Here is a 56,880-nt window from a genome sequence, read left to right on the forward strand (position 1 = left end):
GTCTGTGGTGCTGATTATGCTGTTTGAGTTGGCTAACAGCGCCATTGAAGCGGTCGTCGATCGCATTGGTCTTGAGCACCACGAATTATCCGGCCGGGCGAAAGATATTGGGTCGGCGGCTGTCTTTGTTGCCATCTTGTTCGCTGCTGTCGTGTGGGGCTGCATCCTCTGGCAACATTTTGCCTGACGGCACGCATAAATGAATAAAAGTCAGGGGCTTTGCCGATATCTTCATTTCCAATTGTGCCTTACCTGTATATACTCACAGCAAGACTGTATAAACAACCAGGGGGCGGAATGAAAGTATTAACAGCAAGGCAGCAGCAGGTTTATGACCTGATCCGCGATCATATTGCGCAAACCGGAATGCCGCCAACGCGTGCGGAAATTGCTCAACAATTGGGGTTTCGCTCTCCTAATGCGGCTGAAGAACATCTGAAAGCGCTGGCGCGTAAAGGTGTGATTGAAATTGTATCGGGCGCTTCTCGTGGTATTCGTCTACTGATGGAAGAAGAGACGGGTATTCCTCTGGTTGGTCGCGTGGCCGCAGGTGAACCGCTGCTGGCACAGGAACACATCGAGTGTCGCTATCAGGTTGACCCTGCGATGTTCAAACCTAACGCTGATTTTTTGCTGCGGGTGAGTGGCATGTCGATGAAAAATATCGGTATTATGGATGGCGATTTACTGGCTGTGCATAAAACAGAAGATGTGCGCAACGGCCAGATTGTCGTCGCACGTATTGACGATGAAGTGACGGTGAAACGCTTGAAAAAGCAGGGCAATACGGTACACCTCCTCGCTGAAAATGAAGAGTTTGCCCCCATTGTTGTCGACCTGCGTCAGCAAAGCTTTTCGATAGAAGGCTTAGCGGTTGGTGTGATTCGTAACAGCGACTGGAGCTAACCGTTCCACAGTAATAGGAGATGCACGAGTTTTTTCTGAATTCGTTCGTACTTCTCAAACAAAACGATAGCTTTTGGGCTATCGTTTTTTGTATACAACGTCCTGTCACGCAGGAGATTCTATCAATGGATACTATCGTTTTTTAATCGGAACGGTATGGTCGTGATCGCAATGGTCCGTCTGTTTGCATAATGCGACTTCCTGGCAGCCTCCGCACAACCCATGCGCTTCCACCACGCTATGACGCAGCGTAAATCCCGACTGCTGTGCCAGACTACGCAGCGTTTCTTCCACACCTTCGGTTTGACGTTCCGTGACTTGCCCACAGCGGTCGCAGATGAAAAGGGCAGATGTATGGCTGTGGTCTTCGATATGGTGACACAGCACGTAGCTGTTGTTTGATTCGACGCGATGAATGAAGCCTTGTTCCAGCAGAAAATCCAGCGCGCGATAGACAGTCGGCGGTTTCGCCTGAGGTTCTGAAACGCGTAACAGGTCCAGCAGGTCATAAGCGCTGATAGCACCGGACTGCTGTGCCATAAGGCGTAAAACCTCTAACCGCTGTGGCGTGAGACGCACAGCGCGCTGCTGACAAATCTGTTCAGCCTGGGCAAGAAGTTTGTCCTGTTGGGTTGAATCCATTGTCATATCACCCTGACGCATTGAGGAACAAGACGGATATCTTACCACGACTGAATAAAAACGCCGAACTGGCGGCGTTTTCCTGCGAAAACCACTTCCTGTAAAAACAACTCTCTGCAAAAAACAACGGACAGAAGCGCTACACGACCAGATCGATGAGCAGCGCCCGCAAAGGCGACTCTGCCTGTAGCGTCAACGCCGTTTCTTCCTTAATGAAGGCTCCGTCGCCGCAGTGCAGTGTTTCACTGTTCTGGCTGCCTTTTACTGCCATTGAACCGTGAATCAGTTGGAGATACGCCTGATTTCCCTGTAGCGCGATTGTGCTTTGCTCATTCTGCTGGAGATCGACATGATGAACCCAAACCTGCTGGCGCAGTTGCAGGCTATTGTGCTCACCTTCCGGTGAGGCAAGCAGCGTATAATTTACTGAACTCAGCCCCATGCGCTGCAACGGGCTGTTTTCTCGCGTTTGGCAAGCATTCAGCCATAATTGCAGCCGCGTCAGCGGTTTGTTGGCGTTGGTATTATGTTCGCTATAGCTGACGTTCGGCTGCGTGGCGAGCAGCAGCACATCTCCGGCTTTGGCCTGAATGTGGCAGCCGTTGCTGTCGCGGTATTCCGCTTCGCCCTGAAGAATAATATTCAGAATATCAACCCGTGGATAGGTTCGCGGCTGAAATGATGCCCCTGGAGCCAATACTTCCTGATTGAGCACGCGCAGAGACGCATAGCCCAGCAGTTGTGGGTCAAAATAGTGACCAAAAGAAAAGGTATAGCGCGCCTGCAACCAGCCATAGTCGGCCTGGCCGCATTGACCTGCTGCTCTTCGTGTGATCATAATTTTTATCCCCCAGAGAATTATTTATTGAACTGATAGTAATTGTGTGGACGTTGGATTGTTAGCTAGTTAATCTGGTGGGTATATTCAAAATTCCTGAATGAGTACGAAGATGGCGAGAGAACGAGCACTGACGCTGGAAGCGTTGAGGGTGATGGATGCGATCGATCGTCGTGGCAGCTTTGCCGCTGCAGCAGACGAACTGGGTAGGGTGCCTTCTGCGCTGAGCTATACCATGCAGAAACTGGAAGAAGAGTTAGATGTAGTGTTGTTCGATCGTTCTGGACATCGTACTAAATTCACGAATGTTGGGCGGATGCTGCTGGAACGTGGTCGTATCCTGTTGGAGGCCGCGGATAAGCTCACGACGGACGCAGAGGCGCTGTCACGCGGTTGGGAAACGCACCTGACGATTGTGACGGAGGCGCTGATTCCGACTCAGCGAATTTTCCCATTAATCGATAAACTGGCACTTAAAGCCAATACGCAGGTATCGATTCTGACGGAAGTGCTGGCTGGGGCATGGGAGCGTCTTGAGCAAGGGCGCGCCGATATTGTGATTGCACCGGACATGCATTTTCGTGCGTCTTCTGAAATGAATACCCGCAAGCTGTACACAATGAATAACGTTTATGTCGCCAGCCCAGAGCATCCGATTCATCAGGAGCCTGAACCACTCTCGGATGCAACCCGAGTGAAATACCGTGGGATTGCGATGGCGGATACCGCGCGTGAACGCCCGGTACTGACCGTGCAGTTGTTGGATAAACAACAACGTCTGACGGTGAGTTCGCTGGATGATAAACGGCGTGCGCTGTTGGCGGGATTGGGCGTCGCGACCATGCCGTATCAGATGATTGCGCAAGATATTGCCGAAGGGCGTTTGCTGGTGATTGGACCGGAGCATCAGATGGAAAGCCAAATTATTATGGCGTGGCGGCGAGACAGCATGGGCGAGGCGAAATCTTGGTTCCTGCGTGAGATTCCGAAACTATTGAACCAGCCTTAAATTGCGCGCTTTTTGCGGCAAGGTGTGGCTCCACACCTTGCCGCACTATTTCACTAGTTTACTACTTCACTACTGCTTAGCGAAAATCGGCAAAACCCTAGTATAAATCGACAAACGTCTTATCACGCTCGTGGGGCTGGTTCAGATCTTGCTCTGGACCCAGCGAAATCACGCCATGCGGATTAATCGTGCCGTGGCTACGGTAGTAGTGGTGACGAATGTGCGCCATATCGACGGTATCGGCGATGCCGGGCATTTGATAAATATCACGCAGAAAACCGAACAGATTGGGATAATCGCTCAGGCGATATTTATCGCATTTAAAATGCGTGTGATAGACCGGATCGAAACGGATCAACGTCGTCCACAGCCGCAGGTCGGCTTCGGTTAACTGCTCACCTGTCAGATAGCGTTGTTTTGCCAAAATGCGTTCCAGATCGGAGAGCGCGGCAAAAACGGTTGTGGCGGATTCATCATAGGCTGACTGGCTTGTCGCAAAACCGGCTTTGTAAACACCGTTGTTGATCTTGTCGTAAATCCAGCCGTTCAATTCGTCAATCTGAGCACGTCGCGCTTCTGGGTAATAATCTCCCGCCGTTGCCCCTACGCCATCAAAAGCGCTGTTCAGCATGCGGATGATATCGGCGGATTCGTTACTGACAATGGTGTGCTGCTCGGTATCCCACAGGACAGGCACGGTCACCCGACCGCTGTAGTCTGGCATAGCGTGCAGGTAGAGCTGGTAGAGGAATTCGTGCTGATAGAGTGAGTCACCCGTCGCGGCTTCAAAATCGGTACCGAACGTCCAGCCGTGATCGAGCATGAGTGGATGAACCACCGAAACGGCGATGTGATCTGTTAACCCTTTCAACTGCCGCATGAGCAGTGTGCGGTGTGCCCACGGGCAGGCGAGCGAAACATAGAGATGATAACGGCCGGACTGGGCAGGAAAACCACCTTTGCCGGTGAGGCCGGGTGCGCCATCGGGCGTTACCCAGCTGCGGAATGCAGATTCTGAACGCTTAAAATGGCCGCCGGTAGATTTGGTTTCATACCAGGTATCGTGCCATACGCCGTCAACCAGTTGTCCCATAAATCCTCCCGTGAGTGATGATAAAACGACGGCAAGCCTTGTATGCTTGCCGTCTCATTCGTGGTTCGACTATTAAGTGTAGTACAGGTCGGAAAAGGCTCGTCTTACCACTTTTTGCCCAGCAGGCGGTCGATACTGAATGCGCCTGGGCCAGTGACAGCGAGCAGGAGGTAGCCGCCAGCGATGGTCAGGTTTTTCATGAACATCAGTTGGTTCATGCCTTCCGCAAAGTTAGAGTGGAAAATCAATGCAGTCAGCAGCGTAAAGCCGGCAGTGAACAGCGCGACGGTACGTGTCAGCAGACCGAACAGAACCGCCAGACCACCACCCAGCTCCAGCAGAATGGTCAGAGGCAGCAGGAAGGTCGGCACGCCCATCGCCTGCATGTATTGTTGTGTGCCTGCATAGGCATCACCCAGCTTACCGTAACCTGCAACGATAAACAGAATTGGCATTAAGATACGTGCAACCAGCAGTGCAGTACTTTCTAAATTTTTCATCATCTCTCCAATTAATTTTGTTGTGGGCTATATTGCCCTGTTTTGTTTGTTGTAGCAGGTGTGGTCTGAAAACTTGGCCCGCCATCAGGTTATGGGCAGATAGTATAGAGAGATGATTTGCGCTGCCAGCGAGTATAATTGTTGCTTTATTTCAGAAAAATTGATGTTCAGTGAATTGTGCAAGAACGCGCTGTAATGACATGAGCGCGTTAGGTAAAAGTCAGATGAAAAGTGGTGTATAGGTAAGGCAGATGGCTGGGGTGATAGGAAGGATTACGGACGTGGCTCAAACGTTTTACGGACGAGCCTGAATGTCCCCCACAGCCCGACGAGGCGGCGTCCCCAGCGGATCATGCGGCTAGGATGGCGCACGCCATAGAGCGCCACGAGGCTGGAGCCCACGATCCAGTATTTACGCCACTGCATTAGGCTTTGCCAGCCGCGATCGTAACGGGCGGTGGTATCCAGCCAGTGTTTTTTACCTGCTGATAAATCCAGCCGCTGCTGCTGTATCTGGCGCAGTAGCTGGGCTTTTTCTCTGTCTCGCTGCTGACGCTGGTTCATTTGGGATCGTCCTCCAGCAGCGATCTGTCGGTCGCCAGCTCCTTACGCGTCGCTTTGAGCAAGGTGGAACGACGTACCTTCACGAGTGTCCATATGCCGCCTATCAGCGCTAGTCCTAGCAAGGTGGCGGTAATACACCCCAGCGCAAAAAGACGATACTGCGGATCGATGCCCCAGATGATCAGCGCAATCAGGCTCATAATGCCAAAAGTGGCAAAAAGTAGCGTCAGGCCGACCATTATCAGCAACTGAATCAGATTGGCTTTCTCTTCCTCTAATTCAATGACCGCCAGTCGAATACGGCTTTCCACCATGCTGACAATAATGGAGATGATGCGCTGAGCAGAAGCCATGACCCCGCTTGCGGGGCCTTGTTGTGATTTATCCGTCATAACGATCCGCTAATTAGCGACGAGACAGCAGGACGCCAAGCACGACGCCGACTGCTGCACCAATGCCGACACCGGTCCACGGGTTCTGACGTACATAATCGTCCGCCGATTCAACTGCTTCTTTGGTTTGGGACGCGATGCGCTCGCCCGTATCGCTCAGGCGACTGCGGGTTTCTTTCAGCGCGCTTTCTGCCTTATTACGCAGCTTGTCGAGTTCCGCTTTAGATTTATCGCTGGAGGTGCTTAATACTTCTTCCAGCGTGTCCGCCAGTGATTTCAATTCGGCGCGTAGGTACTCAGAATTTTGATCTTTAGCCATATTAATAACCCTTCATGTTATAAACCTGAACGTTAACTATAGCTGAAGCTGAGATTTATGCTGCCCTAAACGGTACGGACAATTCTGATAACTCGCTGTAAATTTTAGTGATTTGGTTTTGGAATGTAAAATGAACAGTTGAGGTGTGTTTTGTAGGGGCAATGTGTTGGTGGGCTATTGCAACCTGCCATATGTTCTGCGGCGCGCAATTTCTGCTCGGCTTCAGCCCGCTTTCTTTCGTACTTCATCAATTTGGCGCTGAATATCCTGTGCTTTCTGCTGACAGGTCTCTACCTGATTGGCGGTATTCGCCAGTGCATGTCCGGAAAGCAGGACGGATAAGGCAATAATGGATGGAGATAGTTTCATCGTCGTCACCCCAGTTTGGATTGTTTCTGTGTCAGTTTTTGCTGCCAGAAGGGCGTCGGGGTTGTTACTTGCTGAGCGGTAATCGTGACTTTGGGTAGAGACAAACGCAGGACATCTCTGGCCGCGATACTCTGTTCCGGCGATGCCAGACGAACGATCAGGCTATCTTGCTCTGGCGTAATGCTTTTGATCGCAATTCCTTTTTCGTTGAGACGCTGATATACGTAAAAGCCATCGGGCAATGCGGCACCGTCATAAGGCCTGATGTGTAGCATCGCATCGTCCTGAGAGCGGCGTAGTGACTGAGACTGCGTCAATGCAATCATCGATAGCGTAATCAATAGCAGTACTCGAGCTGCTTTTCTGGAGAAGAGCTTAGGAAATAACCCGCTGATTGACACCGTTAGTTCCCTTTTTCTGCATTATTTGCCTTAGCGTCACGTTTTTTACGCCATAGGACAAAAAGCGATCCAAACAGGCCGATAAACAGCAGCACTAGTGGCAGCATCATCAGGCAGAACATCAGCTCGTCTTCATATTTCAGAAAGACTGTAGTTTTTCCTAAAGCAAAGCCTAGCGTAACCAGAATAAATACCCACAGGAACCCGCTCATCCAGTTAAAGAACTGAAAGCGCGCGTTATTCAGGCCAGACAAGCCTGCGATGGTTGGGAGTAACGTTCTGACAAAAGCCAGAAAGCGGCCAACTAACAGCGCGGACAGACCATGACGATGGAAAAGCTGGTGGGCGCGTTGGTGATAGTGCGCGGGCAAATGTGATAGCCAACCCTGAACCACTCCCGTATTGCCAAGCCATTTCCCCTGAATATAGCTTGCCCAACAGCCGAGGCTGGCGGCCGTTGTCAGGAGAAATATCGTAAAAGGATAATTCATTGTGCCCTTGGCAACGAGGACGCCGACTAAAATGAGCAGGCTATCGCCGGGCAGGAAAGCGGCGGGGAGCAGGCCATTTTCCAGAAAGATAATCAGAAACAGTAGTATGTAGATGGTCCATACCAGCTTAGGGTCGGCTAAAATATCGAAATCCTGATGCCAGAGTGCGTTTAACAGTTCTTTGATTAATTCCATCCGGTATTCCTAATACTGCAGTTGCATTTTAGCCTTGGCGACAATCACGCACGCTTCTGGACATGATAAGAGTGAATACAGTGTTAATCCCGTCATACGTCAAGTTTCCTGAAACTCGAATTATTCAGGGTATATCAGGGCACAGGATTATGATTTTTTGATGATCTCTGTTTTTCTGCCTGATAGCGAAGCTGGCGTCTGACTTGATGCTCGCTTTTCGCTGCGAACCAGATAAACAGGTTGCTTGGGGATTGTTTGGTCTTGGCAGACTTTGCATCCAAAGCGACGGATTAAGCGTAAGAAAGACGCGTTAACTGTAACAAAATAGGTGTTACTGAGACAGAAAAATATTACGACAACTGGGGCGGTTTAGGGGGATTTTTCGAAGAAGAGTGGGGATTTCTGCGATATTTTACACTCACTGACAGAAATCAACGTTTTCTGACTTTTTCCCTCTGGTTCAAAATTTTCCCCCTTCGCTCAAAACAAGGGGGAGGATGCTTATTTAGGACTTGCCAGTGTGTATCTGGTCGAGGTGGACGACCGGATTTTCGGCGAACATATAGCGGTCGACGTTAAACTCGAAATCATCCGTTGTAGCGCGAAACAGCATCTGTTTGGTGTTTTCCAGATGTTGCCACATCGCCAGTTTGGCTGCATAAGGATCTTTGCGAATCAATGCCTTAAGGATGCGGTCGTGCTCTTCGCACCAGCTTTCAATCGATTTGTCGTCAATGTGCTCATGCAGTTTGCGCCAGTAGGGATTGTGGATCCGTTGGCTCCACATTTTCTCGACGATGGTCGCCATCGCAGAGTTCTGTGTTGCCAGCGCGACCTGAACGTGGAATTTGAGATCCCACTGAGAATCACGAAAGCGATCTTCTTGCCGTGCGTATTCCTGAATTTCCATCAGTTGGATGATGTCCTGACGGGTCACCTGCGTGGCCGCAAATTCAGCAATGTTGCTTTCAATAAGCTGGCGAGCCTGAAGCAGCTCAAAGGGGCCTGCCGCGACGAATTCACTATCGCCGCTATTAATGAACGGATTCTTCTGCTGGTTGGAAATAACGTGAATGCCTGAACCCTTGCGTACTTCAACGTACCCTTCGACTTCCAGCATGATGATGGCTTCGCGCACCACGGTGCGGCTGACGTTCATTTCTTCAGAAATATAGCGCTCTGCCGGTAATTTTTCGCCGACCTGATACATACCACTTTCGATGCGCTGTTTTAATTCTGCGGCTAACTGCTGGTATAGCCGTCGGGGTTCAGTGAGTGCCATGATGATGTCTACTCTCGATAGATGACGGTCCATGTGCCACGTCAGGGCCTGAGTGTCTATCTCGTTAATCTTTCAGGGATGATTTGTTATACCACTTAATCATAGCAGCAACCAATGTTGTGGTCACAGTTATCGCGGTGTGTTATCGGAGGGAGGTGGCTCACCCAGTCGCAGATCATACCGGATGAGCCAGGATAATGCAGGGATTATCCGTGTTGGTTGGCTTCTTTCAATGTTTCAGCCGCGGCGGCGACTTCTGATGCCGGTTGGTTTTTCAACACGGTCCAGATGACGATAGCACCCAACAGGTCAAAGACGGCCAGTGCCGCGAACAGCGGGCTGAAGCCCATCGTGTCGGCCAGTGCGCCCACAACCAGTGCAAATAGGGTGCTTGCCATCCAGGCTGCCATGCCGGTCAAACCGTTCGCGGTAGCCACTTCATTACGGCCAAATACGTCAGATGACAGGGTAATCAGCGCGCCGGACAGCGACTGATGCGCAAAACCACCGACGCACAGCAGGGCGATGGCGACATAAGGGCTGGAGAACAGCCCGATCATGCCCGGTGCAATCATCAGTACCGCACCCATCGTGACGACCATTTTGCGGGAAACGATCAGATTCACTTTGAAATGCTTTTGGAACAGCATTGGCAAGTAACCGCCCAGAATGCAGCCGATATCGGCGAACAGCATCGGCATCCAGGCGAACATGGCGATTTCTTTCAGGTTAAAGCCGTAGGCTTTAAACATGAACAGCGGGATCCATGCATTGAAAGTCCCCCACGCGGGTTCAGCCAGAAAACGCGGCAGTGCGATACCCCAGAATTGGCGGTTACGCAGGATCTGCCAGGCGGACATTTTTTTCGCGTTATTGGTTTGGTGCTGTGCTTCCTGCCCACTAAGAATGTAGTCGCGCTCTTCGTCGCTGAGTTTTTTCTGATCTTTTGGGTGTTTATAGAAAACGAGCCAGCAGAGGGCCCAGATCAGGCTCAGCACACCGGTAATGATAAAAGCCATTTCCCAACTGTGTGCCACAATCGCCCACACGACCAGCGGTGGCGCGATCATGGCGCCGATCGATGACCCCACGTTGAAGTAACCCACCGCAACAGAGCGCTCTTTTGCCGGAAACCATTCGCTGCTGGCTTTCAGGCCAGCAGGGATCATGGCCGCTTCTGCCATACCAACTGCGCCACGGGCGATCGCTAATCCCCCCCAGCTGTTTGCCAGCGCGGTGCCCATACAGCAGATGGCCCACAGAATGGCGAACATGGCATAGCCGATTTTTGTGCCAAGCAAATCCAGTACATAGCCAGCGATAGGCTGCATAATGGTATAACAAGCTGAGTAGGCTGCAACGATGTAAGAATACTGCTGTGTCGTGATGTGCAACTGATCTTGTAACGTCGGTGCGGCAACAGACATTGCATTACGTGTCAGATATCCCAGCACGGTGCCAATGGTCACTAGGCCGATCATGTACCAGCGTAATCCTTTGATTTTACGCATTTACTTTCTCTCCGAGTCAATAAAAAACACCGTAATGTCTCTTGAGTGGCATCAGGGTGTGATGTGTCTTGTGATGTTGTGCGACACGTTTTGTTGTTGTGTTGAACAGGAAACCCCTTCTCTTTTTGAGATAGCGATTGAATCCCTGCTTAAGGCAGCGCTACAATAATTTGTCATACAACTTTAAAAGTTGAGTGATATCACAAAACCATTATTTTTATAATGGAATAGCGAGTTCCTCGTTTAAACCGAGAGAGACAGCCGTTTACGGCGATAAATGCTGGGTTATTGTACTGTTTTGTTACATTTTTGCGATCATGACCTCACAAATACTGTGAGATATCGCGCATAATTGGTGTGATATCTTTTAACGGTTAACTAATTTGGTGCACAAGAAGCACGGTAAGGAAGAGAACATGCCCCAGTTTATGAGTGAAGATTTTCTGTTAGACAGTGAATTTGCCCGTCGTCTTTATCATGAGTATGCCGTCGACCAACCGATATTTGACTATCACTGCCATTTGCCGCCTGAGCAGATCGCAGAAAACTATCGCTTTAAAAATTTGTATGACATCTGGCTGAAAGGCGATCACTACAAGTGGCGCGCGATGCGCACCAACGGCGTGCCTGAGCGTTTGTGTACGGGCGATGCCAGCGATTGGGAAAAATTTGAAGCCTGGGCCGCTACCGTGCCGCACACCATCGGCAACCCGCTCTACCATTGGACGCACCTGGAACTGCGTCGTCCGTTCGGTGTAACCGGCACGCTGCTGTCACCGAGCACGGCAAAAGACATTTGGGATCGTTGTAATGCCATGCTGGAGCGCGATGACTTTACCGCGCGCGGCATCATGCAGCAGATGAACGTGAAAATGGTGGGTACGACAGACGATCCGATTGACGATCTGCGCCACCATAAAACCGTTGCTCAGGATTCAAGCTTCTCTATCAAAGTGTTGCCGAGCTGGCGCCCAGATAAAGCGTTCAATATTGAGCTGGCAACCTTCAACGACTATATGGCGAAACTGAGTGAAGTCTCCGATACCGACATCCGTCGTTTCAGCGATCTGCAAACGGCGCTGGCCAAGCGTCTGGAGCACTTCGCGGCACACGGCTGTAAAGTGTCTGACCACGCGCTGGATGTGGTGATGTTTGCCGAAGCGGATGAGGCAACGCTGGATAACATTCTGGCGCGTCGTCTTGCGGGTGAAACGCTGAGTGAACATGAAGTAGCACAGTTCAAGACCGGCGTTCTGGTCTGGCTGGGTGCGGAATATGCCCGTCGCGGCTGGGTTCAGCAGTATCACATTGGTGCTCTGCGTAACAACAACCTGCGCCAGTTCAAGCTGCTGGGGCCGGATGTGGGCTTCGACTCCATCAACGACCGTCCGCTGGCTCAGGAACTGTCTCGCTTGCTCAGCAAACAGAATGAAGAAAACCTGCTGCCGAAAACCATCCTTTATTGTCTGAACCCGCGCGATAACGAAGTACTCGGTACCATGATCGGCAACTTCCAGGGCGAAGGGATGCCGGGCAAGATGCAGTTCGGTTCCGGCTGGTGGTTCAACGATCAGAAGGACGGCATGCAACGTCAGATGACCCAATTAGCACAGCTTGGTCTGCTGAGCCGCTTCGTCGGTATGCTGACCGATAGCCGCAGCTTCCTGTCTTATACCCGTCATGAATATTTCCGCCGCATCCTGTGCCAGATGATTGGCCGCTGGGTGGAAGATGGCGAAGCGCCAGCCGACCTGCCGTTGCTGGGCGAAATGGTGAAAAACATCAGTTTCGATAACGCTAAAAACTATTTTGCTATCGAGCTGTAATTCCACGGCGTCGTAAGGTGTGAATTGCGCGAGGGCGCGGCAGTAAGATTCCCAAAGGGGCTTACACCGCGGCTCTCGATGTCTCGGTCTTTTGTCTTAAGGTAGCCTGTTAATGCAAACGTTAAATCGTCGTAACTTCCCCGGTCGTCAACACCCCGATCGTGTTATCCAGTTTGGTGAAGGCAACTTCCTACGCGCTTTCGTCGACTGGCAGTTGGATTTGCTGAATGAGCACACCGATCTGGATGTGGGTATTGTCGTGGTTCGCCCGATCGATTCCGATTTCCCGCCCGCGCTGGACACCCAGGATGGGCTGTACACCACTATTATCCGTGGTCTGAACGAGCAGGGTGAAGCGGTGCGTGAACCCCGTCTGATCCGTTCGGTAAACCGTGAAATTAACGTGTACCGTCAGTTCGATGAGTATCTGGCGCTGGCGCACGATCCGAATATCCGCTTCGTGTTCTCCAATACCACTGAAGCGGGTATCAGCTATCACGCCGATGACTGCCTGAACGACGCGCCGCCTGTCAGCTTCCCGGCGAAATTAACCCGTCTGCTGTATGAGCGCTTCTGTCATTTTGACGGCGCAGCGGATAAAGGCTGGGTGCTGCTGCCGTGCGAGCTGATTGATTATAACGGCGTGGCGCTGAAAGAGCTGGTGCTGCGCTATGCCGCACAGTGGAAACTGACGCCAACGTTTACTGCCTGGCTGAACGATCACAATACCTTCTGCTCAACGCTGGTGGACCGTATTGTCACGGGTTATCCGCGTGCCGAAGTGGAAGCGCTAGAGCAGGAGATGGGCTACAAGGATACCTTCTGGGATACGGCGGAACACTTCTACCTGTTCGTGATTCAGGGGCCACAGTGGCTGGCGGAAGAATTGCGTCTGAATAAGCTGGATCTGAATGTTCGTATCGTTGATGACATCAAGCCGTACAAAGAACGTAAAGTGGCGATTCTCAACGGTGCTCATACTGCGCTGGTGCCGGTGGCATTCCTCGCAGGTCTGGATACCGTTGGCGAATCGATGAATGATGCCCTGATTGGCAAATTCGTGGAAAAGACCATTGCCGAAGAAATTGTGCCGGTATTGGATTTGCCGCATGACGAACTGACGTCGTTTGCTCAGGCTGTATTAAGCCGCTTCCGTAACCCGTTCATTCAGCATCAACTGTTATCTATCTCTTTGAATGGAATGACAAAATTCCGCACCCGCATTCTGCCACAACTGCTGACCTACCGTGAGCGTCACGGTGAACTGCCTGCTCGCTTAACGTTTGCGCTGGCTGCCTTGATTGCATTCTATCGCGGCGAGCGCAGCGGTGAAGGCGATGCGTTACAAACCTATCCATTGCAAGACGATGCACACTGGCTGGAACGTTATTCCACGCTGTGGGCAGGCGTAAAAGAAAGCACCATCAGCCTGGCTGAGCTGGTGAATGTCGTACTGCGCGATGCCGATCACTGGGAACAGGATTTAACACAGGTTCCTGGCTTGGCTGCGCAGGTGACTGAACAGTTGCAAACCATCGTTGAGCGCGGCATGCGCGCAGCCGTGGAAGGTTATTGCTAATCAGTAAGAAGGGTTATCCATGCAAAGTATTATAAAAATTCATTCTCTGGACAATGTGGCTGTCGCCCTGCGTGATGTCGAGCAAGGCGAAACGGTGTCGGTGGATAGCCATACGGTGACACTTCAGCAACCTGTCGTGCGCGGACATAAGTTCGCGCTGGAAACCATCGCACCGGGAGAAATGATTACCAAGTATGGCCTGCCGATTGGCCATGCGTTGGTGTCTATTGCTCCCGGAGAACACATCCATTCTCAGAATGCGAAAACCAATCTGAGCGATCTGGATGAATATCAGTATCAGCCTGAGTTCCTCGAACTGCCGCCACAGATGGGCGATCGGGACGTGCAGCTCTATCGTCGCAAAAATGGTGATGTGGGTATCCGTAATGAGCTGTGGATCCTGCCAACCGTTGGCTGCGTGAACGGGATTGCGCGTCAGATTCAGCAGCGTTTCCTGAAAGAAACCAACGATGCGGAAGGGATCGACGGCGTTTACCTGTTCAGCCATACCTTTGGCTGCTCACAGCTCGGTCAGGATCACGAAAACACCCGTACGATGCTGCAAAACATGGTGCGTCACCCGAATGCGGGGGCAGTACTGGTGATCGGTCTGGGCTGTGAGAACAATCAGGTTGACGCCTTCCGTACGACGCTGGGCGATTTTGATTCCGATCGCGTGACGTTCATGGTGTGTCAGCAGCAGGACGATGAAGTTGAAGCCGGTCTGGAACGGCTGCATACGCTGTATGAGGCGATGCGCCATGACAAACGCGAACCGGGTAAGCTGAGCGAGTTGAAGTTTGGTCTGGAATGCGGCGGCTCCGATGGGCTGTCGGGGATTACTGCCAACCCGCTGTTAGGGCGTTTCTCTGACTATCTGATCGCCAACGGCGGCACTACTGTGCTGACCGAGGTGCCAGAGATGTTCGGTGCGGAACGTATTTTGATGAGCCGCTGCCGTGATGAAGCCACGTTTGAGAAAACCGTGCACATGGTGAATGACTTCAAACAGTACTTCATCGCGCACAACCAGCCGATTTACGAGAACCCCTCGCCGGGTAACAAAGCGGGGGGGATCACCACGCTGGAAGAGAAATCTCTGGGCTGTACGCAAAAAGCCGGACAGAGCAAAGTGGTGGACGTACTGAAATATGGTGAGCGCTTACATACCCCAGGGCTCAACTTGCTCAGTGCACCGGGGAATGATGCCGTTGCCACCAGCGCGCTGGCGGGTGCTGGTTGCCATATGGTGCTGTTCAGTACTGGGCGTGGTACGCCTTACGGTGGATTCGTGCCTACCGTAAAACTGGCGACCAACAGCGAGCTGGCGAAGAAGAAACCGCACTGGATTGATTTCGATGCGGGGCGTCTGATCCACGACATGCCGATGGATGAGCTGCTGAGCCAGTTTGTCGAGCTGATTGTCGAGATTGCTGACGGCAAGCCGACGAAGAATGAAGTGAACGACTTCCGCGAATTAGCCATATTTAAGAGCGGTGTGACGTTGTAAATTACATTTATTCCAATTAAAATAAAACGGCGTTTCATTTTTATAATGGCGCCGTTTTTTTTCGCCACAACTTTTTAGAGGCAGGGATCATGACACAGTATTGGATTGCCCAGTCTGTTGGTGTACTGGCATTTCTGGTCGGTATCACCATGTTTTTCAACCGTAACGATCAAAAATTCAAAATACAGCTCTCGGCATACAGCGCCGTCATTGGCCTGCATTTCTTCCTGATGGGGGCAAATGCGGCGGGTGCCAGTGCATTGTTGAACTCGGCACGTACGCTAATCTCACTGAAAACGCACAACATCCTCGTGATGTTTGTCTTTATCTCACTGACGCTGCTCTTTGGTTTGTCGGGCATGAACCATGCGATGGAACTGCTGCCGATAGCGGGCACGGTCGCCAGTACCTGGGCGCTGTTCCGTACGTCTGGGTTGACGACGCGCTGCGTGATGTGGTGCTCAACCGCCTGCTGGGTTGCGCATAATATCTGGCTGGGCTCGATTGGCGGCTCGTTGATCGAAGGCAGTTTCCTGCTGATGAACGGCTTCAACATTATCCGCTTCTGGCGCATGCAGCAGCGCGGCATCGATCCTTTCAGCGTAGAGAATAAAGCGTAATTTCAGGTGTTTCTCGTCATCTCACGCCGTTCGTTTTGACGCGAACGGCGTGAGAGGAAAGGGGATAATTAATCCCTAATCCGTTACAGCAGATTCAAACGTTCTTTTTCCGCCAGCTTGGCGTCTTCCGCCTGGCATACCGCTGCTGTGAAGATCACGTCTGTTGAGGAGTTGAGCGCGGTTTCCGCAGAGTCCTGCAATACGCCGATGATGAAGCCAACCGCAACCACCTGCATGGCGATATCATTGGAGATACCGAACATGCTGCACGCAAGCGGGATCAACAGCAGTGAGCCACCCGCCACACCCGATGCGCCACAGGCACAGATAGATGCCACCACGCTCAGTAATAATGCGGTAGCGATATCCACTTCAATCCCTAGCGTATGAACGGCCGCCAGTGTTAAAACAGTGACCGTAATAGCTGCACCCGCCATATTAATGGTCGCACCCAGCGGAATGGCGACTGAGTAGCTATCTTCATTCAGGTTTAATTTGCGGCACAGTTCCATATTCACCGGAATGTTGGCGGCAGAGCTACGGGTAAAGAAGGCGGTCACGCCGCTTTCACGCAGACAGCGCAGCACCAGCGGATAAGGGTTACTGCGAATCTTCCAGTAGACGATCAGCGGGTTGATCACCAGCGCAACCAGCAACATACCACCGATCAACACCATCAGCAGGTGGGCGTAGCCCCACAGTGCACCGAAGCCGGTTTCCGCCAGCGTTGAGGCGACCAGACCAAAGATCCCCAGCGGTGCGAAGCGGATCACGACACGCACGATAGCTGTTACGGCATGAGATGCATCGCTGATCAGGTTCTTTGTGGAAGCTGACCCATGACGGAAAGCTAACCCCAGACCTACAGCCCACACCAGAATACCGATGTAGTTGGCATTGAGCAGAGCGTGAATCGGGTTAGCGACAACACTCATCAACAGGCCTTTTAATACTTCGACAATCCCTGACGGTGGTGTGATGTCAGTAGCTTGCGCACTCAGTGCTAGCGTAGAGGGAAACGTGATACTCAACACGACGGCAATGAAGGCCGCAGAGAAGGTGCCGATGAGGTAGAGATACAGGATCGGGCGGATATTGGTTTTCTGCCCTTGTTGGTGGTTGGCGATAGATGCCATGACCAGCATCAAAACCAGAATGGGGGCGACGGCTTTCAATGCGCCGACGAACAGCGTTCCCAATAAGCCAGCCGCCAGTGCAGCCTGTGTGGACAGTGAAGCCAGAATAATACCAGCCGCAAGCCCCAGAAGAATTTGTTTAACCAGGCTGCCGTGGGTAATGTACTGCAAAAAACGAGAGTGTTGAGTTGCCATAATTTTGACGGGATAACCGTTCCGCTAAGTGGTTGTTTGTACGGAGTTGGCACCTCTGGCTTGTGCCGGGTGACTTTGTCTTTCCGTAACGATATGTGTTTGCGCGTATCAGTATATGAAAATTTGTTCTTGAGAAAAGCAATGATGTAGTTTTTTATGACGGACGTCCGTGTCCGTCACCCTGCGGGCCGTTGCTGCGCATGTGTAGGAACGGAAACAATGGAATGAGGAAAGCGAACGCCGCACGGGCGAAACCGTGCGGCGAGAGGGGGGAAGCGTTAACGCCCGGCGCGTTTGTTCACCCAGACGTTGATCAGCATAGTGATAATCAAAATATTGGCAACAACGCTCAGAGAAACGGCCACCGGAATATGGAAAATGTCGATGAGCATCATCTTGGTACCGATGAAGATCAGAATGACAGCCAGACCATATTTCAACAGCGAGAAGCGTTCAGCCACGCCAGCCAGCAGGAAGTACATCGCACGCAGGCCCAGAATAGCGAACAGGTTCGATGTCAACACGATAAAGGGATCGGTCGTGACGGCGAAAATAGCTGGGATACTGTCTACGGCGAAAATCACGTCACTGATTTCAACCATAATCAGCACTAGAAACAGCGGCGTGGCATACAGGATGCCATTACGACGGACGAAGAATTTTTCATTCTCGATGCTATCCGTCATGCGCAGACGACTACGCAGCCAGCGCACCAGCGGCTTGTCGCCGATCGCGCCGCCATCTTCTTTCGCCAGCGCCATTTTAAGGCCGGTGAACAGCAGGAACGCGCCGAACACGTAGAGCAGCCACTGGAACTGCGTGACGAGCCAACTGCCGCCAAACACCATCAGCGTTCTGAGAACGATGGCACCCAACACGCCGTAAATCAGCACGCGACGTTGGTATTGCGGGGGAACGGCGAAGTAGCCGAATAGCATCAGCCAGACGAAGACGTTATCGACGGCAAGCGCTTTCTCGATCAAATAGCCGGTCAGAAAGGCCAGCGACTGGGCGTTGGCCACCTCGCGACCCATCGTGCCATCCAGATACCACCAGAAACCGGCGTTGAACAGCAGAGAGAGCGTGACCCAGATGATAGACCAGACGGCAGCCTGTTTGAACGTCATTACCGTCGACCCTTTGCGCCCTTGATAGAGCAGGTCTATGGCCAGCATCACTATAACAATGGCAGCGAAGCTGCCCCATAACCATGGCGTGCCGATGGTGTGCATAGCAAGATCCTTAAATAGAAACAAAAACGGCCAACATCGGAAGGACGCTGGCCGCTTGTTATTAAAGCTGCAGATGCACCTCGCCTTCCGGCAAGGTCTCACTTACAACATTAATGAAGCTGTCTCATCAAGGTTGCCCGGTAACCGGATGCGTAAAGCATCGTAATGACGATTGACCGGCGGAAAAGTTACTCCCCTTTGCCTGTCAGAAGATAGGTGAAAAGATGATCTTGGTCAAATAATTATCGCTGCCTTACTCCGCATTTCTCGGCGTCGCGGCATCGGCAGGAAATACGACACCCGTTTGGCGGCGAATTTCCGTCAGCAGCCCCGCAACGGTACGCGAACGTGCCAGTTCCGCATGGTTAATGTCGTTATCGTTGACCAGCGTGGCAAAGGCCTCGGCTTCGTACAGCATACTGTTGATATGCTGCGGCTGGCTGAGATCAACCTGCTTGCCTCCACGCGGGATGAATTTCACGTTATGGCATTCGGACACTTTTTCAATCACCAGCGACCCGTCTTCCCCCTGAATTTCACTGGGGACAGCGGAGTGGCTGACTTTGGAGTGGACGATGGTCACATCGAAATCGCCGTAATGCAGGACGACGCTGCCATGTGCGTCTACGCCGCTTTCCAGCAGCGTCGCGCTGGCCTGCGTGGTACACGGTTCCCCCCACAGCGCCACGGCGAAGGCCAGACAGTAGTAGCCGATATCCATGATGGAACCGTTGGAAAACGCCGGATTGAACGTGTTGGGGTTCTCGCCGGCCAAATAGCGCGGGTAGCGTGAGGAATACTGACAGTAATTCAGCACCACTTTACGCAGTCTGCCGACTTTCGGCAGCGATTGCTGGATCACGCTAAAATTGGGCAGACTGGCGGTTTTGAACGCCTCAAATAGCACGACCTGATTTTCTCTGGCACAGGCGATCATTTGTTCGGCTTCATAGTGGTTAGAAGCCAGCGGTTTTTCGCAGATGACATGTTTGCCGTGGCTCAGGAAGAGCAAAGCCTGCTCGCAATGCAGGGAATTCGGGCTGGCCAGATACACGGCGTCGATAAGATCGGATTTCGCTATGGTTTCCAGTGAATCAAACAGCGTATCCACCATGTAATCGGCTTGAAACGGCTGCGCTTTTTCTGCCGTACGTGAATAGATGGCGGTGAGCTTCAGTTTGCCGGTTTCGTGGGCGGCATCAACAAACTGGCGGGTGATCCAACTGGTTCCGACAATGGCGAAGCGAATCATAAGCGTTTGGTATCCTGAAGGCATTTGTGATGGCTATGCAGATTATCACGGTGAAATGACAAGGCAACGTCAATCATTTCCCGTTCTGGCAGAGAAAAGCATTTACTGATGGGCTATTTTAAGGGATAAACAGCGCAAATTTTATGATGCAGGAGAGGCTAATGAGCCAACTCGAATTGGAAACGTGCAACCTGACGTTGGTGCGTTACCCTCAGGTCGCTGAAAACTCGGCGCTACAGGCGTGGGATGCCGCAGATGAATATCTGCTGCGTGAACTGGCTACCATGGAAATCGCGCCGGGCCCGCGCCTGATTTTCAATGATACGTTTGGTGCGCTGGCCTGCGGTTTACAGGCGCAATCGCCCGTCAGTATCAGCGACTCTTACCTGAGCCAACTGGCGACGCGACATAATCTGGAGTTGAACGGTTATGATGCTGGTGCGGTAACGCTGTTGGATAGCATGGAGGCGTTACCCGCTGCGCCCGCGCTGGTGGTGATAAAAATCCCCAAAACGATCGCGCTGTTGGAACACCAGTTGAGAATGTTGCGTAAGGTCGTTACGCCGCAAACGCGCATCATCGCCGGGGCGAAGGCTCGGGATATTCATACCTCTACACTGCAACTGTTTGAACGCGTGATGGGGCCGACGAAAACCTCGCTGGCCTGGAAAAAGGCGCGTCTGGTTCACTGTGAGTGGGCGGAACTAAAAGTCAGTGAGCAGTCACTTACTACTGAGTGGGAGCTGGATGGTTACGGCTATCGCATTCAAAACCATGCCAACGTGTATTCGCGTAATGGGTTGGATATCGGCGCACGTTTCTTTATGCAGCATTTGCCGGAACAGATAGACGGTAAGATCATCGATCTCGGCTGTGGCAACGGCGTTATTGGGCTGGCGGCACTGGAAGCCAACCCAGAGGCTACCGTCGGCTTCTTTGATGAATCCTACATGGCGGTGGCATCAAGCCAGATCAACGTTGAAGTCAACCGCCCGCAGGATATCGAGCGCTGTAGCTTCGTGGTGAACCACGGATTGGCTCGCGTTAAGCGTGATACGTTGCAGGCCGTATTGTGTAATCCGCCATTCCATCAGCAGCAGGCCGTGACGGACGAAATCGCCTGGCAGATGTTTATGGATGCCCGTCGCTGCCTTCAGGTCGGCGGAGAACTGCGCATCGTGGGGAATCGCCATCTGGATTATTTCCATAAGCTGAAGCGTCTATTCGGTAACTGTGAAACCCTTGCCAGTAACACGAAGTTCGCGGTACTGCGCGCGGTGAAAACGGGGTCGTCCCGCTAAGCTTGCCTAAACTACAGCGTTAACGCCAGCCGGGTAGCCTGATCGATCGCCCGGCGAGCGTCCAGCTCCTGCGCCACATCGGCACCGCCAATCAGATGAACGTGACATCCAGCAGCCAGTAAAGGGTCATACAGCTTACGGTTGGGTTCCTGACCGGCACAGATAATGATGTTATCCACTGGCAAACAGCGTCGTTGCTGGTCGTGGATGATGTGCAGTCCCTCATCATCAATATGGTGATATTCCACGCCGCCCAGCAGCGTGACGCCGTGGCGCAGCAGCGTGGTGCGGTGTATCCAACCTGTCGTTTTCCCCAGATTTTCACCGGGTTTGCCGGTTTTCCGCTGTAATAACGTAATGTCCCGCTGATGGGGAAGCTCGTTAGGTTGATGAGGCAGCAGGCCGCCCCGGTGCTGTAGTTGTTTATCGATTCCCCATTCCGTATAAAAGTCGCCATGCTCAGCCTGAGAAGACTGGGGATTAAGGCGATTATTCTTGTTCAAAAGATCATTCTTGCTCAAAAGATAGTGCGCGGTATCAAAACCGATACCGCCTGCGCCGATAATGGCTACCCGCTTGCCGACAGGCTTTTTGTCACGCAGCACGTCCAGATAGCTCAGCACGCTAGGGTGATCGATGCCTGCAATTGCGGGGGTACGCGGCACGATGCCACAGGCCAGAATCACATCATCAAAACCGAGTAAATCGGCGGCGGTTGCCTGCATGCTCAGGCGAAGCGTGACGCCGAGCAATTCTAGCTGCCGACGGTAGTAGCGCAGCGTTTCATAAAATTCCGTTTTGCCGGGTATCTGTTTGGCAATATTGAATTGCCCGCCGATATAGGAAGACGATTCAAACAGCGTGACCTGATGGCCGCGTGCGGCGGCGTTGACGGCAAAAGCCATGCCGGCAGGCCCCGCGCCGACCACCGCAAAGCGTTTACCGACTCTGGCGGGTTGGATAGGCAGTTCGGTTTCGTGGCAGGCGCGCGGGTTGACCAGACAGGACGTGATCTTGCCAGCGAAAATCTGATCGAGGCAGGCCTGATTGCAGCCGATGCAGGTATTGATTTCATCGGCACGCCCCGACTGCGCCTTTTCCACCAGTTCCGCATCGGCGAGAAAAGGGCGGGCCATCGACACCATGTCGGCACAGCCTTCAGCCAACAGTTGTTCGGCCACGCCGGGATCGTTGATGCGGTTGGTGGTAATCAGCGGGATGCGGACTTTCCCCATCAGCTTCTTCGTCACCCAGCCAAAGGCTCCGCGCGGCACCAGCGTGGCGATAGTCGGAATGCGCGCTTCATGCCAGCCGATACCCGTATTGATGAGCGTCGCACCTGCCTGTTCAATCGCCTGCGCCAGTTGCACAATTTCTTGCCAGCTTGAGCCTTCTTCTATCAGGTCGAGCATGGATAAACGATAAATCAGAATGAAGTTCGGCCCTGTTCGCTCCCGCACGGCGCGAACGATCTCAAGCGCGAAGCGGCTACGGCGCTGGAAATCGCCGCCCCATTCGTCATCGCGATGGTTGGTGTGCGTTACCAGAAACTGATTGATCAGGTAACCTTCCGACCCCATGATTTCCACGCCATCGTAACCGGCCTGCTGCGCCAGCGCGGCGCAACGGGCAAAGTCATTGATGGTTTGCACAATATCCTGCGTACTCATTTCTCGTGGCGCAAAGCGGTTAATCGGTGCCTGAATAGCCGATGGCGCAACCGGATCAGGCTGATAGCTGTAGCGTCCGGCGTGGAGAATTTGCAGCGCGATTTTCCCGCCTGCATCGTGTACCGCCTGCGTCAGTACCTGATGATGCGCCAGCTGCGCCTCGTCATGCAGGGTTGCGCCGCCTTTGGCAACGGCACCTTTAGCGTTTGGCGCAATGCCGCCTGTGACAATCAGGCCTACACCGCCCTGCGCCCGCTCACGGTAAAATGCCGCCAGCCTTTCGGTGCCGTCTGGGTGTTCTTCCAGACCAGTATGCATGGATCCCATTACCACGCGGTTTTTTAACGTCGTAAAACCAAGATCGAGTGGGGAAAGCAGCGTGGGGTAGGCCGTCATTACACTCTCCGGTGAAGTTAACTGGTCTGATGAGTAAATGTGTTCAATCTAGCGGTAATTGGGGCGATTGTGAAATTGATGTTTATTTATTGTGATTGATGTCATTGCGAATCTTGGGGGAAAGCGCGTGCAGACAAGGGATCGTATGCTGGAGTGTTTGTTGTCGGGGGCATGTCACATTATAATCCGCGAGTTTACTAGGCAAAGGTATCGTTATGCGGGTGGAAGAGGTGGAATATCGACTGGATAGCGCGCTTCGGGCGTTAGAGCAAAGCGTTCAGCGTCAGCAGCAGACGTGGCGGCAGGAACATCAGTCCCTCCAGCAGCAGTTGCTTCAGGCGAAAGCGCGTGACGTTTACCTTTGTGCGCAGATTGAACGGCTCTCTGCACAGCTGAGCGCGATGGATAGCTCGCCGGAGCGTAATCCGCTGATTCAGAAAATGAAGGCCGTTCATGCCCATCTTGATGTATTGGCACAAGAAGCCAGCGCCTTTAGGCGTTCACTGCGGTAACACGCTAACGCAATCCTTCCGCTTCCTTACACAATTCCTCCTCATTCTCCATAATTGCCGCAAATGTGGAGCCGACACTTGCAGAGATTTACCCTTACTCTAATTAACTGAAGGTGTCGGGCCTATACTTTCTCTCGTAGCACGGCACTCGCCGTCGACAAGTCAATTCAGAGAGAGGAATAGAATATGCGTAAACTCACTGCAATGCTGGTTGCTTCTTCTTTTGCATTGGGCGCGGCAGGTATCGCGCAGGCTAATGACGCACCGAAAGGTCCTGGCCCGGAACACAAGATGATGATGAAAGAGGGTCGGGAGCATCGTGGCATGATGGGGCCGGATGCGATGTTTAAGGAGCTGAATTTGACGGAAGCGCAGAAGCAGCAAATTAAAGACATCATGAAAGATTCCCGCGAGAAAATGCACAAAGCGATGCAGGATGACCGCCGCGATATGCATAGCCTGGTCGCCTCCGATACGTTTGATGCCGCAAAAGCCCAGGCACAGTTGGATAAAGCCGACGCCGCGCACAAGGCCAGAATGCTTAACGGACTGGAAACCAAAAACAAAATTTACAACGTTCTGACGCCAGAACAGAAGAAGCAGTACAACGACAACTTTGAAAAGCGACTGACTCAACCGCAAAAACCTGACGGCAAGCCTGTGCCTGCGGAATAACACGTTATTTCATGAATCGGCGCGATAGCTAAAATACCCAAGTCAGTAGACCACCGGATTGACGTATTACCTCACGGGTAATGCTTCGGTCCGGTGGTTTTTTTATTTATTTTCCCGCGGCCATCGCACTGTGAGTAGGGAAATGATACCTACGGCCATGCCTGCGGTGATGAACTGATCGCCAGCTTTGCCCGTATGCTGAGCACCACTATTCGGCCGAGCGACATTCTTTGCCGCTGGGGGGGTGAAGAGTTTGTCATTGCGGCTTATGACCTGACGGCTGAGCAATCTGAGGCGATGGCCGAAGCACTGCGGCATCTTACGGAATCCACGGCGCTTACACTGTCCGATGGGCGGGAAATCCATTTTACGACCAGTATTGGTGTTGCCGTGTTTGCCCAGTATGAGGGCGGTAATATTTACGATCTGATCGGGCTGGCGGACGAGCAGCTGTATAAAGCGAAGGCGCAGGGGCGTAATCGTGTCTGCATGCGTCTGGTCGAGGAGGCTTGAATATTCCCTTGACCTTCCCCTTACTGGAACGTCTACCCTCAAAACGTACTGTGACTGATTGAGGGGTTGTGATGAAGAAAGTCCATTTGTTATTAACGGCAGCGTTGCTGGTTCCGTTTCTCTCGTTTGCGGCAGACAGCGCGCATAGCAGCCATGGTTCTGCAAACGACGCGTCGTCCTCCCAGCAGGCGTATAAGAAAGGGATGGATGCAATGCATAGCGAGATGATGGAAGGGATGCAGTCCAGCGACCCTGATATTGCCTTCGCCAAAGGGATGATTGCCCACCACCGTGGCGCGATTGATATGGCGAAGACGGAGTTGCAATACGGCAAAGATCCGGAATTGCGCAAGCTGGCTGAAGAGATTATTAGAGCGCAACAGCCAGAGATCGACCAAATGGAAGCCTGGCTGAAGAAGCAGGGCAAATAGTCCATTTTCCGATGGCGCTTCTTCTGAGAGGCGTCATTTTGCTTTTATCACGCCGTGAATTGGGCGGCTTTGCCTGATTGGTAAAAATTTAGTGACTGTTTTCACAGAATAAAACGTGGAGATAGCTTTCTCCGCGTTAACTTGTTAGAAAACAGGAAAGGACGTCACCAGAATCTTCTGGGCGAGACCTGGATAAAGCAGCGTATAGCACGCTGCTTTATCCAGGTTTTTTTTTGCTTATTTTCCAGCTGGCCAGCGGACAACAAGCGGGATGACGTGTATCAGGCAGTTGCAGCCATTGACGAAACGGGAAGTCATTATGAATAGCAAAGTGCTCGCTGAAAATATTCTGGAGTTAGTCGGAGGAGAAACCAACGTTTCAACTCTGGTGCATTGTGCAACACGCTTGCGCTTTAAGATTGTGGATCACGGTAAAGTGGATGTGGCTGCGCTTGAGGCGCTGGATGGCGTCATTACGGTCATCAATGCTTCAGGACAATTGCAGGTGGTGATCGGGAACCGAGTGCCGGAGGTGTACCGCGCTTTTGGTTCGATCTCCAGGCTGCTGGAGGACGGTGACGGGAAACGCCAGACGGCGGAAAGTGAGGCATCAACGTCTGCGATGGGACGGCTGATCGATCTGGTTGCTGGGATCTTTACCCCATTGCTGGGGGCGATGGCGGCAGCGGGGGTGCTGAAAGGCGCATTGTCTATTGTGATTGCGCTCGGGTGGCTGAATACCAAAGAAAGTACCTATGTCATCCTGCACGCGGCGTCTGACAGCCTGTTCTACTTCCTGCCGATGCTGTTGGCGATTACCGCCGCGCGTAAATTCGAAACCAACATTTTTGTGGCCGTGTCGGTTGCTGGCGCACTGGTTTACCCCACGATTCAGGGGTTGTTCGACGCCGGTCAACCCGTGACGTTTTTCGGTCTGCCCGTTGTAATGATGAAATACACCTCCTCGGTGATCCCGATTATCTTCAGCGTGTGGCTGATGTCATATATCGAGCGTTTCCTGAATCGCCATATTCACGAAAGCGTGCGCAATATCCTGACGCCGTTCTTCCTGCTGGTGCTGATGGTGCCACTCACGCTGATGACCATCGGGCCGATTGGCATTTCAGCCAGTAAGCTCATTGCGTCGGTGTTCGTCAGTATCTATGAGTTCAATCCTATTCTTGCCGGGGCGTTGATGGCGGCGTCATGGCAGATCTTGGTGATCTTTGGCGTTCACTGGGGATTTGTGACCGTGTTCATCAACGATCTCTCCGTCATGGGGCACAGCTACCTTAAAGCCGCCTCCAGCCCGTCGGTCTTTGCCCAGTCCGGTGCACTGCTAGGCGTCATGGTGCGTACCAAAGATAAAAAGCTCAAAGCGCTGGCGGGTAGTACGTTTATCGCGTCTCTGTTTGGCATCACGGAACCCGGTGTTTATGGCGTGACGCTGAAGCTGAAAAAACCGTTTATCTGCGCGGTGATCGCCGCTGCAGTCGGGGGCGCTATCGTCGGCTATGCGAAAAGCTCTGCGGTCTCTATGGGGATGCCCGGCTTGCTGACGCTGCCGATTTTCTACGGCGAAGGTTTTGTTGGATTCCTTATTGGTTGCGCTATCGCCTTCGCGGTGAGTTTTGTACTGACCATCATTGTTGGTTTTGACGAGCCCGTACCGCCTGCTGAAAAAGCGCCAGTGCCAACGCACTCTCCAGCAGCGACACCTGCTGCGCCTGTATCACGTCAGAACGCGAATGCTGTGTCTCTGGCGCTGAAAGACGCACCTGAAACGGCTGAACAGCTGGGATCGCCAGCAAAAGGTGAACTGATTTCGCTGGAAGAGGTAAATGACAAGGTGTTCTCTTCTGGCGTCGTCGGGCAGGGCGTCGCCATTCTGCCGCAGGAAGGGCGCATCTATTCGCCGGTGGACGGCGTGATTGCCAGCACGTTCGCCAGCGGCCATGCCGTCGGTATTCTTTCGCAGGGCGGTGCGGAGATCCTGATCCATGTCGGCATCAATACGGTACAACTGGAAGGCCAGCATTATCAGATGCACGTTGCAGAAGGCGACAAGGTGCAAAAAGGCCAACTGCTGCTGGAGTTTGATTTGGAAGAAATCCAGAAGGCGGGCTACGATACCGTGACGCCAATGGTGGTGACGAATGCGGATGAGTACCACCTATTCAGCCCAGGATCCGCTCGTCAGTTGGTGGTGGGAGAGACGGTGATCGCGCTGGCGTAGGGTTTTAGCCTCTTAATAAATCAGACGGCGATGTGTGAATATGCCGTCTGATTTTCTCTATCATCTTATGTTCTATAGCGTTACAGCGATTTGCCGTTGCTGTTAATCACGTTTTGATACCAGTAGAAGCTGTCTTTGCGCCGACGCTCCAGCGTGCCTTTGCCTTCATCATCGCGATCGACATGAATAAAGCCGTAGCGTTTTGACATCTGTGCCGTACCCGCACTGACCAGATCGATCGGCCCCCAACTGGTGTAGCCCAGCAGCTCAACGCCATCGTCAATGGCTTCACGTACCTGAACCAGATGGCGACGCAGGTAATCAATGCGGTAGCTGTCGTGAATGCTGCCATCGTCTTCCACCACGTCGCGTGCACCCAGCCCATTTTCCACGATGAACAGCGGCTTCTGATAGCGGTCATACAGCTCATTTAGCAGGAAGCGCAGGCCTTCGGGATCGATCTGCCAGCCCCATTCGGACGCTTCAAGGTGCGGGTTAGGAATCAGGCGGATGATATTGCCGCGTGAAGATTGATATTTTTCCGGCTCGAAAGTTGCACAGCCGCTCATGTAATAGCTGAAGGAGACAAAGTCCACGGTGTGGCTCAGGTCGTCTTTATCCTGTGCGGTAATGGTTAGCTCGACGCCATTTTCTCGGAAATAGCGCTGAATCCAGGCCGGATAGGTACCGCGAACCTGCACGTCACCAAAGAACAGCCATTCCCGATTCTTGCTCTGCGCTTCCAGCACATCTTTCGGATGGCAAGTCATGGGGTAGCGTACCGCGCCCAATAGCATGTTGCCGATTTTGGCGTCTGGGATAATGTCGTGGCAGGCTTTTACCGCGCGTGCGCTGGCAACCAACTGGTGGTGGATAGCCTGATAAATATCCTGTTTTGAAGGTTCACCGTCTAGCCCGATACCCGTAAAGGGTGAATGCAGCGCCATGTTGATTTCATTGAAGGTCAGCCAGTACTTCACCTTGTCTTTATAACGGCTGAAAACGGTACGGGCATACTTCTCAAAATGGTCGATGACGGCACGGTTGCCCCAACCTCCCAGTTTTTTTACCAGCCCGTAAGGCATTTCATAGTGTGACAGCGTAATCAGTGGCTGAATCTGATGCTTTGCCATTTCATCGAACAGACTATCGTAGAAGGCCAAACCCGCTTCGCAGGACTCGGCTTCATCGCCTTCGGGGTAAATACGCGTCCAGGCAATCGAGGTGCGCAACACCTTAAAACCCATTTCGGCAAACAGCTGAATATCCTGCGGATATTGATGATAAAAATCGATGGCCCGATCTTTGATGCAGCTAATGCTCTCATCGCGTTCCGTCACCGGACCGTGCACGCCCTGTAGCTGAAGATCGGAGGTCGACACACCTTTACCGTCCTCATTCCATGCCCCTTCAACCTGGTTTGCTGCAACTGAACCGCCCCATAAAAATCCGTCGGGGAATGCTTTCATGGTATTTCTCCTTATCGTTTTCTACATCATTACGCTGCGCGGTGGCTTCGCACTGGGAACCGCCGGATGACAGGCAAAAAAAAACTTGGGCAGAAGAGAGTAGTGCTACTCACCTCTGCCCAAGTCTCGCCCGCCATTGGCGGTAACGTCTTGTCAGAACACTATACAATCCTGAATCTCTGCGGCAATGCCCCCGTCTGGTTATGTGACGCGAGTCACGGCATCTTTGCGAGCATGATTCGCGCCGACAGGCGTTACTTCGCTTGCAGTGTTTTGACGACGGCTTCACCCAGCGCTTGTATTCGCTTTCGTCGCCCTGAAAAGCTGAGGGATCCCCAGAAAATCAGCCCTAATAAACCAGCACCATATTTCGGTAGGTGCTGGCGAGTTGGGCTAAAATACTCTCTAGCTTTACCCACCTGACTATTTGAGGTGAATGCCGCAACACATTCTCCGCCAGTGTCAAAAATGATATCACTCTTCGACTTTTAAGGCTGTTCGCCTGATAATGAAGATGAAGACCTTTATTTTCAAAGTGATATCCTAATAACCAGAGCACAATTGATGCCTGTGTCGCCAGCAGACTCAGCACCCAAAGCCGCTCCCCCGTTTTGCTTCCACAGGCGCGTAAGCCAAAGCCAAATCTCTCACTCTTTTCATCGCGAAAGTTTTGTTCAATCTGCATGCGTCTGCTGTAGAGTTTCATGATTTCACGGGGCTTGAATTCATCTGTATTGGTAAATATCAGCCATGGCTCTTTGGCTGACGCTCGCTGTTCTTTTTCTGTTGTGGGATGGCTGGGTTTCCCTTTGCGACGTTGGCTTTTTCGGCCTTTCGGCGCTTTTTTATAAAGATAAAAATGTCCGTTGCATTGCACCTTTTTTGAACGTGCCAGCGTACCGGCTCCCAGATATTCCGCCTGTTCCGTACCGGCACAGTCTTTCACGTTTCGCCAGTGTTCAGGGCCGCGATGAAGGCAAAATTTTACGTTTCCGCGGATGCGGCCAATAAAGTCCCATCCCAGCGATTGGATATGCCGAAACCATCCATTGTGGAAGCCCGCGTCGGTGATGAGGGTGACTTTCGTTTGTGGTGCAATAGCACTGGCAAGCGCGTCGAGAAAGGCTTTCTGTATCAAAATATTGTTTTGCTTTTCTGACGGAACCACCTGACTCATCAAGGGGATAGCGCGCCCATCACAAACAAGGCTGGCACGCAGGACTTGAGTAAGCAGAAAGCGATCTGGCTGGTTGAGGGGATTTTTGATGCATTAAGTTTGATGCAAAACGGGATCGCGGCGGTGTCTATCATGTCGTGCAACAACTATCCAGAACAGGCGTTGGCGCAACTGGCGAAAAGTCTGGGAGAACGCCCCAGGCCGGTGCTGGTGTGGGCGCTGGACAACGATCCGGCAGGGAAAAAATACACCATCCGTCACGCCCGCCGGAGCCAGGAGGCAGGCTGGACGGTCAATGCGGCCTGCGTGCCTGTGGGCAGACAAAAACGCGACTGGAACGATCTGCACATTCAGGGAAAGCTGACTCCACGCGATCTAAAGGAATATCGCTATCAGGGGGATTTGTTGCTGGCCGACAACGCCGCAGATAAGGCGTTACGGATCGCTGAGCATACCGAACGGCGGGAGTTTCATTTTGAATTTGATTCGCGTCTGTATTGGTTCAAGCTCGATCTCGACAGGCACATGAAATTGTTGGTGAGCCAGGAACGGGGAAAAGTACCTTGATCGATTTTCTCTGGAAGCTGTGTGGCCGAGATGATTACGAAGGGTTCGACCCGACCAAAGCCTCGGACGCAGCCAGAGCACGAAACTTTGCACAGGTTGGCAATCTGCCCGTCGTGCTGATTGAGGGTGACAGAACGCAGGACACTATACGTCAGCGGGCGTTTGATTTTGATGACCTGAAACCGCTGTATAACGGTAAAGGTATGCGGGCGACGGGGGTTAAATCCAACAATAATGAAACCTATGAGCCGCCGTTTCGGGGAAGTATTGTGATCGCGCAGAATGCGGACGTGGGTGGTTCACCAGCATTGCTTGAACGTATCGTGCATATTCACACGGATAAGAGCGCACAGACGCCACAAACGCGCCAGGCGGCGGAGCGGCTTGAGCGTGCAACGACAGAGCAGGTATCTGGGTTTATCCTCCAGGTGACACAGGCAGAAACGGCTGTACTCGATGTGTTCAATCGCATCTATGAGCAGGCTAAAACCGAGCTGGAGAACCATCCAGAGATAAACCATAACCGTATTGCCAAAAACCATGCGCAGCTGATCGCTATGGTTGAAACTTTAACGCTGGTCTTGCCTGTTCAGGCTGATGCTGTTTTTCAAACACGGCAGACTTTGGTTGCGCTGGCCGCAGAGCGTCGTCAGGCATTGCGTACCGATCCGCCGCAGGTACAGGAGTTCTGGGAACCGTTTGAGTATCTGGATTCGCTCGATCGCTATGGACTGAACCACGCCGGAAAAGATAACAGGGAAGGGATGGTGGCGGTGAATTTCCAGCACTTTATCCAGATGGCATCTGAATATCGGGTTAACCAGTCGTTTGTGATTAGCGACCTGAAAAAACAGCTTAAAGGCGGTACTGGCTTCCAGTTTACGGGCAATAAAGCGGTGCGTAGTCTCCCCAATGAGTTGTACAACAAGGGCAAAGGTCAGCATGATGTGATGCGCCCTGAAATCGTTCGCTGCTGGGTATTCAAACGTAACGCGCTGCAGCACAGCTAATTCCGGCGATGCTGGCCAACGGATGGCCGGTATCGTAGATAGCTTTACCGTCCTTCAAACTCTCCCCCTCACTCTCCCATGCATATCCTCATAACTGGTTAAAAAGTAGCCTATACGTGCCATTTTCAAAATCTTAGGGGGTGCACCGGAAAAGCGTTACAACTGTTACAAAATTCAAAAATACTATTTAATATATTGAATAATATAACTATTTAATAAATTGGAAACCGTTACAAAAGCGTTACAGAAGCGTCACGATGTAACGGTTATGAAGTGTTACAGAATAGGTTTTTAACTCATTGATTTTATTAGGTGTAACACTTTGCGTAACGGTTTGTAACGCCTAAAGTGTTACATGTTTTTCTGTTATTTATCAGTGTATTGGATAGGGTTTTTATGGGGTGTAACGGTTGTAACAGTTTTCCGATGGGTAACTGGAAAACGCTTCTCGTCGGTAGTTTTAAGTTGTACGGAATGGCATGAAGCACGTTATCGGATGTATGGCAGGGGGGCGGAATAGACAGGCATCATTGAAAAAATGCCCCGTAGAACGGGGCTAGGGTTATTCCAGAATCAATTGCTCAGGTTTGCAGTGATATAGCTCAGCCAGCCGCTCAATGTTCTCTTTACGTGGCCGTTCTGATTTCTCAAATTCGGACACAGTAGATTGCTTTATGCCTAACTTTTCCGCGACCTGTTTTTGTGTCATCCCACGGTAGATCCTCCAGGCGGCTTGCATGGTGCAATTTTTGGCGGTCAGGATATTGATCACTTCATTAGGGTACTGCACATCATCGCTGGCGCCAGTATCGTTTTGTACCAGTTGATACAGTTCATCGAGTTCACTGTTATGAATCAGTTTTTCAAACAGTGCTATTGGAATAACGGCGGAAATCTTTTGTCCGCGCTCGTCAGTGATGTATTGAATGTTGGACATGATAGATTTTCCTAATCTTTAACGTTTCATATCGTCTCATGTTGGCACGGCTTTGCTGCGTGTTTAGTACGTGGTACTGGTGCGGCGCAACACACGCTGAATCTCAATGATGACTGGCTCCCCCTTTTGTATCTCAAACAGCACACGATAATTTCCTACCCTTAAGCGATACTGGCTACCGCGATCTGTCAGCTTGGTAATATCGAGCGGTTTACTCTTTGTTACGGGGTACTCCTCCAGTGAATTCACATTCGCCTGAATTGCTTTCTGATCGTTGGCTGGGAGTTTGCGGAGGTCTTTAACCGCCTTACCCATCCAGACTATGTGGGCCATCCTGTTTTCCCTGAATGTTTAAAGCCAGTCTATTGCGTCGCGCATTATTAATATAGGGTTTAATCCCTATATTGTCAAAGTCTTGTGCCTATACATAGCGTTTTAACCCTATTTTTTAGGCGCGGTATTTCTGTATTACGGTGTGGGGCAATGCGATGAAATAGTGGCAAGAACACCGGATAAAATCACCGCACAACGTTGCACGAAAATGCACAATTTTTTTGATGCTATCTACCCCTTTTCGCACCAGTTCTGGCGCGGGTTTGCCCTTGCTGCACAACTGCACAAAAACGCGCCATTTTAATGCGCGGGCGTGGAGGGGGGACAATTGCGCGCTGAGGGATCTGGGTGATACCGATGTTTATTTGCTGTAAGAAAGACCATGCTTATTTAACGCAGTATGAGACATGCCCTGTGATATCCATCAAAATGGAACGCTTAAAATCGTTTCTAGGGGTTTACATGAAAGCGGTAGCCAATTGCTAATCCTTGTTATATAGGCATGATATTTATTTTTTATTTGTGAATTATTTTGGTTGAAAACCACGGTGAGACTGATCTGTGCTCACTTAATGATAAGCGCAGCATAGAAAATGTTTGGCAGAGTCAGGTGCGGTGTAAGCGGTCTTTTGCCTGGAAAAAGTCGTATTACACCGGATGGGAAAGGATTACTTCAGGAACGGGAAGCGTTCATCAAAATTCATGTGGTAAATGGACTCAGCCGTAGCTGTGCTGGTGTTATCAGACTCTGGTGTTTTGGCCAGATAGGTTGTTACTGCATCCAGTATCAGCGCAGTGTAGCCACGCTTTGACCGTTTACACTGTCGCTCAATCTCTGCGTCGATCTGGTGAGGTACACGCAATGTCCTTACCCGTGTTTTACCGTTACTGCTGCCTTTCATGTCTTGATCCCCAGCGTTGTGTAATACACCCAATTCTTCATCTGGTTGCAGGCCAGCAAAAGTATACTTCGGTGTAATACGCCGGCGACAAACATAATCGCGGGGGTAATGCCTCCAATTAGTAGAACATGTATCTTTCGATGAAGGAACCGATGACTTTCTCGTGAACCTCAATTGAGCGTGAGAAGCAAATCGTTTTGCGTGCCAGACGCTTGATGCGGGTACGGAGCGTCAGATTGTTACGCTCAATGCGCTGTGTAAAAATTTTACCTGTCAGGTGCTTCTCCTTCGGCACTTCTCTGGCATAGCTGCCCCAGCCGTCGCTGGTTATCATGCCAATGCTGAACGGCGTCAAAGGGGCCAGCAACTCCCGACATGTCTCACCGGTGCGTGGACCGCAGGTGTAGGCCAGTACACCGCCGGTTTTGGTGTCGTAAGCATACCAGAGCCAGTGTTGTACGGCTTTGCTGCCAACAAAGGCCCACTGCTCATCAAGTTCACAGATAAGGGCTACGTCGGCGTGAGCGACCGGAGAAGAAGTTATGCGCTGGGGAGAGAGTTTTTTAAAGCACGTATGACGGTGTTGGTGCCTATCTTCAGCGTTCTGGCGGTATCGCGCACACCGGAACCGTTATGCGCCATATCAACGATTTGTTCTTTGACTCTCGGCTTCCGCGCTTCATAGGTGTAGGTCAACTGGAAAACACGTTTACATGACCGACACCGAAAGCGCTCGTGTTGTGAAGTACTACGACCATGGCGATAAATTTCATCTGAATGGCATCGGGGACAATGGACGGTAACGGTAGCCACAGAAAACCTCAAATACCCATAGGGTAACAGAAATTTCTATCGATTGAAGGCATTACCGTTGTCTGAGCCAATCGCCACTCAACTGCATGTTTATCCATCTGATTTATTACACTTAACAGAGTATGGTGGTCACCTATCATTATGATGGGTGACCACCAGCACTGGCTTGCCTATCAATACATGGTTTACGATTTTTCCGGTAGGACGAAACGCACCTCAATACGACGTTGGCGCGCATCTTCGGGTGGAACACCAGGGATCGGCTGAGAATCGCCGTATCCAGCGACAATTACCCGACGCGCAATGGCTGGGGCAAGATCGCCCACGATAAACTTACGTGCTTCCCTCGCACGAGCCGCCGATAGCGTGAAGTTGTCGTCATACACCGTGCAAAAGCTCTCAAAGTTCGTCACCGGACGTGTTACCGGCAAGTTATCGGTATACCCTTCAATAAACACCTGTCCGGTGGTGAACTCGTTGAGAAACTGCACCACCTGTGTCTCAATCGTGGCAAAAGCTTGATTGGCCTGTGGCGCGATACACGCACTCCCTCGATTGAATACACCGTCACGCAAGGTGATTTTTTGTGAGTTCACATCCAGTGCTACCAGCCCTTCGTTTGCAGTACCATTAAGTGACGCTTTGATACTGCCCAGCATCTCGCCGACTTTAGCGCGTTGTGCATTGGTTCCTTGTTCCATCTCTTGCTTATGTTTGATATCTGACCAGGTTTTCTGTAGTACCGACATCACCAGCAGCAACATCACTACTGCCATCACTCCTGACATCAAATCCGAGATAGAGACCCACTCATTGGGTTTGTCTTTCATGAACAATCCCCTCAGGCGGCGTTGTCAGCCGTATTCAATGTCATCAACGTCTTATCAAGGCTTTTTAACGTTGCAGCTATCGGTTTCAGGGTCAGTTCGAACTGCTGAGCTAACCGTTCCCGTTCTGGCGAAGAGAGGGTTTCACGGATCACGCTCAACTCTTTGAGTGCATCAATTAACCTGTCGTCCAGCGAAGAGAGAGCCGTGGAGGCATCTGCGCTACTTAGTGTTTCATCACGCAATAATTCAATGCTGCGCACCAGTTGACTGATTCCCGCATTAATGGCGTCCATTCCCGGCTGTAGAGGACTATGTTGCTGCATAGCTTGCAGTTCGTTGACCAGTTCTTCGAGCGCTTGTGCGCTTTTCTCGCCAGACTCCGTCATACCCGCATAACGATTATTCAAGCTTGCAACCTGCCGATTGCTGCTGGATACGGCAGTAAGTCCATTAACAATTTGCTCACGCATATCATCAACCAGTTTCGTCATCGCAATCACTTTCTCGTTCAATGTTTCACTGGTGATCATGAACTCACGCTGGGCGTCGCGTTGTGTTTTCATCGATTGGTCGATAGAAACACGCACTTCACTCATGGTGGTGCCAACGTTTTGCGAAAGATCGGAAACCGCATGAGAGATACCATCCGTCGCGTTTGCCATACTGGTGGATATCGAGCCCATATTCTGGCTAAAGCTTTCACCCATTTGATTAATGGTGGAACCTAGATCGTTTTTCACCGTTCCCAGCATATCGGTAATACCTGTACGGAAATCACCAATTGCGCCTTGTAAGTCTCCCGCTGAATCGCCCATTTCCTGTGCTGCATGGGCCATTTTCCCTGCTGACTGTTGTATAGCGACAAGATTATCGCTATTGGCATCAATAAAGCGTTGCAGTGATTCACGCGTTGTCGTCAGCTCAGCCAGCTGTTGCCGATTCTGTTCCGATTGAGCCTGATCGCTTGCTATCAACTGTTGTTGTGTGGTTTGCAACATATCGCTGAGTTTTGCCATGTGATTCTCACGGTTCTTATCTTGTAACGATGCTTCATAGCCTTGATCTACGAGAATCTTTAATAAAGGTTCTAGCCCAGCGTGCAACGTTTGCAGCGACTGGCGTGTTGCTTCCCCCTCGCGCTGAGCGCAATCCAATCCTCCTTGCAATGCATCAAGTAAGCGCTGCTGGGCCTGTTCATGTTCGATACGTTTATTCTGGCGAGATAGCTCAAACGCGGCTTTCATCTTCTGTGTACACCAGCGCAGGCGTTTTTCGTCATAGCCTTTGGCAGCAACCCAGGTCTTTAGTATCAGGAATGCACTGATCCCCCACGTAGAGGTCTTAAATTTTGTCCCTAGTCCTTCCATCATTCCCATTAGGTTGGACATGGCGCTATCCATCCCTGCGGAATTTGCATCGATCAATATGTCCGATGCCTTATTCAGCGCAATTCCGAGACCAAGGAATGTTCCCAGCAGCCCTAGAATTAGCAAAATTCCAGGCATAATATCAGCCATTTTTTCGGCTGGGCTGGCGACAACTTCACTGATCTCATTTACAGAACCATGTTCAACATCAAGTGCATCCGTAGATTCTGAGGATACGTTCCCCTGCCATTTATTTTCCCAAAATTTGACGTTAGCCTGGCGTGAAAGCTTTACTATTGTCAGGAGAACCAGAAACAGCATCACCCCGCCAAACATCAATTGGATAATGTCGAACTCTGGCAAGAGAAAAGCGAGAAATTCATGAAAAGTCATGCTGCCACCTCAACCAGTTTACTGGCACGTTCACGGCTGGCTTTTTCAAAGATGTTGGCAAAATCGATAATCAAGCTTTGCTGTTCACTATCAAGATCTTCCCAACGTTTACCAAACTGCGCACATTCAATAATCACCATACCGACCGCGCTGCTGTCTTCCATCAGATATTCCTGGCCCTCAAATTCTTCTGGCTCTTTTTCCAACATTTGCAAAAAACCTTCTGCGGCAAAAACATAGTTGCGCATTTCATTGGTACGTTTACGCTTTGCTTCCATCTCAGCCTGTAGTTTAGGTAAGCGAGCTTCAAGCTCTCTCAGCATTACAACCTCTTCTGCCTGGAGATCGTCAAGGCGCTGACCGATCTGCAAACGACGCAGCAATACCTGCTCTTTGGAAAGATCGCCATTCAAAGATTTCCAGTCATTTTCCATATCTTGCAGGTTATAACCCCAGGCCATGATCATTTCTTCAAAGACAAAAGGAATGAGTTTCTTACCGAAACGCGCCATCACAACGCGATCAAGACGTTGTGCCGCTTCATCACTCAATTGTGGATTGGGCTTCAACAATTCGTTGCCAGTTTCAATCAGGAACAAATCGTCGTCAGTTATCGCATTAATGTCCTGTGCACGCGTCAGATGTTGTTCGGTATCTTTCAGCAGCTTTTGAGACGCACGCAAACGAAGGTAATGCTCAAAATCGTTGATTTGGATATTCTCCACTACATCCTTAATTTTTGTGGAGAGTTGAGCATAGAGGGTAATCAAGCTAGCGAGATCAACTGCGCTGGCAGCTTCACCACGCATTTGGCTGCGGGCTTCGCGTAGCGCTTCTTCATGCTCACGCGCTTCGTCCATTTCTTCCTGCGTGAGGAACAAGTCTTTAAGCTGTTTAGCTTTTTTTATTGCCCATTCAATGGCTTTACCAATGCGTTTAGCTAACTCACTTTTGTCCCATTCAACTAACAGCCCAAGCGCTTTATCAAGTGCTTGCAATGCACCACCAATCCACGGGAATTGCGGTAACACTTTCCCTGCCAGTTTTGCTGCGTTCTGAACGATAGGGCGGATCACATTGCTGATAAACGGCTTCACCTTCTCCCAGACGCTTTTTACACTTCCAACAAAGGTTTCCGCTTTTTCTGCCATCCAGGAAACTGCTTTAGCTGCGGTTTCTTTGGCTGTATTCCATACCCGCCCAACCGTGCTCGCCACAGAACTGACTGTGCTACTGACCCAGCTCACACAACTTGAAAACCATCCCATGCTTATCTCCTATTGTTTTTATTGAATACCTAATAATTTTTTTGCCGTGCTGACTTCACTCGCTGTACGCCCTGAATGCGTGGCAATCGCTTGATGAGAAGCAAAAACTTGTTCGATGGCACTGCGTAAGTGACTGATACCAAGTTGTGGCGTTATCTCTTCCTGTTCGGCCTCCAGCAACACTTTAGGCAGTGCAAGACGCATACACGTACGAATTTCACGACCGGCAAGCCCTTCGGAAAGATCGCTGACAGCCTCTAATAGCGTTTCTCTCGCCTGAGATAACGGAATCTCCGCAACCAAAAATTTGTTCCATAGCTGCTGACGCGCAGCAAGATCAGGCAAGGTAAACTCAACGTGGTAACCAATGCGGCTACGAAAGGCTTCATCATAATTTCGGGCAAAGTTAGTGGCAAAAATGACAATCCCTTCAAAACGCTCCAACTCAATCAGTAAGGTCGAACGCATTGCATTCACCTCATTGTCGACACCTTGTGTGACAGAAGAGAGTCGTTTACCGAGTAACGTGTCGGCCTCATCAAAAAAGAGTAACGCGCCAGTTTCCTTTGCCGTGGCAAACGCAGCCTGAATATTCTTGGCAGTCTCCCCCATAAATTTACTTTCCAGCTCAGCAATGCCGAGCGCAATGAAAGGCATGCGAAGTTGCCCTGCCAGCGCTTCAGCACACAGGGTTTTTCCCGTTCCAGGCGGACCATAAAAATTAAGAATGGCAGTTCTTCCCATCGGATCGACACAGGAAAAATTCCACTGTTGGTAGATAGTTTGATGAAAGCGGAGTCGAGCCAGACATTCATCCAATGCAGTGCGTGTGGAGTGCGATAAAATAACGTCTTTATCGAGGGTAAATCGCGGATTTTGTATTAACCCAATCCCTGAGCCTTCTTTATTACTTTCCCCTCGTTCAAGTGAAGATAATGGTGGCCTGAGTGGCGCGGGGGCGTTGTTTTGTGTCGTCATGAGTCTTTCATCCATGGAAAGAAAAGGAACACCAAAAAAATTAGCCTGCTAAATATTTAGCTCCGAAATTTCCAGGATAGTTATTACTGAAAATTTTACTTAGGAGTTATCGGCTAAAAATTTAAGCACTTGAGTAAAAATCGACATGTATTGTCGCATTTTCGCTACCGTAGAATTGTGCGTTTTTCATCCTTTAAAAAGTATGGTTTTTTATTTCTACGTCATCACACAGCTTGTAATGTCGACAATCAATATTACCGCTAATTTGTGCCGTTTTCATTATAATTGCAATAGCTGCTGTGGTTTCTCCTTCTAGCCAATATATATAAACCAACATCAAAAAAACAATGTGCATATCTGTATTTAGTTGATGAGCAAAGAATTTAAACGCACCACGAATAAACATACAGTCACTAAAAATATCAATGTTCATAAAGCAATCTTATACAAATCATGATCTGGACTGTTTAACAAAACATGCACAGAAAGATCATCGCCAAAAGGCTGCGTTATCTACTACATGTTGGTGACTATTTTACAGAGAGTGGCGACAATCTATGTCGCCACATGAGCAGAAGAATGAATTTGACACATTAGATGACGCAATAATGAATGATTATCGCTTTCTCAATTCATCATTGAACAGAAAGCCTTCACCAATTTCTTGTGAAACTCTTTTTCGAATTTGATGAATCACCATGATTGACGGAATGGTTACAGAAAATGCAGGGCCACTAAAATATTTCACGCCTGAGCCCAATAAAGACACCGCCCCCACCAATTGCCCAACAACAGGAATAGAGCCAGCTGCGATGCGACCCGCAATAAGTGAGCCTATTGACAATAGCGCACTTAACGAAAGAGCCGAATAATGTAATGCACCCTGGGGAATTTCTCCTGTTTTAGCTAAAATCTTAAGGTAATCTATTTTTTCTTTCTCAGAAGTCGTTTCAAGTTTTTCCCGAATAAGAGATACAACTTTGGCATAGATGGCTTTTTCTAAGGAAATGAACCCAAGGTTCTCATGTTGAGGAATGCCCAACTTTTCGGCAGCATCATCCAGTATTTCTCGATAGCAAACGCCATGTCCCCTGGCTTTGTTAGCAACTGAATCTCCCCCCATCAGTTGGAGTTCGTGAGTTAGCGAAACAGGGTTGGTTTCATATTTCTGTATTGCTGCACTTTTTCTCTGGCACAATATACCAGCGAGAACTTTCTTTTCCTGCTCAGTCGCGTGACACAGAGGTAAGTACAATCCAACATCCTGTACAGCAAAAGGGTTCACAACTTGGCTTCCATTTGTGCCCAAAGGAATGAGACTGTGCGTACTCGCATGATCCAAATTCAGGTAATTGATAATGCCATGCAAGTTATCCCAATAGTCCATGTGACCAAGCCAGTGAAAGGCATGGTTTTTTACTCTCTCAATGCTATCGTTTGGTGCTTTAATAGGGTAGCGACCAATACATTTTTCCAGGTCAGGTTTGATAAACTGTAATATCCTATCTCCGTCAGAGTGGATATTAAAAATAGAGCCGGATATAGTATTCAATATTACCTTACACTCTTCCGTCTCAAGCGGACGCGCCCCCCCCATAAAGACAACATTATTTACATTGAGGGATTTAAACTTATTGGGGAGCTTAAGAAATGTTTCAATGATCATTCTGGCACCTAGCGAGTGCCCATAAAAATTCAATTCTTTATAGGTTGTTTTTTCTTTGTTTATAAATTCATTGAGTTTTGAAAGAAACTCATCTGCATGTTTAGGTATACTTTTCTCTGTATCTAGATAGCTATTTATAGCATCCCACGTGAGACTGGTTGTTGCCCCTACTACTCCTGCAATATTTAGCATGGCGTAACCAGCCAATTTTTTATAATCAATATCCTTGGCATTTCCTGCTGGCCAAAACATAAAGACATTTGTGGTATTACTAGCACGAAGAGGAACTTTTTTCTTCAGTTCTTTTTCTTCAGCATCGCTGGTAACAGCAGAATACCCGTGAATATAAATGTTTAGAATGTCCCCACGAGAGGTATTACAAAAATCAAAAAAAATCTCACTCCTAGCCATGATCACCTCAAAGAAAAACTTTCCCTCTTGATATAAATCAAGTAATCCTATTATTTATACATCTGAACCATTCGTTGAACTTTTTTCCTAGGCCGTGTCCCTTAACTTAACAACCGTTTTAAAAATAACCTGATCGCTCCCAGTTTTAGCATACTCAGGTAGTTTCTGGCTGTTTTCTCCGAGCGGGTGGCAATACGGCGATTTTCTTTAAGTATCGCAAAGCCAGGGCGGGATTCCACTTTGTTGATGAATTAACCAAAGATAACCTCGCTACGAAAATCTCCTGACCATCCGGCACATTGTCGTTTGCCCGCTATGCTATCTTTTTTTCCTTCATGCTGTTTCAGGACACTCAACGCCACTCGATTGAACAGCGCCATATGCGCTGCCCCTTCCGCGTCTTTCAGGTTCATCTCATCTTCTCTGAAAACCACATCCAATACCCAATGCAGTTGATTTTCTATGCACCAATGCTCGCGTATCATTTGTGACGCTACCCGTGCGTCTACCCCCAATGAACTGACATACCAACGCGACTCTCTGTGTACCACCTTTCCCCGTTCACCACGCTCACTCACCACTTCTATTAACGTACGAATTGTCGGCCAGCGTTGTTTTAACTCCTCAGGAAAGTCCGCATCTATCTGCATCACCTGACGATATTCCGTCCGCCCATGAGCTTGATTATTTTCCGTATGCGTCGCCAGTCCTTCATCGGCATAACATGAAGAAAAACGCTGTTTAACAAATTCATACAGCTTTTTTTGGTTCCCTTTAATGCCGACAATAAACTCGCCTTTACGCTGACAGATAAGCCGCAATGTCTCCACCTGACAATGAAGCGCATCCAGCGTGACGGTCGCATTTTCCAGCGACAGACATTCAATAAGCTGACGGGCCACCGGTCCTTCTTTACCTTTGCTTTCAGTAGATTGTTGATACAACGCAATACCATTGCCAATGTCATAAGCGCTGACGACATGCAGAGCTTGCGCTAAAAAGCCGTTGCCCGTTCCGCGAAGCGTTTTACCGTCAATCGCTATCTGTTTTCTGCCATTACTGCTGCGACGTTCATTAATCCAGCTTAACAGTGCCGACATCAGGGACTGGCTATCTAATGCCTTGATAATATTGGCGATACAGTGACGTTTTGGAATGCCATTAGCAAAAGGAGAATGCTGTCTCAGCCACGGGAGTTGGCACTCACCGAATTGCTGTATGGCTTTCCATCCCGATGCACCGCTTAGCACAGCGGTAAAGGTGAGGAAAATGACGTCCATCAATTCATGCTTTTTATTCGTTTCGCAGCGTGGGTCGGGTATTTCATTGATATAATTAAAGATAGTCATTGTCTTTCACTGAGAGTTAGTGGAGATAAAACTCAGATCAATAAAATCGAAATAAGTTCTCTATTTCAATAAATAAAGTGGGATCCCGCCCTGGCCCCATGATATGCCGTGGAATACGCAAGGTATGGTATATAACAATTGTGTTGCTTACCTGGCTAAAGGGCTGCGCATGTGGGCAGTTATGACACGCGACAAGTCAATCTCAGACGAGACATTTCGCTCCTATTTATTTTATGCGAACCGGGTAGATTTTGGGGAATGGGCGCTTTTCCTTTGGCAGTATAAGCGCGCTCAATAGAACGCATCACCATATGAACCGGCTACAGAGCCGGTTTTTTTGTACCCACTCAAACGGTAACGGCAGCAGCGGATCATGATGTTGGTTCAATCAGGGGTTCGTGTTGGTTCAAAATGGCATGGTGTCGGTTCAGTTTTTGAGGAAATAGTTAGTTAAAACAACCGTCTTTACAAATTGAACCAACTGAACCGACTGAACTAACATACTTTTGCTTATATATGCGTTTTCAGAGAAGTGAACTATCGAACCGATCAGGGCTGTAAAGCTATAGTGTGAGCATAAAATAGCCAATAATCACCATGATTACCCCTGCAAAATATCCCCGGCATATCCCCGAAAAAACAAAGGAGTCGCGCTATTAACGCAACTCCTTGAATTTGGTGGCCCCTGCTGGACTTGAACCAGCGACCAAGCGATTATGAGAACCATGATCCACCCTTTAAAAACAATGTGTTACGTTGTTTATCAATGGTTTAATAAACGAATATTATCGAATGTTGACGAGGGTTTGTGTTCTGAGGGGGCAGAAAGGGGGCATCTTTTTAGTTCTCTAGCGGGTTGAGCTTGATAGCTTCTTCCAGGTGATCGGGGGCAAAATGCGCATAACGCATCGTCATTTTTATATCGGTATGGCCGAGTATCCGTTGTAGTACCAAAATGTTGCCGCCGTTCATCATAAAGTGGCTTGCAAAGGTATGGCGTAGAACGTGGGAAAGTTGGCCGTCTGGTAATTCTATTCCCGTTCTCTGCATCGCCTTACGGAATGCTGAATAACAAGGAGTAAATAGCGCACCGTTTGTCTGTGGCAGTGACTCATAAAGTGCCTGGCTAATGGGCACGGTTCTGTTGCGGTTTCCTTTTGTGTTCATGAAGGTAATCCGATACGGCGTGACGTGCGCTCGCCGCAGGGATTCTGATTCACTCCATCGTGCACCAGTGGCTAGGCAAACGCGCACCACGTCATATAAACATTCTGAGCGGCTGTTCTGGCATTCTTTCAAAAGAAGATCTATCTGTTCTTTTGTCAGAAATGACATTTCGCTTTCTTCTGTCTTGAATGGTCGCATGGTTTCTAACGGGTTCTCATGCTTCCAATGTCCCAGCCGTTTTAACTCATTAAATACAGCACGGAAGTAGGTCAGTTCAAGATTAACAGTGCGCGGGGTTACCTGTGCAATACGTGATGTGCGGGAAAATTCCCCCGATAGGCGCTTCTTTCTAAACAGAGAAAACATTGTGGTATCGAATTCGTGCGCGGTTGGTTCCCCCATGCACTCGCAAGCGTATTCCATCGAACTCTTGCGCTTTTCCCCGTCATCCAACGTGATTCCGTGTTCATCAAACCACATATAGACCAGCTGTCGCAGCGTGCGTCGGTCTTCTTTTCCGTCTAACCACGGCTTGTTATGTAGGTTTTCAATAACGTGTTTTTGATACGCCAGGGCTTCACCTTTTGTGGAGAACGTCTTACGAATTCTTTTGCTGGGCTTGCCCTTTGGTTTACCTTCTGGATAGAAATCGAGAAGCCATTTTCCATCGGTTTGTTTCTTTATACTCATTTATCAGAAGTGCCGAAAATTATTTTAACCCACTCATCACGCTTATATTTATTATGTCCTTCGCTTTTAATCATTGTGTTTATTTTTTGTATCTCAAAATAACTCCGCTCGCCTGTGTTCGGGTTTTTACCTGATATGCTTACAAAGCCGTGTTTGTTTTCTAGCATCCGATCAATAAGTGTTTCTGTTTTAAAACGTTCCTTGTCTTTTACATAAGTGAAGGATGTAAGTATTGGGGGGATCTCCTTAGTGATAGTCAGCGTGCAGGCCCCATGTCTTACAGCTTTCGCGTAGGAGAACATTTCTTGCGTGTTAATTTTCAGCTTTTGTTTGCAAAAGTCTTTAAAATTAAATCGTACTGTTCCAACAAGAATTTTTGTTTCGATGTACCTTTCTTCAATGCTATGGGTTATATCATCGACTTTATCATTTACTTGTAGAATAAACTCACCTTTTTCAGATATCGCTATCTCTTGTACTTTCCCTTGAATCCTTTCTTTTTTTTCGAGATCGTTTAGATATGAAAATTCAACATCTACTGGTATTCCATTCCATAAGACAGCCTTTTGATTAACCATTTTAAAAGGATATGAATCTAGGTCTAAATTATCCTCATAGATATAGTTACCCATGCTATCAACTTCTGAGGTGGTATCAGAATTTCCATTGCTAGAGTTAGAAAATATTTTTTTTAAAAAGCTAAACATAATTAAAACATCCCTATTTCAGTTTTTACCCTTCCAATGATTTTTATATCATCAATGCTGCAATCAAACGCCATACCTACACCGCTAACGCGAACCTTACGCACAGGGATACGTGTCAGCGTTCTGATACTGATTTTGTCTTCAATCTCAACAAGCCATTGACCGTCATAAACATCGGCAAACGTTTGATCGATGATGTACTGCATCTTTTCGTCAATTACGCAAATAGGATTTTCCGGCAGCGGAACACCAGGAAGAAACATCACTTTATCAAACATCACATAGCCAGAATCGTAAAGCTGTCCGTCGATTAGTTTCTTGTGGGGAAACTTGAGTATATCAAGCGCCTCATCGTCAAATTTTTTGCCATGACCAGTAGAGAGCCATTCTAAAGATGCACCTGTTTCAGCTACACACCTAACCACCATGTCAGCGGGAAAAACGCCCCGTTTGAACCTTGCAGAAAGGCTGCTTGATGCCATATCAAAATGGTCTGCAAGTTGTAGTTTTGATGTGAATCCATACGCTTCAACTACGCGATCAAGCACATCATTACTGTGTTCTATTTGCTCGAATGGAAATTTACTCATAAGTGCCACTCTCGCGACTTAGTCGAAATTATGTTGATTTGTAGATTAAGTCGAAGTAGAGTTTCTCCAAGTTGTAGTTTTAGTCGAAAGTTAATGAGCGTTGCTGCGCTCTACTGAACGGAGAATATTGCCTTATGCGCCCTAACATTACAATCACCATCCCCATTCCTTACATGCCGTTAGATGAGTACTGCCGCCTTACTGGCACACCAATTGGCACTGCCCGCGACATGATTCGTGATGGCCGTTTGCCTATCCGTGGCAAGGCCGACAAACCCCGCGCTAAAGTTGAAATCAACATGGCCGCGCTAACCGTTCAAGCATTAAGCGAATGTCGTATTTCGCTTAATGCGAATCCATCCTAAGTGTCGGGGCAGGGATAGCTATGTTTGATTATCAGATCGCTAAACACCCGCACTTTGATGCCGCTTGCCGAGCGTTCGCGCTGGCGCACAACCTTGAAGCCGTCGCCGCCGCGATTGGCGTCCGTTCACAGGTATTGCGTAACAAGCTGAACCCCGAACAGCCGCACCGCTTAACGTGCTGTGAACTGTTGGCTATTACCGATCACACGGAAGACGCCACGTTACTGGATGGCCTGCTGGCGCAAATCAACTGCTTGCCGTCTGTGCCACGCAATGAGGCAAAGTCACACAATGTGACGATGTTTGCATTGAGCGCCACGGCTGACGTGGGCGCGATCGCTGGGGAAGCGGTATCAAGTGCTCCAATGTCTCAGGCGCGTAAAAACGCCATTCTCAATCGGGCAAACAGCGCAATCCGTAATCTGTCGCTGATTGTGCTTTCTGTCGAATCCCGATTCCAATCAACGCCGATGATGGCCGCAGCCGTAGACGTGCTGAATTCGGCTATGCCGGTATTCGCGTAAGGAGGCAATTGATGATTCATAACCCAGAAATATGGCTGCACGCTGCCGATGATGCCGCGAACAGCTTTTTATCTCAGTCTATCGAACAACGCGAGAGCGGCAATGATAACGGTTTTTGCAAAATTAGCGTTTTATCGTCGCTGGAAGGGTTGGCCGATTCGGTTTATTACCTCAATTATCCGCTGTACAAATTCATCAAAATCCACACAAACCAATGGTATAGCCGTGGAATGTCACTACCGCCAGAGTTTGCCGCCGCTTGGGCTAAACGTCTTTAACGTAAAGGGGAGTTATATGATTTCTGTCGCTCGTTTACTTACCAACCAGTCGCCTTCACCACAACTGGCGAACGGTAAAGGCTGGCTGGAACTGCCAAACGGCCAGCGCGTACAACCGACACCGAAGCAAGCCTACTTTGCATCGTGGAGCAAAAAACCGTATGTACCTGCAACGCCGCGCCGCTCGTTGTGGCGTCGCTTGATCGGGGCTAGGGGGTAATCATGCATCATGATGCTTTAGATTTGCCCGAACCGCTTAAGGCCATGCGCCGCATGATTTCGGGAACAGATAACCCTGCCGAATTGTTTTGGGAGTCAGCGACACCACGCGAACGTGAAGATCTGATCTTCCATTGCCGCCCTAAGCTGGGGAAAAGCCACGTTGCCTATAACTGGGCTGACTTTGACACTAATCAGCGCCGTGTGTTGTGGAATGGCGTGTTAAGACTGCGCCATATGTATGAGAAAACCGCCACGTTTCAGCCTGGGCATTTTGGCCGCAGCGTGTTTGTTATCACTCGTTCCGAACCTGAAGCGGAACAAAGCGAAAACCAGTCAATTAATTAACCCGTAATACGCCTTTCTTTTTTACAGCCTCTATCGGCTGGGGATTCGTATTACCTAAAAACAGGAAAACCATCATGAGAAATATCGAAACACGCCGTACCACAAGCACGGTCGCCGACAATGGCGCACTGTTGGAGTTGATGAGAAACGCACGGCTGGACGAAAAGAAAGACCAGCATTTCTCGTTTGCTCTGCGTCTTTCTGCGCTGACTGTCCACTTTCAGCAAAAAGAGTATTCCGCGCCTGAGATTATCGAGCTGCTGCGCAAAGAGGCAGAGCGATTCGAGCACTCAGCACAGGAGATCATTGCATGAACCACGTCATGATTGATATCGAAACGATAGGGGCGAACCCTAAAGCGCCAATTTGTTCGATTGGTGCAGTGTTCTTTAACCCTAAAACGGGTGAGCTGGGTGAGCAGTTCTATTGTCGCGTCGATTTTGAAAACGACATGCTGAACGGCGCGGTGCCGGACGGCGGCGCTATCAAATGGTGGTTGCGTCAGTCCTCAGAGGCTCGCGCTGAATTAATTAGTGATGATGCAACCCCAATTTGGGACGCACTCAGCGCATTTAGCGACTGGCTGACTGATAACGCTGAAAGCCTAAAAACGTTAAAGGTATGGGCGAATAGCCCGTCGTTTGATTGCACGATCCTGAAAACAGCGTTTGAGCGAACGGATATTGATGTTCCGTGGAATTACTGGAATGAGCGTGACGTCAGGACGATGAAAGAAGTCGGGTTCGCCATTATGGATATGGAGCGCTTTCTTAGACTCGGTACGGCAAAAATCATCGGTTTTAAGCATAACGCGCTGGATGATGCGATCAGCCAAGTCGCGTTGGTTTCTGCGGTTATGTCTCGGTTGGTTCAGAATAACGGCGGTGAATTATGATCCGCCCGTTCATCAAATGGGCGGGGGGTAAAACCCGCGCCCTGCCTGATTTGCTGCCGCTCCTGCCCAAAGGTGATGTTCTTATAGAGCCGTTCGTCGGTGGTGCGTCGGTGTTCCTGAATACTGAATATCGCCATTATGTACTTGCTGATATCAATCCAGACCTGATTAATCTGTATCGCGTTGCGGTTGCTAACACTGATTTGTTAATTTCAGACGCAAAAGTGTTATTCCAGTACGGCAACAATAAAACTGAATACTACGTGCGCCGCCGCAGCTTTAACTATCAGTGCCGTGACGGAGGCGTGCCAAACTTGCCAGCGGCTGCATTATTTTTGTATCTAAACCGACACGGTTATAACGGGATGTGCCGCTATAACCGTGATGGCGGTTTCAATGTTCCATTTGGTCAGTATCGTGCCCCGTATTTTCCAGAGCAGGAAATAAGGCTGTTTGCAGAAAAGGCGCGTGATACAAAGGCCATTTTCAGGGTTGCCCCGTTTAGCGAGACTATAACGAGGCATGCCCGCCCTAGTGCGGTTATCTACTGCGATCCGCCGTACCTGCCCGCTAGTGATACCGCTAATTTCACGCAGTATCACACAGCGGCATTCTCCATTGATCACCACATCACATTAGCTGCTGCGCTGGCTGATGCTAATCGCATACATGGTGCTCAGTGCGTGATTTCAAACAGCGATACCCCCGCCACGCGGGAGATTTATCAGGGGTTTAAATTCCATGAAATCGCTGTTCAGCGCTCTATCAGTGCTAACGCTATTACTCGCGGTGCCGCAAAGGAAGTGATCGGCGTGCTGACGGCCAATTGTCAGGAGTCATTGCCGCTGCTTAATGGTTCAACGCTGCGTGGCTTGAATACCGGCTTCAGCGGTGAGTTGCGGGGGATGGGGTTATGACTATCGATTCCCGTTGTTTTTCTGTCGATGCAATCAACATTAACTCAGTGTCTGGCGGTAAAGATTCGCTGGCACAATGGCTGTTGGCTATTGAGTCAGGCGTACCAACCATCCGCGTATTTGCTGACACAGGCCATGAACACCCGCAAACAATGGAATATCTTGATTATCTGGAATCCAAGCTGGGGGAAATACGCAGAGTTAAAGCCTCGTTTGATGACCGTATAGCAGGAAAACGTAAATTCATTGCTGAGCGCTGGCCTGTCACGCTGGTAACTGAATGCGGTATGACTGATGCACAGGCCGCCGCAACGGTTGCCCGTGCGCTTGATGTTCTTCATCCAACGGGTATCCCTTTTCTGGATTTGTGTATGTGGAAAGGCCGATTCCCCTCCACTAAAGCCCGCTTTTGTACTTTTGATCTAAAACACGCGCCTATTCGTGACCAGATCGTCATGCCGCTGCTGGCTGAATATGACGAGGTTATCAGTTGGCAAGGTGTACGGGCGGAAGAGTCTCCAGCACGCGCATTGCTGCCAGAATGGGAAACAGACGTAGATAATACACCAGGCTTACATGTCTACCGCCCGATACTGACATGGACTCATGCCGATGTGTTTGCATTGGCACGCCGTCACGGCATTAAACCCAATCCACTCTATCAGCAGGGATGCAGCCGCGTAGGCTGTATGCCATGCATCCATGCGAGAAAATCTGAGTTAGCGGAAATATTCAGCCGCTGGCCAGAAGAGGTGACGCGTGTGGCTGAATGGGAACGGCTGGTTGCTGCTTGTTCTCGCCGTGGTAACAGCACGTTCTTTCCTTCGACTCAAGACCCACGTAAATCCGAACGCCGTATTGAGTTCATCAGTGTGGAATCTCACGGTATTGAAACCTATAGAGACTGGGCATTGACCTCACGCGGCGGCAATCAGTTCGATCTATTTGCAGGCATGAATGACAAGGCCGTTTGCAGCAGTGTTTATGCTGGGGTTTGCGAGTAATGCAACAAGCCGCAGAGCACAACGGAGATCATCACGCTGCCCTTAACTGGCAGCGTGAGCAGTTCGCGCCACGCGTGCCGGATGGCGTTAGCTATGTTGAGCGCATCCTATGGCATATGGACAAAACCGATCATGACTGGCGGCATCCGTATTTTTCCGACCTGCCGGATTACCTGGCTAAATATTTTGGTCAGCGCTACGAAACCCTATTTAAATCCGATGAACACAAAGGGCGCCGCCGCGCCAATACGTTTTTACGCCGCACGTTGGGTGAAAGCGTATTGCCACGCCTGCGCAAAATCATGCCGCGCTATCAAACGGAATTCCTGTCTGCCGGTGATATCCCGTTTCCGTTCTCTGACGATTTGGAAAAACTGCCGACATACGAACGCGATGATATCCGCCGCCTGTCTACTCAACTGGCGGATTTTATGGCAGCCAGCTTTCAGGACTATACCGAGCGGGGCATAGCGAATGCTGCCGATCTGGATATGCGCAAAATCACGTTGCTGGCGTTCCGGCATTTGGGGCGCTTAACGCTACAAGCTGGCACGCAGCCGCCTTACTGGGCGCAGTTCACCAAAGGCCGCAGGCCATTGCCGACGCACAGTGCTGAATCTGGCCTGCTGCGCATGATGTCGCCGGAATGGTGGCGCGTGCGCATTAAGCGTCGCCGTGACTTGCAACGTGAGCATATGGCCATCGCTGTAGGGCAGGTGCAAAAGGCGGCGTCTGCGTATGTTTCCCGTAGCGCGCTGGGTGAATGGATTGCGCAGAAGAAGCGAAATCGCGAGTTTTTTAAATCGTTCGATCTCGAAAATCCCGAAACGGGTGAACGGGTATCGATGAATGACATGGTTAACGGCAGTAATGCCAATCCAGCGATAAGGAGATGTGAGCTTATGGTGCGTATGCGTGGATTTGAAGATTTAGCTAACGAAATGGGCTGCGCTGGGGAGTTCTACACCATCACTGCGCCGTCAAAATACCACTCTGCGCACAGCGGCGGGGGATTTGTTAAGCAGTGGAACGGCGCAAGCCCGAGGGATACACAGAAATACCTGTGTAGCGTATGGGCGAAAATCCGCGCGGCATTGTCGCGGGAGGAAATCAGCGTGTTTGGTTTTCGCGTTGTGGAGCCGCATCACGATGGCACTCCCCACTGGCATATGTTGCTGTTTATGCCGCCTGAACACGTCGAGCAGGTGCGTGACATTATGTGTTACTACGCCCGTTATGCCGATTCGATAGAACTACAGAGTGAAGTAGCGCTGAAGGCGCGTTTCCACGTAGAGCCGATAGATGAATCCAAAGGCAGTGCGACGGGCTATATCGCCAAATACATTTCAAAAAACATTGATGGCTTTGCGCTGGATGGTGAAACCGATGAGGAAACCGGCGAAAGTCTGAAGGATATGTCAAAGGCTGTTTCCGCCTGGGCGTCGCGCTGGCGTATCCGTCAGTTTCAGCAGATCGGCGGTGCGCCGGTAACGGTTTATCGTGAACTGCGCCGCCTGCGCGATATCCAGTTGGATGATGCCCGAATGGATGCCGTGTTAGTTGCCGCCGATCTGGGTGATTGGGCGGCGTACACTCAGGCTCAGGGCGGTGCATTGGTATCACGCGATAATCTGGTCGTGCGTCTGGCATATGAAATTACCGAGCAGGGCAACCAGTACGCGGAAGACGTGCAGCGCATACAGGGGGTCTATTCGCCGCTGTTGGGTACTGCGTCAGAGGTCGTTACACGTTTGGTTACGTGGGGCATTGTTCCGAAGTTGGCCGTAGCGCCAGCGGAGGCGGGCTTTTCTGGCGGCTCTGCCGCCCCTTGGAGTTCTGTCAATAACTGTACGCAGGGGAACCGGCGACGATTATCCGAGTTGTTAAAACAGCGTGGTTTTAGTGGAGAAAATGAGCAGGTCAGCATTTTGTTACGGGGCGGGAACCTGTCGCTAGGCGGGGATCGCATGTTGCGAATGGCTAACGGCCAGTTGAGTGAGTATGAAAAATCAACGGATTGCGAGTTGTGGGACGGCTGGAATTGGTAATCGGCATAGCCAGAAAAGACTGTGCTGGCCAACGCATCGAGCATAGTCAGAAATGACACGGCTGCAGCACAGATGGAAATAGCTATGCGGTACCAAAAGGGGGAAATAATGGGATATCTTGGAAGTAAAGCTGTGTCAGGCGCGTATCAGAAAATTATCGCAAGCATGCCGCCGCATGATACTTACATTGAAACGCATCTGGGCAGTGGGGCGGTGATGTTCTATAAGCCGAGAGCACTGCGGAACTATGGCGCGGATTTGGATGAAACCGCACGCATACAGACGTTGCAGCGCTGGAAAGACCAGGGAATTAAGCCGCCGAGCCTAGATTTTTTTCACGGTGATGCAGTCTATTTTCTGGAGGGATTGAAGCTAAACGGAGTGATAACGGGTGTATCTGGTTTTGCCAAATTGGGGCGGGTGCTGGTCTATTGTGATCCGCCCTATATGCCGGAAACACGTACTAGTCGCGCTCGCTACCGTTATGAATATACCGTTGCCGATCATGAACGCCTGTTAGCCTGCCTCATGAGCCTGCCGGAAAACGTCAGCGTAATCCTGTCTGGCTATCCATCACGGCTTTACGACGAGACATTAGCAGGCTGGCGTAGCATGGAATTTCAGGCTATGACGCGTGGAGGTGTGCGCACTGAAAAAATATGGATGAATTACCCAGAGGGCGCGGCATATAGCGCGGCGTTTGCTGGTAAAGACTATATCGATAGGCAGCGCATCAAGAGAAAGGCGGCGCGCTGGGCCGAGAAGTATCGGACGATGCCACACGCGGAACGGCTAGCGGTGATGGCTGAATTAATGAAAGTTGATGTGAGTAATTAGCTGTCCACATAAATGCTTTAAAATACAATGACCTTATCCAGTATTAATTAAGAAATATTTTGATATACTGTTTGTATATACAGTTATTTGAGGGCGCGGAATGGACGATTTAGACGTAGTTACGGTGTTAGAACGTATAGCGCTTTTGACACGGTTTGTATGTGTGGATGAAAGCAGTGAGAAGGATCGCCAAATAGCATTGATTTGGATAGGTGAATTGTCTGAGCAGGTAAAAGAGGGGGTTGTTCTACGAAATAAAAACACCACCGATTCACGGTGGTGCTGATTTATGCGGCTGGAGCTTTTAACAAGTCCAGTGCCATTTGTCTTTGTTGAGGGGATAGGTTTTCGATCACCGTTTGTAGTAATTTATCGCCAGTTTTGGCACTGGGGCTGAGTGAGTGTGAAAACGTTAAATTCATAACAAATGTGTGGCCGCACTCAACGTCTGAGCAGGCGCAGTAAATATCCGCTATTTTACGATGCTTGCGGTTAGTCTTCCTTATTACTGCTTTTTCGCCGCACTCAGGGCATTCTATTTTTAAAACACGCATATTTCTGGCTCCCAGCGAATCAAACTGCTGGGATTTTAACGGGTTCTGTCTCATGGTGCATTCTACTTCGCTTTATCATCGGTAATTGATGGGGTTTCAACGTCAAATCTTAGATGTAAATGCGCTGGGATCTCGTTGTCTGTATTCACACCGTTCATGAATTTTCGTTGCAGCGGGACGACCTCATCCTTTCTATATGTCGTGCGGGCCGTGTCAGGGTTGCCCATTACCGCGCCATTGGTGGGAATGATGCCCGCCAGGCCAGCTGGGAAGCGGTGGGCGGTAAAAATATCCTGCGCGGTGATCCCTTTGATGTTGGCAAACTCATCTTTTGCACTCACTTCCCCAACGGGCATTAATTTGACGCCATCTACGCCACCTTTCGGGATGCTGATGAACATGTTTCTAAAATTTCCCAGCCCCTTCGACTGTTCAATTTTTTCCTTAATTTCTGCTTCGACCTCGCTTGTGATGTTAGGGTCGTTAGCGTAGAGAATGAAGCCCATGTGCGCCCCGTTGTTGTAGTAACGGCGGCGAAATATGGTGGCTTCGCTGTTGAGCAGTGCGGAATGAATCCCCCCGATGTAATCCGGCAAGCCGTAAACCTGCTGGCGCGGGTCGTACGTTTTGAAAAAGACAATATCTTCAGGTTCATAAATCAGGGCTGGCCCCTCCTGAAGGATGACAAAGGAACCATCCTTCCGGCAGCGCAGGTAAAGTGAAGGCAGCGGAAACAGGTCGATCACTTCGCCAAACACATTGCGGATCTTCAGGATGGCAACGTCCCCAAACAGCAGGTAATCAAACGCCATTTGTTCGACCTGGTCAGTGGTTAGCCCGCCGCTGATATAGCCGCCTGCCACCATGTTTCGCCGTGCATACAACACGCCGCCGTGTTGGGCGTTGAGGTTGGGCAATTGAGACAGCGCCAGCCTGTCGATGGGTAAACGCCAGTGATTATATTCATTGTCATACCAGATATTGTGGTAATCCGTGCCGGTTGTCAGGATAGGTTCCGGTTCGCCGAATGTGATCACGCTGCCGCGCCCTGGTGTGAACGTCTCTGCGTTTCCTGTTGCGGCCTTGAATTTCTTATTACGTCTCTTTGTCATGCTGCTTTCCCGAATGCCCAGGTCGATGGGCGGTCAAATTCGTGATCGATAGGTTCGTTAATAACCGCGTGTGATATGGCGAAGAAAACATCCGCATGGCCGGTTGCGTCGGAGCGTTCAGCAACGAATGTCAGTGCGTTGCCACTTTTGGTCGTTGTGCGCCGGATAGCCATAAATGACGCTGGGATTTCCGCGCGTTCCTTGTTGGTTTCGTCTATCGCGTCTTTTGCCCATTCAATGCGTTTGCGCTCGACAACGTCGATCATCTTCATGACCAGGCGGTTTTTGCTTTCAACGCTGTAAAGAATGGCGGTGGCTTCACGGGGCGCGAACTTGCTGACCAGGTCATATACCCCCTTGCCGATGCCGGTTGTGTCGATACCGATATACGTAATGTTGAAGCGGCGCATGAGCTGTTTTATCTGATCGGCCTGCCAGCTAAAGTTAAGCCCCTGCCATTGCCAGATTGCCAGAACGCGGAAGCGCTCGCCGTCATGGATGGGGGGCGCGATTATGACAAACGTGGAATTATCACCAGAACGAGACGGGTCAAAGCCTGCCCAGACTTCACGGTTGCCGAATGGCCGTGCGGCGGTCGGGTCATAGTCGCCCCAGGTTGCCTTATCCACTTCGCAGCCAACCAGGGCGGAAAATTTGAATACCGCGTCTTTGCTGTCAACGAACTGGCACATATAGAGCATGGCGAACGCGGTCGGGTTGTATTTATTGCGCAGGCGCTCGATGTCAACGAGCGCCCCCAGGCCGCCTGCGATCGCGTCTTCCATCGTAATGACATAACGCCAGATGCCATCGGGGCAAATAATCCCCTCGCGCATGGCGCTGTCTTTCGGGAACTCAACGCCTTTACGTTTCGGATCGTCACCGCGCCACTCGTCGCCAGTCCAGACCGGATACGCCTGATGCGTTTTTGCGCTGGGCGTTGAAAAGTAGGTCGTTCTGAATTTGTTATGTGTCGCCATTGCGCTGGCGACTTCATGCAGACGCGTGAATTTTGGGATCCAGAAGACTTCATCACCATACAGATGGCCGTTAAAACCTTGCGCGGTGCTGGCGTTTGTGGACAGAAAGCGCAGGATTGCACCGTTGCTGAGGCGGATGTTTTTACCCGTCAGCGTGATGCCAAAATGGTTTTGTGCGATCTGGACAATATACTCGCGGAAGATTTCAGACTGGGCGCGGGACGCTGAGAAGAAAACCTGATTGTCACCGGTGACGACGGCATCTTCAAACGCTTCCCAGGCGAAATAGTAGGTCATGCCGATTTGTCGGCTTTTCAGGATGAAGCGCCAGTCTTCATCTTTGTGATCGCGACAGTGTAGCTGGTACTCGAAAAGGTGTTCCTGTGCCCACGTATCCAGCATTTCAGGCGTCAGGGCGGAAACATCGTTTTTCTTATACCGGCGCTTTCTTTCTCCTGGTTCTCCGCCCGCTGCACTGAGGCAATACCCTTCACCATCATAGGCCGCTTTTTTGGCTTGCATTTCCGCCATTTTTTCGGCGTGCTTATTTTGCTGCGCCATTAGCTTGACGTGGTGAGC

The 56,880-nt window shown here is 50.2% G+C and carries 60 protein-coding genes and 2 pseudogenes (2 of these 62 only partly in view); 26 read left to right on the forward strand and 36 right to left on the reverse strand.

All coding sequences use genetic code 11. The annotated features are described in order from the left end of the window. Positions 1-187: the 3' portion of a diacylglycerol kinase gene (locus tag DMB82_RS02950; RefSeq protein ID WP_102117237.1), read on the forward strand. Its footprint begins 179 nt before the window's first position; only the last 187 of its 366 coding nucleotides appear in the window; the start codon falls outside the window, past its left edge; its stop codon occupies positions 185-187. Between the two features lie 110 nt (positions 188-297). Next, a complete protein-coding gene (gene lexA, locus DMB82_RS02955) occupies positions 298-906 on the forward strand; it encodes a transcriptional repressor LexA (protein WP_102117238.1) in 609 nt (202 codons plus the stop codon). A gap of 132 nt (positions 907-1,038) precedes the next feature. On the opposite strand, the gene zur is transcribed toward lexA, so the two are convergent. Both zur and DMB82_RS02965 read right to left on the reverse strand, forming a co-directional pair. Then, positions 1,039-1,548, reverse strand: coding sequence for a zinc uptake transcriptional repressor Zur (gene zur, locus DMB82_RS02960; protein ID WP_102117239.1), 510 nt, complete (start codon positions 1,546-1,548; stop codon positions 1,039-1,041). 139 nt (positions 1,549-1,687) lie between these two features. Continuing rightward, on the reverse strand, positions 1,688-2,386 hold the full coding sequence (locus tag DMB82_RS02965; RefSeq protein ID WP_102117240.1) for a pirin family protein: 699 nt from the start codon (positions 2,384-2,386) through the stop codon (positions 1,688-1,690). A gap of 112 nt (positions 2,387-2,498) precedes the next feature. Between DMB82_RS02965 and DMB82_RS02970 the strand changes: the two genes are divergently transcribed. Then, a complete protein-coding gene (locus DMB82_RS02970; RefSeq protein ID WP_102117241.1) occupies positions 2,499-3,395 on the forward strand; it encodes a LysR family transcriptional regulator in 897 nt (298 codons plus the stop codon). Between the two features lie 97 nt (positions 3,396-3,492). Here the strand turns inward: DMB82_RS02970 and DMB82_RS02975 are convergent, their stop codons facing one another. The 10 genes from DMB82_RS02975 to DMB82_RS03020 all read right to left on the reverse strand — a co-directional run bounded on the left by DMB82_RS02975 (position 3,493) and on the right by DMB82_RS03020 (position 10,512). Further along, the gene (locus tag DMB82_RS02975; RefSeq protein ID WP_116164895.1) at positions 3,493-4,488 is read right to left on the reverse strand and encodes a glutathione S-transferase family protein; all 996 of its coding nucleotides are present in this window, start codon (positions 4,486-4,488) and stop codon (positions 3,493-3,495) included. 104 nt (positions 4,489-4,592) lie between these two features. Further along, a complete protein-coding gene (locus DMB82_RS02980) occupies positions 4,593-4,988 on the reverse strand; it encodes a DoxX family protein (protein WP_010298854.1) in 396 nt (131 codons plus the stop codon). 273 nt (positions 4,989-5,261) lie between these two features. After that, positions 5,262-5,552 carry a YqjK-like family protein gene (locus DMB82_RS02985; RefSeq protein WP_102117244.1) on the reverse strand — a complete coding sequence of 97 codons (291 nt, stop codon included), beginning with the start codon at positions 5,550-5,552 and terminating at the stop codon, positions 5,262-5,264. After that, positions 5,549-5,944 carry a phage holin family protein gene (locus DMB82_RS02990; RefSeq protein ID WP_102117245.1) on the reverse strand — a complete coding sequence of 132 codons (396 nt, stop codon included), beginning with the start codon at positions 5,942-5,944 and terminating at the stop codon, positions 5,549-5,551. Before DMB82_RS02990 ends, DMB82_RS02985 begins: the two co-directional genes overlap by 4 nt. 13 nt (positions 5,945-5,957) lie before the next feature. Continuing rightward, the gene (locus DMB82_RS02995; protein ID WP_005971326.1) at positions 5,958-6,263 is read right to left on the reverse strand and encodes an ElaB/YgaM/YqjD family protein; all 306 of its coding nucleotides are present in this window, start codon (positions 6,261-6,263) and stop codon (positions 5,958-5,960) included. A 222-nt stretch (positions 6,264-6,485) separates the two neighbouring features. Continuing rightward, the gene (locus DMB82_RS03000) at positions 6,486-6,632 is read right to left on the reverse strand and encodes a hypothetical protein (RefSeq protein WP_226888946.1); all 147 of its coding nucleotides are present in this window, start codon (positions 6,630-6,632) and stop codon (positions 6,486-6,488) included. Positions 6,633-6,637: 5 nt separating this feature from the next. Next, the gene (gene mzrA / locus DMB82_RS03005; RefSeq protein WP_102117246.1) at positions 6,638-7,033 is read right to left on the reverse strand and encodes an EnvZ/OmpR regulon moderator MzrA; all 396 of its coding nucleotides are present in this window, start codon (positions 7,031-7,033) and stop codon (positions 6,638-6,640) included. A gap of 2 nt (positions 7,034-7,035) precedes the next feature. Beyond that, positions 7,036-7,719: a DedA family protein gene (locus DMB82_RS03010; protein ID WP_102117247.1), complete on the reverse strand. Its 684-nt coding sequence runs from the start codon at positions 7,717-7,719 to the stop codon at positions 7,036-7,038. A gap of 505 nt (positions 7,720-8,224) precedes the next feature. Beyond that, a complete protein-coding gene (exuR, locus tag DMB82_RS03015) occupies positions 8,225-9,001 on the reverse strand; it encodes a transcriptional regulator ExuR (RefSeq protein WP_010282953.1) in 777 nt (258 codons plus the stop codon). A gap of 206 nt (positions 9,002-9,207) precedes the next feature. Next, on the reverse strand, positions 9,208-10,512 hold the full coding sequence (locus tag DMB82_RS03020) for an MFS transporter (RefSeq protein ID WP_116156502.1): 1,305 nt from the start codon (positions 10,510-10,512) through the stop codon (positions 9,208-9,210). 416 nt (positions 10,513-10,928) lie between these two features. Here DMB82_RS03020 and uxaC point away from each other — a divergent pair, with 416 nt between their 5' ends. From uxaC to DMB82_RS03040, 4 genes are all read left to right on the forward strand, one after another. Further along, positions 10,929-12,338, forward strand: a complete 1,410-nt coding sequence (uxaC, locus tag DMB82_RS03025) for a glucuronate isomerase (protein WP_102117249.1) — start codon at positions 10,929-10,931, stop codon at positions 12,336-12,338. Between the two features lie 112 nt (positions 12,339-12,450). Next, complete coding sequence (locus DMB82_RS03030) at positions 12,451-13,917, forward strand: tagaturonate reductase (RefSeq protein WP_116164893.1); 1,467 nt, start codon at positions 12,451-12,453, stop codon at positions 13,915-13,917. Between the two features lie 19 nt (positions 13,918-13,936). Beyond that, a complete protein-coding gene (locus tag DMB82_RS03035; RefSeq protein ID WP_039279336.1) occupies positions 13,937-15,427 on the forward strand; it encodes a UxaA family hydrolase in 1,491 nt (496 codons plus the stop codon). 89 nt (positions 15,428-15,516) lie between these two features. Then, complete coding sequence (locus tag DMB82_RS03040; RefSeq protein WP_102117251.1) at positions 15,517-16,047, forward strand: YgjV family protein; 531 nt, start codon at positions 15,517-15,519, stop codon at positions 16,045-16,047. An 83-nt stretch (positions 16,048-16,130) separates the two neighbouring features. Here the strand turns inward: DMB82_RS03040 and sstT are convergent, their stop codons facing one another. From sstT to DMB82_RS03055, 3 genes are all read right to left on the reverse strand, one after another. Then, positions 16,131-17,378 (reverse strand): serine/threonine transporter SstT, encoded by a 1,248-nt coding sequence (gene sstT / locus DMB82_RS03045; RefSeq protein ID WP_102117252.1) that lies wholly within the window; start codon positions 17,376-17,378, stop codon positions 16,131-16,133. A 278-nt stretch (positions 17,379-17,656) separates the two neighbouring features. Next, a complete protein-coding gene (locus tag DMB82_RS03050) occupies positions 17,657-18,610 on the reverse strand; it encodes a TerC family protein (protein ID WP_116164891.1) in 954 nt (317 codons plus the stop codon). A gap of 253 nt (positions 18,611-18,863) precedes the next feature. Then, entirely contained in the window at positions 18,864-19,862 is a 999-nt protein-coding gene (locus DMB82_RS03055) for a Gfo/Idh/MocA family protein (RefSeq protein ID WP_116164889.1), read from the reverse strand. Between the two features lie 161 nt (positions 19,863-20,023). Here DMB82_RS03055 and rlmG point away from each other — a divergent pair, with 161 nt between their 5' ends. Next, positions 20,024-21,163, forward strand: a complete 1,140-nt coding sequence (gene rlmG / locus DMB82_RS03060; protein WP_102117254.1) for a 23S rRNA (guanine(1835)-N(2))-methyltransferase RlmG — start codon at positions 20,024-20,026, stop codon at positions 21,161-21,163. Between the two features lie 11 nt (positions 21,164-21,174). Here rlmG and DMB82_RS03065 read toward each other — a convergent pair whose 3' ends face one another. Next, a complete protein-coding gene (locus DMB82_RS03065; protein WP_116164887.1) occupies positions 21,175-23,229 on the reverse strand; it encodes an NADPH-dependent 2,4-dienoyl-CoA reductase in 2,055 nt (684 codons plus the stop codon). A gap of 215 nt (positions 23,230-23,444) precedes the next feature. Here DMB82_RS03065 and DMB82_RS03070 point away from each other — a divergent pair, with 215 nt between their 5' ends. The 5 genes from DMB82_RS03070 to DMB82_RS03090 all read left to right on the forward strand — a co-directional run bounded on the left by DMB82_RS03070 (position 23,445) and on the right by DMB82_RS03090 (position 27,596). Beyond that, the gene (locus DMB82_RS03070; protein ID WP_102117256.1) at positions 23,445-23,741 is read left to right on the forward strand and encodes a hypothetical protein; all 297 of its coding nucleotides are present in this window, start codon (positions 23,445-23,447) and stop codon (positions 23,739-23,741) included. Positions 23,742-23,927: 186 nt separating this feature from the next. Next, positions 23,928-24,416 carry an ATP-independent periplasmic protein-refolding chaperone Spy gene (gene spy / locus DMB82_RS03075; protein WP_116164885.1) on the forward strand — a complete coding sequence of 163 codons (489 nt, stop codon included), beginning with the start codon at positions 23,928-23,930 and terminating at the stop codon, positions 24,414-24,416. Positions 24,417-24,611: 195 nt separating this feature from the next. Beyond that, positions 24,612-24,929: a GGDEF domain-containing protein gene (locus DMB82_RS03080; RefSeq protein ID WP_267132204.1), complete on the forward strand. Its 318-nt coding sequence runs from the start codon at positions 24,612-24,614 to the stop codon at positions 24,927-24,929. Positions 24,930-25,000: 71 nt separating this feature from the next. Continuing rightward, positions 25,001-25,360, forward strand: a complete 360-nt coding sequence (gene copM / locus DMB82_RS03085; protein WP_102117258.1) for a CopM family metallochaperone — start codon at positions 25,001-25,003, stop codon at positions 25,358-25,360. Positions 25,361-25,679: 319 nt separating this feature from the next. Continuing rightward, complete coding sequence (locus DMB82_RS03090) at positions 25,680-27,596, forward strand: beta-glucoside-specific PTS transporter subunit IIABC (protein WP_116164883.1); 1,917 nt, start codon at positions 25,680-25,682, stop codon at positions 27,594-27,596. Positions 27,597-27,676: 80 nt separating this feature from the next. Here the strand turns inward: DMB82_RS03090 and DMB82_RS03095 are convergent, their stop codons facing one another. Both DMB82_RS03095 and DMB82_RS03100 read right to left on the reverse strand, forming a co-directional pair. Further along, complete coding sequence (locus DMB82_RS03095; protein WP_116164881.1) at positions 27,677-29,065, reverse strand: glycoside hydrolase family 1 protein; 1,389 nt, start codon at positions 29,063-29,065, stop codon at positions 27,677-27,679. 349 nt (positions 29,066-29,414) lie between these two features. Next, a pseudogene (locus tag DMB82_RS03100) lies at positions 29,415-30,287 on the reverse strand (IS4 family transposase); the annotation flags it as partial. On the opposite strand from DMB82_RS03100, the gene DMB82_RS03105 reads away from it, so the two are divergent. Together DMB82_RS03105 and DMB82_RS03110 are read left to right on the forward strand one after the other, a co-directional pair. Next, a complete protein-coding gene (locus tag DMB82_RS03105) occupies positions 30,288-30,809 on the forward strand; it encodes a toprim domain-containing protein (protein WP_116156490.1) in 522 nt (173 codons plus the stop codon). Then, positions 30,806-31,819 (forward strand): hypothetical protein, encoded by a 1,014-nt coding sequence (locus tag DMB82_RS03110; RefSeq protein ID WP_116164879.1) that lies wholly within the window; start codon positions 30,806-30,808, stop codon positions 31,817-31,819. The genes DMB82_RS03105 and DMB82_RS03110 overlap by 4 nt, the downstream gene beginning before the upstream one ends. A 562-nt stretch (positions 31,820-32,381) precedes the next feature. Here DMB82_RS03110 and DMB82_RS03115 read toward each other — a convergent pair. From DMB82_RS03115 to DMB82_RS03185, 15 genes and pseudogenes are all read right to left on the reverse strand, one after another. After that, positions 32,382-32,756: a helix-turn-helix domain-containing protein gene (locus DMB82_RS03115; RefSeq protein ID WP_102118100.1), complete on the reverse strand. Its 375-nt coding sequence runs from the start codon at positions 32,754-32,756 to the stop codon at positions 32,382-32,384. A gap of 63 nt (positions 32,757-32,819) precedes the next feature. Continuing rightward, positions 32,820-33,089, reverse strand: a complete 270-nt coding sequence (locus DMB82_RS03120; RefSeq protein ID WP_116156487.1) for a type II toxin-antitoxin system RelE family toxin — start codon at positions 33,087-33,089, stop codon at positions 32,820-32,822. 668 nt (positions 33,090-33,757) lie between these two features. Next, on the reverse strand, positions 33,758-33,991 hold the full coding sequence (locus DMB82_RS03125) for a hypothetical protein (protein ID WP_102118098.1): 234 nt from the start codon (positions 33,989-33,991) through the stop codon (positions 33,758-33,760). A gap of 118 nt (positions 33,992-34,109) precedes the next feature. Continuing rightward, a protein-coding gene (locus DMB82_RS03130) for an IS1 family transposase (protein ID WP_228400042.1) occupies positions 34,110-34,804 on the reverse strand; the annotation gives its coding sequence in 2 pieces (ribosomal slippage) (positions 34,110-34,561 and positions 34,561-34,804; 696 coding nt in all). 185 nt (positions 34,805-34,989) lie between these two features. Next, positions 34,990-35,634 (reverse strand): OmpA/MotB family protein, encoded by a 645-nt coding sequence (locus tag DMB82_RS03135; protein ID WP_116155694.1) that lies wholly within the window; start codon positions 35,632-35,634, stop codon positions 34,990-34,992. Positions 35,635-35,645: 11 nt separating this feature from the next. Beyond that, positions 35,646-37,394, reverse strand: coding sequence for a hypothetical protein (locus DMB82_RS03140; RefSeq protein WP_116155693.1), 1,749 nt, complete (start codon positions 37,392-37,394; stop codon positions 35,646-35,648). Further along, positions 37,391-38,662 carry a hypothetical protein gene (locus DMB82_RS03145; RefSeq protein ID WP_116155692.1) on the reverse strand — a complete coding sequence of 424 codons (1,272 nt, stop codon included), beginning with the start codon at positions 38,660-38,662 and terminating at the stop codon, positions 37,391-37,393. The genes DMB82_RS03140 and DMB82_RS03145 overlap by 4 nt, the downstream gene beginning before the upstream one ends. Positions 38,663-38,680: 18 nt before the next feature. After that, the gene (locus DMB82_RS03150) at positions 38,681-39,640 is read right to left on the reverse strand and encodes an ATP-binding protein (protein WP_116155691.1); all 960 of its coding nucleotides are present in this window, start codon (positions 39,638-39,640) and stop codon (positions 38,681-38,683) included. A gap of 193 nt (positions 39,641-39,833) precedes the next feature. Beyond that, entirely contained in the window at positions 39,834-40,073 is a 240-nt protein-coding gene (locus DMB82_RS03155; protein WP_116165044.1) for a hypothetical protein, read from the reverse strand. A gap of 183 nt (positions 40,074-40,256) precedes the next feature. Continuing rightward, a complete protein-coding gene (locus tag DMB82_RS03160) occupies positions 40,257-41,717 on the reverse strand; it encodes a DUF726 domain-containing protein (protein ID WP_116165046.1) in 1,461 nt (486 codons plus the stop codon). A 101-nt stretch (positions 41,718-41,818) separates the two neighbouring features. Beyond that, positions 41,819-41,938: pseudogene (locus DMB82_RS03165) on the reverse strand (IS5 family transposase); the annotation flags it as partial. A gap of 30 nt (positions 41,939-41,968) precedes the next feature. Further along, positions 41,969-43,066 (reverse strand): ISAs1 family transposase, encoded by a 1,098-nt coding sequence (locus DMB82_RS03170; RefSeq protein WP_116166572.1) that lies wholly within the window; start codon positions 43,064-43,066, stop codon positions 41,969-41,971. Between the two features lie 840 nt (positions 43,067-43,906). Beyond that, complete coding sequence (locus DMB82_RS03175) at positions 43,907-44,923, reverse strand: phage integrase (protein ID WP_116164124.1); 1,017 nt, start codon at positions 44,921-44,923, stop codon at positions 43,907-43,909. Then, entirely contained in the window at positions 44,920-45,630 is a 711-nt protein-coding gene (locus DMB82_RS03180; protein ID WP_116164126.1) for a hypothetical protein, read from the reverse strand. Before DMB82_RS03180 ends, DMB82_RS03175 begins: the two co-directional genes overlap by 4 nt. Positions 45,631-45,632: 2 nt before the next feature. After that, positions 45,633-46,220, reverse strand: coding sequence for a phage repressor protein CI (locus DMB82_RS03185; protein WP_116164128.1), 588 nt, complete (start codon positions 46,218-46,220; stop codon positions 45,633-45,635). 134 nt (positions 46,221-46,354) lie between these two features. Between DMB82_RS03185 and DMB82_RS03190 the strand changes: the two genes are divergently transcribed. The 11 genes from DMB82_RS03190 to DMB82_RS03240 all read left to right on the forward strand — a co-directional run bounded on the left by DMB82_RS03190 (position 46,355) and on the right by DMB82_RS03240 (position 53,655). Next, positions 46,355-46,585, forward strand: a complete 231-nt coding sequence (locus DMB82_RS03190) for a regulator (RefSeq protein ID WP_116164130.1) — start codon at positions 46,355-46,357, stop codon at positions 46,583-46,585. Positions 46,586-46,605: 20 nt separating this feature from the next. After that, on the forward strand, positions 46,606-47,109 hold the full coding sequence (locus DMB82_RS03195; protein ID WP_116164132.1) for a phage regulatory CII family protein: 504 nt from the start codon (positions 46,606-46,608) through the stop codon (positions 47,107-47,109). An 11-nt stretch (positions 47,110-47,120) separates the two neighbouring features. Beyond that, on the forward strand, positions 47,121-47,387 hold the full coding sequence (locus DMB82_RS03200) for a hypothetical protein (protein WP_116164133.1): 267 nt from the start codon (positions 47,121-47,123) through the stop codon (positions 47,385-47,387). A gap of 16 nt (positions 47,388-47,403) precedes the next feature. Continuing rightward, the gene (locus tag DMB82_RS03205) at positions 47,404-47,607 is read left to right on the forward strand and encodes a phage filamentation protein Fil family protein (protein ID WP_116164135.1); all 204 of its coding nucleotides are present in this window, start codon (positions 47,404-47,406) and stop codon (positions 47,605-47,607) included. 2 nt (positions 47,608-47,609) lie between these two features. Further along, complete coding sequence (locus tag DMB82_RS03210; protein WP_039275347.1) at positions 47,610-47,954, forward strand: hypothetical protein; 345 nt, start codon at positions 47,610-47,612, stop codon at positions 47,952-47,954. Between the two features lie 74 nt (positions 47,955-48,028). Beyond that, on the forward strand, positions 48,029-48,268 hold the full coding sequence (locus tag DMB82_RS03215) for a DUF2732 family protein (protein ID WP_116164136.1): 240 nt from the start codon (positions 48,029-48,031) through the stop codon (positions 48,266-48,268). Beyond that, positions 48,265-48,849 carry a 3'-5' exonuclease gene (locus DMB82_RS03220; protein ID WP_116164137.1) on the forward strand — a complete coding sequence of 195 codons (585 nt, stop codon included), beginning with the start codon at positions 48,265-48,267 and terminating at the stop codon, positions 48,847-48,849. The genes DMB82_RS03215 and DMB82_RS03220 overlap by 4 nt, the downstream gene beginning before the upstream one ends. After that, positions 48,846-49,766, forward strand: coding sequence for a Dam family site-specific DNA-(adenine-N6)-methyltransferase (locus tag DMB82_RS03225; protein ID WP_116164138.1), 921 nt, complete (start codon positions 48,846-48,848; stop codon positions 49,764-49,766). The genes DMB82_RS03220 and DMB82_RS03225 overlap by 4 nt, the downstream gene beginning before the upstream one ends. Continuing rightward, a complete protein-coding gene (locus tag DMB82_RS03230) occupies positions 49,763-50,770 on the forward strand; it encodes a phosphoadenosine phosphosulfate reductase domain-containing protein (protein ID WP_116164139.1) in 1,008 nt (335 codons plus the stop codon). Before DMB82_RS03225 ends, DMB82_RS03230 begins: the two co-directional genes overlap by 4 nt. Beyond that, the gene (locus DMB82_RS03235) at positions 50,770-52,818 is read left to right on the forward strand and encodes a replication endonuclease (protein WP_116164140.1); all 2,049 of its coding nucleotides are present in this window, start codon (positions 50,770-50,772) and stop codon (positions 52,816-52,818) included. The genes DMB82_RS03230 and DMB82_RS03235 overlap by 1 nt, the downstream gene beginning before the upstream one ends. A 108-nt stretch (positions 52,819-52,926) precedes the next feature. Then, complete coding sequence (locus DMB82_RS03240) at positions 52,927-53,655, forward strand: DNA adenine methylase (protein WP_116164141.1); 729 nt, start codon at positions 52,927-52,929, stop codon at positions 53,653-53,655. A gap of 287 nt (positions 53,656-53,942) precedes the next feature. On the opposite strand, the gene DMB82_RS03245 is transcribed toward DMB82_RS03240, so the two are convergent. The 3 genes in view from DMB82_RS03245 to DMB82_RS03255 are tightly spaced (at most 8 nt apart) and all read right to left on the reverse strand, a layout consistent with a single transcriptional unit that may run on beyond the window. Continuing rightward, positions 53,943-54,263 carry an Ogr/Delta-like zinc finger protein gene (locus DMB82_RS03245; protein WP_116164143.1) on the reverse strand — a complete coding sequence of 107 codons (321 nt, stop codon included), beginning with the start codon at positions 54,261-54,263 and terminating at the stop codon, positions 53,943-53,945. A gap of 8 nt (positions 54,264-54,271) precedes the next feature. Beyond that, positions 54,272-55,321, reverse strand: a complete 1,050-nt coding sequence (locus DMB82_RS03250) for a phage portal protein (protein WP_116164145.1) — start codon at positions 55,319-55,321, stop codon at positions 54,272-54,274. Continuing rightward, on the reverse strand, positions 55,318-56,880 hold the 3' portion of the coding sequence (locus DMB82_RS03255) for a terminase large subunit domain-containing protein (RefSeq protein ID WP_116164147.1). It continues 249 nt past the right edge of the window; only the last 1,563 of its 1,812 coding nucleotides appear in the window; its start codon lies off the right edge, out of view — the gene reads right to left on this strand; its stop codon occupies positions 55,318-55,320. The genes DMB82_RS03250 and DMB82_RS03255 overlap by 4 nt, the downstream gene beginning before the upstream one ends.

The sequence above is a fragment of the Pectobacterium aquaticum genome (genome assembly GCF_003382565.3).
In the GTDB taxonomy this organism is placed as follows: domain Bacteria; phylum Pseudomonadota; class Gammaproteobacteria; order Enterobacterales; family Enterobacteriaceae; genus Pectobacterium; species Pectobacterium aquaticum.

Coding starts and splice junctions, on each gene's coding strand:
- DMB82_RS03035 (WP_039279336.1), top strand. CDS start 13,937: ATGCAAAGTATTATAAAAATTCATTCTCTGGACAATGTGGCTGTCGCC.
- lexA (WP_102117238.1), top strand. CDS start 298: ATGAAAGTATTAACAGCAAGGCAGCAGCAGGTTTATGACCTGATCCGC.
- DMB82_RS03050 (WP_116164891.1), bottom strand. CDS start 18,610: ATGCACACCATCGGCACGCCATGGTTATGGGGCAGCTTCGCTGCCATT.
- DMB82_RS02965 (WP_102117240.1), bottom strand. CDS start 2,386: ATGATCACACGAAGAGCAGCAGGTCAATGCGGCCAGGCCGACTATGGC.
- DMB82_RS03090 (WP_116164883.1), top strand. CDS start 25,680: ATGAATAGCAAAGTGCTCGCTGAAAATATTCTGGAGTTAGTCGGAGGA.
- DMB82_RS03200 (WP_116164133.1), top strand. CDS start 47,121: ATGATTCATAACCCAGAAATATGGCTGCACGCTGCCGATGATGCCGCG.
- DMB82_RS02995 (WP_005971326.1), bottom strand. CDS start 6,263: ATGGCTAAAGATCAAAATTCTGAGTACCTACGCGCCGAATTGAAATCA.
- DMB82_RS02985 (WP_102117244.1), bottom strand. CDS start 5,552: ATGAACCAGCGTCAGCAGCGAGACAGAGAAAAAGCCCAGCTACTGCGC.
- DMB82_RS03160 (WP_116165046.1), bottom strand. CDS start 41,717: ATGGCTAGGAGTGAGATTTTTTTTGATTTTTGTAATACCTCTCGTGGG.
- DMB82_RS03205 (WP_116164135.1), top strand. CDS start 47,404: ATGATTTCTGTCGCTCGTTTACTTACCAACCAGTCGCCTTCACCACAA.
- DMB82_RS03115 (WP_102118100.1), bottom strand. CDS start 32,756: ATGTCCAACATTCAATACATCACTGACGAGCGCGGACAAAAGATTTCC.
- DMB82_RS03140 (WP_116155693.1), bottom strand. CDS start 37,394: ATGACTTTTCATGAATTTCTCGCTTTTCTCTTGCCAGAGTTCGACATT.
- DMB82_RS03150 (WP_116155691.1), bottom strand. CDS start 39,640: ATGACGACACAAAACAACGCCCCCGCGCCACTCAGGCCACCATTATCT.
- rlmG (WP_102117254.1), top strand. CDS start 20,024: ATGAGCCAACTCGAATTGGAAACGTGCAACCTGACGTTGGTGCGTTAC.
- copM (WP_102117258.1), top strand. CDS start 25,001: ATGAAGAAAGTCCATTTGTTATTAACGGCAGCGTTGCTGGTTCCGTTT.
- DMB82_RS02990 (WP_102117245.1), bottom strand. CDS start 5,944: ATGACGGATAAATCACAACAAGGCCCCGCAAGCGGGGTCATGGCTTCT.
- DMB82_RS03070 (WP_102117256.1), top strand. CDS start 23,445: ATGCGGGTGGAAGAGGTGGAATATCGACTGGATAGCGCGCTTCGGGCG.
- DMB82_RS02980 (WP_010298854.1), bottom strand. CDS start 4,988: ATGAAAAATTTAGAAAGTACTGCACTGCTGGTTGCACGTATCTTAATG.
- DMB82_RS03010 (WP_102117247.1), bottom strand. CDS start 7,719: ATGGAATTAATCAAAGAACTGTTAAACGCACTCTGGCATCAGGATTTC.
- DMB82_RS03175 (WP_116164124.1), bottom strand. CDS start 44,923: ATGAGTATAAAGAAACAAACCGATGGAAAATGGCTTCTCGATTTCTAT.
- DMB82_RS02975 (WP_116164895.1), bottom strand. CDS start 4,488: ATGGGACAACTGGTTGACGGCGTATGGCACGATACCTGGTATGAAACC.
- DMB82_RS03030 (WP_116164893.1), top strand. CDS start 12,451: ATGCAAACGTTAAATCGTCGTAACTTCCCCGGTCGTCAACACCCCGAT.
- spy (WP_116164885.1), top strand. CDS start 23,928: ATGCGTAAACTCACTGCAATGCTGGTTGCTTCTTCTTTTGCATTGGGC.
- DMB82_RS03215 (WP_116164136.1), top strand. CDS start 48,029: ATGAGAAATATCGAAACACGCCGTACCACAAGCACGGTCGCCGACAAT.
- DMB82_RS03000 (WP_226888946.1), bottom strand. CDS start 6,632: ATGAAACTATCTCCATCCATTATTGCCTTATCCGTCCTGCTTTCCGGA.
- DMB82_RS03095 (WP_116164881.1), bottom strand. CDS start 29,065: ATGAAAGCATTCCCCGACGGATTTTTATGGGGCGGTTCAGTTGCAGCA.
- exuR (WP_010282953.1), bottom strand. CDS start 9,001: ATGGCACTCACTGAACCCCGACGGCTATACCAGCAGTTAGCCGCAGAA.
- DMB82_RS03225 (WP_116164138.1), top strand. CDS start 48,846: ATGATCCGCCCGTTCATCAAATGGGCGGGGGGTAAAACCCGCGCCCTG.
- sstT (WP_102117252.1), bottom strand. CDS start 17,378: ATGGCAACTCAACACTCTCGTTTTTTGCAGTACATTACCCACGGCAGC.
- DMB82_RS03220 (WP_116164137.1), top strand. CDS start 48,265: ATGAACCACGTCATGATTGATATCGAAACGATAGGGGCGAACCCTAAA.
- DMB82_RS03235 (WP_116164140.1), top strand. CDS start 50,770: ATGCAACAAGCCGCAGAGCACAACGGAGATCATCACGCTGCCCTTAAC.
- DMB82_RS03245 (WP_116164143.1), bottom strand. CDS start 54,263: ATGAGACAGAACCCGTTAAAATCCCAGCAGTTTGATTCGCTGGGAGCC.
- DMB82_RS03230 (WP_116164139.1), top strand. CDS start 49,763: ATGACTATCGATTCCCGTTGTTTTTCTGTCGATGCAATCAACATTAAC.
- uxaC (WP_102117249.1), top strand. CDS start 10,929: ATGCCCCAGTTTATGAGTGAAGATTTTCTGTTAGACAGTGAATTTGCC.
- DMB82_RS03145 (WP_116155692.1), bottom strand. CDS start 38,662: ATGGGATGGTTTTCAAGTTGTGTGAGCTGGGTCAGTAGCACAGTCAGT.
- DMB82_RS03185 (WP_116164128.1), bottom strand. CDS start 46,220: ATGAGTAAATTTCCATTCGAGCAAATAGAACACAGTAATGATGTGCTT.
- DMB82_RS03170 (WP_116166572.1), bottom strand. CDS start 43,066: ATGACTATCTTTAATTATATCAATGAAATACCCGACCCACGCTGCGAA.
- DMB82_RS03155 (WP_116165044.1), bottom strand. CDS start 40,073: ATGAACATTGATATTTTTAGTGACTGTATGTTTATTCGTGGTGCGTTT.
- zur (WP_102117239.1), bottom strand. CDS start 1,548: ATGGATTCAACCCAACAGGACAAACTTCTTGCCCAGGCTGAACAGATT.
- DMB82_RS03040 (WP_102117251.1), top strand. CDS start 15,517: ATGACACAGTATTGGATTGCCCAGTCTGTTGGTGTACTGGCATTTCTG.
- DMB82_RS03135 (WP_116155694.1), bottom strand. CDS start 35,634: ATGAAAGACAAACCCAATGAGTGGGTCTCTATCTCGGATTTGATGTCA.
- DMB82_RS03080 (WP_267132204.1), top strand. CDS start 24,612: ATGCTGAGCACCACTATTCGGCCGAGCGACATTCTTTGCCGCTGGGGG.
- DMB82_RS02970 (WP_102117241.1), top strand. CDS start 2,499: ATGGCGAGAGAACGAGCACTGACGCTGGAAGCGTTGAGGGTGATGGAT.
- DMB82_RS03195 (WP_116164132.1), top strand. CDS start 46,606: ATGTTTGATTATCAGATCGCTAAACACCCGCACTTTGATGCCGCTTGC.
- DMB82_RS03210 (WP_039275347.1), top strand. CDS start 47,610: ATGCATCATGATGCTTTAGATTTGCCCGAACCGCTTAAGGCCATGCGC.
- DMB82_RS03190 (WP_116164130.1), top strand. CDS start 46,355: ATGCGCCCTAACATTACAATCACCATCCCCATTCCTTACATGCCGTTA.
- DMB82_RS03065 (WP_116164887.1), bottom strand. CDS start 23,229: ATGACGGCCTACCCCACGCTGCTTTCCCCACTCGATCTTGGTTTTACG.
- DMB82_RS03250 (WP_116164145.1), bottom strand. CDS start 55,321: ATGACAAAGAGACGTAATAAGAAATTCAAGGCCGCAACAGGAAACGCA.
- DMB82_RS03125 (WP_102118098.1), bottom strand. CDS start 33,991: ATGAAAGGCAGCAGTAACGGTAAAACACGGGTAAGGACATTGCGTGTA.
- DMB82_RS03180 (WP_116164126.1), bottom strand. CDS start 45,630: ATGTTTAGCTTTTTAAAAAAAATATTTTCTAACTCTAGCAATGGAAAT.
- DMB82_RS03240 (WP_116164141.1), top strand. CDS start 52,927: ATGGGATATCTTGGAAGTAAAGCTGTGTCAGGCGCGTATCAGAAAATT.
- DMB82_RS03055 (WP_116164889.1), bottom strand. CDS start 19,862: ATGATTCGCTTCGCCATTGTCGGAACCAGTTGGATCACCCGCCAGTTT.
- DMB82_RS03020 (WP_116156502.1), bottom strand. CDS start 10,512: ATGCGTAAAATCAAAGGATTACGCTGGTACATGATCGGCCTAGTGACC.
- DMB82_RS03120 (WP_116156487.1), bottom strand. CDS start 33,089: ATGGCCCACATAGTCTGGATGGGTAAGGCGGTTAAAGACCTCCGCAAA.